The 57,236-nt window shown below is 72.4% G+C and carries 53 protein-coding genes and 1 riboswitch (2 of these 54 cut by a window edge); of the genes, 34 read left to right on the top strand and 19 right to left on the bottom strand.

The window, feature by feature from the left end; genetic code table 11:
• Both AC0666_RS13885 and AC0666_RS13880 read left to right on the top strand, forming a co-directional pair.
• Positions 1-573, top strand: the final stretch of a protein-coding gene (locus AC0666_RS13885; RefSeq protein ID WP_468967153.1) for a class II 3-deoxy-7-phosphoheptulonate synthase. Its footprint begins 792 nt before the window's first position; the window shows 573 of its 1,365 coding nt (coding positions 793-1,365); its start codon lies beyond the left edge, outside the window; its stop codon occupies positions 571-573.
• Between the two features lie 140 nt (positions 574-713).
• The gene (locus AC0666_RS13880) at positions 714-962 is read left to right on the top strand and encodes a (2Fe-2S)-binding protein (protein ID WP_478707635.1); all 249 of its coding nucleotides are present in this window, start codon (positions 714-716) and stop codon (positions 960-962) included.
• Between the two features lie 55 nt (positions 963-1,017).
• On the opposite strand, the gene bfr is transcribed toward AC0666_RS13880, so the two are convergent.
• Positions 1,018-1,497: a bacterioferritin gene (bfr, locus tag AC0666_RS13875; protein WP_356853755.1), complete on the bottom strand. Its 480-nt coding sequence runs from the start codon at positions 1,495-1,497 to the stop codon at positions 1,018-1,020.
• 171 nt (positions 1,498-1,668) lie between these two features.
• Here bfr and AC0666_RS13870 point away from each other — a divergent pair, with 171 nt between their 5' ends.
• Positions 1,669-2,301, top strand: coding sequence for a sulfite oxidase-like oxidoreductase (locus tag AC0666_RS13870; protein WP_468967146.1), 633 nt, complete (start codon positions 1,669-1,671; stop codon positions 2,299-2,301).
• Between the two features lie 13 nt (positions 2,302-2,314).
• On the opposite strand, the gene AC0666_RS13865 is transcribed toward AC0666_RS13870, so the two are convergent.
• From AC0666_RS13865 to thiO, 6 genes are all read right to left on the bottom strand, one after another.
• Positions 2,315-2,806 (bottom strand): DUF4396 domain-containing protein, encoded by a 492-nt coding sequence (locus AC0666_RS13865; protein ID WP_478707634.1) that lies wholly within the window; start codon positions 2,804-2,806, stop codon positions 2,315-2,317.
• Positions 2,807-2,893: 87 nt separating this feature from the next.
• Positions 2,894-3,763 carry a deoxyribonuclease IV gene (locus AC0666_RS13860; protein WP_468582113.1) on the bottom strand — a complete coding sequence of 290 codons (870 nt, stop codon included), beginning with the start codon at positions 3,761-3,763 and terminating at the stop codon, positions 2,894-2,896.
• A 4-nt stretch (positions 3,764-3,767) separates the two neighbouring features.
• Positions 3,768-5,684 carry a Stk1 family PASTA domain-containing Ser/Thr kinase gene (gene pknB / locus AC0666_RS13855; protein WP_468967138.1) on the bottom strand — a complete coding sequence of 639 codons (1,917 nt, stop codon included), beginning with the start codon at positions 5,682-5,684 and terminating at the stop codon, positions 3,768-3,770.
• 144 nt (positions 5,685-5,828) lie between these two features.
• Complete coding sequence (locus AC0666_RS13850) at positions 5,829-6,623, bottom strand: thiazole synthase (RefSeq protein WP_361721673.1); 795 nt, start codon at positions 6,621-6,623, stop codon at positions 5,829-5,831.
• 3 nt (positions 6,624-6,626) lie between these two features.
• Positions 6,627-6,827, bottom strand: a complete 201-nt coding sequence (gene thiS, locus AC0666_RS13845) for a sulfur carrier protein ThiS (RefSeq protein ID WP_030156043.1) — start codon at positions 6,825-6,827, stop codon at positions 6,627-6,629.
• A complete protein-coding gene (gene thiO, locus AC0666_RS13840) occupies positions 6,824-7,993 on the bottom strand; it encodes a glycine oxidase ThiO (RefSeq protein ID WP_468967132.1) in 1,170 nt (389 codons plus the stop codon). The genes thiS and thiO overlap by 4 nt, the downstream gene beginning before the upstream one ends.
• A riboswitch (TPP riboswitch) is annotated at positions 7,991-8,103 on the bottom strand. It overlaps the preceding gene by 3 nt.
• Positions 8,104-8,194: 91 nt before the next feature.
• On the opposite strand from thiO, the gene AC0666_RS13835 reads away from it, so the two are divergent.
• The 5 genes from AC0666_RS13835 to AC0666_RS13815 all read left to right on the top strand — a co-directional run bounded on the left by AC0666_RS13835 (position 8,195) and on the right by AC0666_RS13815 (position 12,589).
• On the top strand, positions 8,195-9,415 hold the full coding sequence (locus AC0666_RS13835) for an NAD(P)/FAD-dependent oxidoreductase (RefSeq protein WP_478707633.1): 1,221 nt from the start codon (positions 8,195-8,197) through the stop codon (positions 9,413-9,415).
• A gap of 73 nt (positions 9,416-9,488) precedes the next feature.
• Positions 9,489-9,854: an Rv2175c family DNA-binding protein gene (locus AC0666_RS13830; protein WP_352215115.1), complete on the top strand. Its 366-nt coding sequence runs from the start codon at positions 9,489-9,491 to the stop codon at positions 9,852-9,854.
• A gap of 98 nt (positions 9,855-9,952) precedes the next feature.
• Positions 9,953-10,603, top strand: a complete 651-nt coding sequence (gene thiE / locus AC0666_RS13825; RefSeq protein WP_478707632.1) for a thiamine phosphate synthase — start codon at positions 9,953-9,955, stop codon at positions 10,601-10,603.
• Between the two features lie 83 nt (positions 10,604-10,686).
• Positions 10,687-11,604, top strand: coding sequence for a methylenetetrahydrofolate reductase [NAD(P)H] (metF, locus tag AC0666_RS13820; RefSeq protein WP_468967123.1), 918 nt, complete (start codon positions 10,687-10,689; stop codon positions 11,602-11,604).
• Between the two features lie 40 nt (positions 11,605-11,644).
• A complete protein-coding gene (locus AC0666_RS13815) occupies positions 11,645-12,589 on the top strand; it encodes a hypothetical protein (protein ID WP_468967120.1) in 945 nt (314 codons plus the stop codon).
• A 43-nt stretch (positions 12,590-12,632) separates the two neighbouring features.
• On the opposite strand, the gene AC0666_RS13810 is transcribed toward AC0666_RS13815, so the two are convergent.
• The 5 genes from AC0666_RS13810 to AC0666_RS13790 all read right to left on the bottom strand — a co-directional run bounded on the left by AC0666_RS13810 (position 12,633) and on the right by AC0666_RS13790 (position 16,890).
• Positions 12,633-14,048, bottom strand: a complete 1,416-nt coding sequence (locus AC0666_RS13810) for a phytoene desaturase family protein (protein WP_478707631.1) — start codon at positions 14,046-14,048, stop codon at positions 12,633-12,635.
• A 22-nt stretch (positions 14,049-14,070) separates the two neighbouring features.
• Complete coding sequence (locus tag AC0666_RS13805; protein ID WP_468967115.1) at positions 14,071-14,703, bottom strand: DUF4126 domain-containing protein; 633 nt, start codon at positions 14,701-14,703, stop codon at positions 14,071-14,073.
• Positions 14,704-14,834: 131 nt separating this feature from the next.
• Positions 14,835-15,236, bottom strand: coding sequence for a DUF3040 domain-containing protein (locus AC0666_RS13800; protein ID WP_356852685.1), 402 nt, complete (start codon positions 15,234-15,236; stop codon positions 14,835-14,837).
• A 327-nt stretch (positions 15,237-15,563) separates the two neighbouring features.
• Positions 15,564-16,322, bottom strand: coding sequence for a class I SAM-dependent methyltransferase (locus AC0666_RS13795; RefSeq protein WP_468582127.1), 759 nt, complete (start codon positions 16,320-16,322; stop codon positions 15,564-15,566).
• Between the two features lie 73 nt (positions 16,323-16,395).
• Positions 16,396-16,890, bottom strand: a complete 495-nt coding sequence (locus AC0666_RS13790; RefSeq protein ID WP_468582128.1) for an SAV_6107 family HEPN domain-containing protein — start codon at positions 16,888-16,890, stop codon at positions 16,396-16,398.
• A gap of 204 nt (positions 16,891-17,094) precedes the next feature.
• Between AC0666_RS13790 and AC0666_RS13785 the strand changes: the two genes are divergently transcribed.
• Genes AC0666_RS13785 through AC0666_RS13775 form a run of 3 tightly spaced genes read left to right on the top strand, consistent with a single transcriptional unit; the run spans position 17,095 to position 20,735 of the window.
• Positions 17,095-18,018 carry an ATP-binding cassette domain-containing protein gene (locus AC0666_RS13785; RefSeq protein ID WP_478707630.1) on the top strand — a complete coding sequence of 308 codons (924 nt, stop codon included), beginning with the start codon at positions 17,095-17,097 and terminating at the stop codon, positions 18,016-18,018.
• On the top strand, positions 17,990-20,080 hold the full coding sequence (locus AC0666_RS13780; protein WP_468967107.1) for a YhgE/Pip family protein: 2,091 nt from the start codon (positions 17,990-17,992) through the stop codon (positions 20,078-20,080). Before AC0666_RS13785 ends, AC0666_RS13780 begins: the two co-directional genes overlap by 29 nt.
• 28 nt (positions 20,081-20,108) lie before the next feature.
• The gene (locus AC0666_RS13775) at positions 20,109-20,735 is read left to right on the top strand and encodes a TetR/AcrR family transcriptional regulator (RefSeq protein WP_361720455.1); all 627 of its coding nucleotides are present in this window, start codon (positions 20,109-20,111) and stop codon (positions 20,733-20,735) included.
• A gap of 356 nt (positions 20,736-21,091) precedes the next feature.
• Here the strand turns inward: AC0666_RS13775 and AC0666_RS13770 are convergent, their stop codons facing one another.
• The 4 genes from AC0666_RS13770 to AC0666_RS13755 form a co-directional block, all read right to left on the bottom strand.
• A complete protein-coding gene (locus AC0666_RS13770) occupies positions 21,092-23,518 on the bottom strand; it encodes a transglutaminase TgpA family protein (protein WP_468967104.1) in 2,427 nt (808 codons plus the stop codon).
• The gene (locus AC0666_RS13765) at positions 23,515-24,879 is read right to left on the bottom strand and encodes a DUF58 domain-containing protein (protein ID WP_468967101.1); all 1,365 of its coding nucleotides are present in this window, start codon (positions 24,877-24,879) and stop codon (positions 23,515-23,517) included. The genes AC0666_RS13770 and AC0666_RS13765 overlap by 4 nt, the downstream gene beginning before the upstream one ends.
• Positions 24,879-25,889: an AAA family ATPase gene (locus tag AC0666_RS13760; RefSeq protein WP_356852670.1), complete on the bottom strand. Its 1,011-nt coding sequence runs from the start codon at positions 25,887-25,889 to the stop codon at positions 24,879-24,881. Before AC0666_RS13760 ends, AC0666_RS13765 begins: the two co-directional genes overlap by 1 nt.
• Before the next feature lie 135 nt (positions 25,890-26,024).
• A complete protein-coding gene (locus AC0666_RS13755; RefSeq protein ID WP_361720445.1) occupies positions 26,025-26,576 on the bottom strand; it encodes a beta-class carbonic anhydrase in 552 nt (183 codons plus the stop codon).
• Positions 26,577-26,917: 341 nt separating this feature from the next.
• Here AC0666_RS13755 and rsmH point away from each other — a divergent pair, with 341 nt between their 5' ends.
• The 17 genes from rsmH (at position 26,918) to AC0666_RS13670 (ending at position 45,280) form a co-directional block, all read left to right on the top strand.
• On the top strand, positions 26,918-27,847 hold the full coding sequence (gene rsmH / locus AC0666_RS13750) for a 16S rRNA (cytosine(1402)-N(4))-methyltransferase RsmH (RefSeq protein ID WP_468582613.1): 930 nt from the start codon (positions 26,918-26,920) through the stop codon (positions 27,845-27,847).
• Positions 27,844-28,392, top strand: coding sequence for a cell division protein FtsL (gene ftsL, locus AC0666_RS13745; protein ID WP_468967097.1), 549 nt, complete (start codon positions 27,844-27,846; stop codon positions 28,390-28,392). The genes rsmH and ftsL overlap by 4 nt, the downstream gene beginning before the upstream one ends.
• A 7-nt stretch (positions 28,393-28,399) precedes the next feature.
• On the top strand, positions 28,400-28,828 hold the full coding sequence (locus tag AC0666_RS13740; protein WP_468967094.1) for a hypothetical protein: 429 nt from the start codon (positions 28,400-28,402) through the stop codon (positions 28,826-28,828).
• Positions 28,825-30,819, top strand: coding sequence for a peptidoglycan D,D-transpeptidase FtsI family protein (locus AC0666_RS13735; RefSeq protein WP_478707629.1), 1,995 nt, complete (start codon positions 28,825-28,827; stop codon positions 30,817-30,819). The genes AC0666_RS13740 and AC0666_RS13735 overlap by 4 nt, the downstream gene beginning before the upstream one ends.
• A gap of 45 nt (positions 30,820-30,864) precedes the next feature.
• Complete coding sequence (locus tag AC0666_RS13730; RefSeq protein WP_478707628.1) at positions 30,865-32,571, top strand: UDP-N-acetylmuramoyl-L-alanyl-D-glutamate--2,6-diaminopimelate ligase; 1,707 nt, start codon at positions 30,865-30,867, stop codon at positions 32,569-32,571.
• On the top strand, positions 32,568-33,992 hold the full coding sequence (locus AC0666_RS13725) for a UDP-N-acetylmuramoyl-tripeptide--D-alanyl-D-alanine ligase (RefSeq protein WP_468967085.1): 1,425 nt from the start codon (positions 32,568-32,570) through the stop codon (positions 33,990-33,992). Before AC0666_RS13730 ends, AC0666_RS13725 begins: the two co-directional genes overlap by 4 nt.
• Entirely contained in the window at positions 33,989-35,059 is a 1,071-nt protein-coding gene (gene mraY / locus AC0666_RS13720) for a phospho-N-acetylmuramoyl-pentapeptide-transferase (RefSeq protein ID WP_356852658.1), read from the top strand. Before AC0666_RS13725 ends, mraY begins: the two co-directional genes overlap by 4 nt.
• Positions 35,041-36,468, top strand: coding sequence for a UDP-N-acetylmuramoyl-L-alanine--D-glutamate ligase (gene murD / locus AC0666_RS13715; RefSeq protein ID WP_468967081.1), 1,428 nt, complete (start codon positions 35,041-35,043; stop codon positions 36,466-36,468). Before mraY ends, murD begins: the two co-directional genes overlap by 19 nt.
• 72 nt (positions 36,469-36,540) lie before the next feature.
• Positions 36,541-37,965, top strand: a complete 1,425-nt coding sequence (gene ftsW / locus AC0666_RS13710) for a putative lipid II flippase FtsW (RefSeq protein WP_468967078.1) — start codon at positions 36,541-36,543, stop codon at positions 37,963-37,965.
• Positions 37,966-37,971: 6 nt separating this feature from the next.
• A complete protein-coding gene (gene murG / locus AC0666_RS13705) occupies positions 37,972-39,066 on the top strand; it encodes an undecaprenyldiphospho-muramoylpentapeptide beta-N-acetylglucosaminyltransferase (protein WP_356852652.1) in 1,095 nt (364 codons plus the stop codon).
• A 16-nt stretch (positions 39,067-39,082) separates the two neighbouring features.
• Entirely contained in the window at positions 39,083-39,949 is an 867-nt protein-coding gene (locus tag AC0666_RS13700; protein ID WP_478707627.1) for a cell division protein FtsQ/DivIB, read from the top strand.
• 279 nt (positions 39,950-40,228) lie between these two features.
• A complete protein-coding gene (ftsZ, locus tag AC0666_RS13695; protein ID WP_361720418.1) occupies positions 40,229-41,437 on the top strand; it encodes a cell division protein FtsZ in 1,209 nt (402 codons plus the stop codon).
• A complete protein-coding gene (pgeF, locus tag AC0666_RS13690) occupies positions 41,434-42,165 on the top strand; it encodes a peptidoglycan editing factor PgeF (RefSeq protein ID WP_478707626.1) in 732 nt (243 codons plus the stop codon). The genes ftsZ and pgeF overlap by 4 nt, the downstream gene beginning before the upstream one ends.
• A gap of 3 nt (positions 42,166-42,168) precedes the next feature.
• Positions 42,169-42,888: a YggS family pyridoxal phosphate-dependent enzyme gene (locus AC0666_RS13685; protein ID WP_361720412.1), complete on the top strand. Its 720-nt coding sequence runs from the start codon at positions 42,169-42,171 to the stop codon at positions 42,886-42,888.
• A 151-nt stretch (positions 42,889-43,039) separates the two neighbouring features.
• Complete coding sequence (locus AC0666_RS13680) at positions 43,040-43,648, top strand: cell division protein SepF (RefSeq protein WP_468967067.1); 609 nt, start codon at positions 43,040-43,042, stop codon at positions 43,646-43,648.
• A 62-nt stretch (positions 43,649-43,710) separates the two neighbouring features.
• Complete coding sequence (locus AC0666_RS13675) at positions 43,711-44,007, top strand: YggT family protein (RefSeq protein WP_361720406.1); 297 nt, start codon at positions 43,711-43,713, stop codon at positions 44,005-44,007.
• An 82-nt stretch (positions 44,008-44,089) separates the two neighbouring features.
• Positions 44,090-45,280 carry a DivIVA domain-containing protein gene (locus AC0666_RS13670; RefSeq protein ID WP_478707625.1) on the top strand — a complete coding sequence of 397 codons (1,191 nt, stop codon included), beginning with the start codon at positions 44,090-44,092 and terminating at the stop codon, positions 45,278-45,280.
• A gap of 103 nt (positions 45,281-45,383) precedes the next feature.
• On the opposite strand, the gene AC0666_RS13665 is transcribed toward AC0666_RS13670, so the two are convergent.
• Both AC0666_RS13665 and ileS read right to left on the bottom strand, forming a co-directional pair.
• A complete protein-coding gene (locus AC0666_RS13665; protein ID WP_478707624.1) occupies positions 45,384-46,760 on the bottom strand; it encodes an NAD(P)/FAD-dependent oxidoreductase in 1,377 nt (458 codons plus the stop codon).
• A gap of 116 nt (positions 46,761-46,876) precedes the next feature.
• On the bottom strand, positions 46,877-50,035 hold the full coding sequence (gene ileS, locus AC0666_RS13660; protein WP_478707623.1) for an isoleucine--tRNA ligase: 3,159 nt from the start codon (positions 50,033-50,035) through the stop codon (positions 46,877-46,879).
• Between the two features lie 542 nt (positions 50,036-50,577).
• Here ileS and AC0666_RS13655 point away from each other — a divergent pair.
• From AC0666_RS13655 to AC0666_RS13635, 5 genes are all read left to right on the top strand, one after another.
• A complete protein-coding gene (locus AC0666_RS13655; protein ID WP_468967058.1) occupies positions 50,578-51,882 on the top strand; it encodes a TraR/DksA family transcriptional regulator in 1,305 nt (434 codons plus the stop codon).
• Positions 51,883-52,046: 164 nt separating this feature from the next.
• Entirely contained in the window at positions 52,047-52,589 is a 543-nt protein-coding gene (lspA, locus tag AC0666_RS13650) for a signal peptidase II (RefSeq protein WP_361720476.1), read from the top strand.
• Between the two features lie 64 nt (positions 52,590-52,653).
• A complete protein-coding gene (locus AC0666_RS13645) occupies positions 52,654-53,595 on the top strand; it encodes an RluA family pseudouridine synthase (RefSeq protein ID WP_356852637.1) in 942 nt (313 codons plus the stop codon).
• Complete coding sequence (locus tag AC0666_RS13640; protein ID WP_468967055.1) at positions 53,592-54,074, top strand: GNAT family N-acetyltransferase; 483 nt, start codon at positions 53,592-53,594, stop codon at positions 54,072-54,074. The genes AC0666_RS13645 and AC0666_RS13640 overlap by 4 nt, the downstream gene beginning before the upstream one ends.
• 122 nt (positions 54,075-54,196) lie before the next feature.
• Positions 54,197-55,789 (top strand): Na+/H+ antiporter, encoded by a 1,593-nt coding sequence (locus AC0666_RS13635; protein WP_478707622.1) that lies wholly within the window; start codon positions 54,197-54,199, stop codon positions 55,787-55,789.
• A gap of 47 nt (positions 55,790-55,836) precedes the next feature.
• Here AC0666_RS13635 and AC0666_RS13630 read toward each other — a convergent pair whose 3' ends face one another.
• Positions 55,837-56,910: a mechanosensitive ion channel family protein gene (locus tag AC0666_RS13630; protein WP_468967050.1), complete on the bottom strand. Its 1,074-nt coding sequence runs from the start codon at positions 56,908-56,910 to the stop codon at positions 55,837-55,839.
• A 42-nt stretch (positions 56,911-56,952) separates the two neighbouring features.
• Between AC0666_RS13630 and AC0666_RS13625 the strand changes: the two genes are divergently transcribed.
• On the top strand, positions 56,953-57,236 hold the 5' end (the start) of the coding sequence (locus tag AC0666_RS13625; protein WP_468967049.1) for a dienelactone hydrolase family protein. Its footprint extends 295 nt past the window's final position; 284 of the gene's 579 nt are visible here — the first part of the coding sequence; its start codon is at positions 56,953-56,955; the stop codon falls past the right edge of the window.

Below are 57,236 nucleotides of genomic sequence, written 5' to 3'. Positions count from 1 at the left end.
ACCTCCGGCCACATGGTCTGGATCGGTGAGCGCACGCGCCAGCTGGACCACGCGCACATCGAGTTCTGCTCGCAGATCGCCAACCCGATCGGCATCAAGCTCGGCCCCACGACCACGGTGGACGAGGCCCTGACCTACATCGACCGGCTGGACCCCGATCGCGAGCCGGGCCGGCTGACCTTCGTCGTCCGCATGGGCGCCGACAAGGTCCGCGACAAGCTCCCCGAGCTGGTCGAGAAGGTCACCGCCTCGGGCGCGACCGTCGCCTGGGTGACCGACCCGATGCACGGCAACACCTTCGAGGCCGCCTCCGGCCACAAGACGCGCCGTTTCGACGACGTGCTCGACGAGGTCAAGGGCTTCTTCGAGGTCCACAAGGGCCTGGGCACCCACCCGGGCGGCATCCACGTGGAGCTGACCGGCGACGACGTCACCGAGTGCGTGGGCGGCGGCGACGAGATCTTCGTCGACGACCTGCACCAGCGCTACGAGACGGCCTGCGACCCGCGGCTGAACCGCAGCCAGTCCCTGGACCTGGCGTTCCTGGTCGCCGAGATGTACCGCGACCAGTAAGCACTCCATGACAGTGGGGCGCGGATCCGTGTGATCCGCGCCCCACTGTCGTTCCCGGTCTTTTAGGCAAGCCTCACTTTAGGTACGGTTAGGTAAGCCTCACCGAATGGGGATGGCTCACGACCGTTCCTGTCAGGGAGGTGAACCGCGTGTACGTCTGCTCTTGCTTCGGGATCACCGACCAGCAGGTCAAGGAACACGCGGCCGCCGGGGCCTGCACCCCGCGCCAGATCGCCTCGGCCACGAAGGCCGGCACCGATTGCGGCTCGTGCGTGCGCACCATCCAGGGCCTGCTCGGCCGCGGGGCGTGCCCGCGCCGCGAGCTGGTGGAGAAGGGCAGGGCGACCGCCGTCCTCGCCGCGGCCCCGGAGCTCGCCGAAGCCGCGTAGGGCCGGAGCCCGCGTCCGGCGGGCGGTACCCGGGCCCGGTGCGGTGCCTCCGTGCTCAGCTCTCCGGCTGTTCGATCAGCTGCGCGATGTAGAGCGCTTCGCCGATGCTCTCGATGAGCTCCAGCTGCGTGTCGAGGTAGTCGATGTGGTGCTCCTCGTCGGCCAGGATGTCCTCGAACAGACGCGCCGAGGTGACGTCCCCCTTGCCGCGCATCACCTCGATCCCGCGCCTGAGCCGGTCGATCGCCTCGACCTCGACCTGCCGGTCCGCCTGGAACATCTCCGTCAGGGTCTGGCCGACCCGGACGTGGAAGAGGCGCTGGTAGTTCGGCAGCCCGTCCAGCATGAGGATGCGCTCGGTGAGCCGGTCCGCGTGCTTCATCTCGTCGATGGACTCGCTGCGGGTGTATTCGGCGAGCTTGGTCCAACCCTTGTTGTCCTGGATCCGGTAGTGGAGCCAGTACTGGTTGATCGCCGTGAGCTCGCCGGTCAGCTGCTCGTTCAGAAATTCGAGGACCTCGGGGTCGCCCTGCATCGCAGAGGCTCCTTCCAGGCAATGTCAGCACGTGACGGGGCAGTGCGCGCATCCTTGCACCGCCGCAAGAGGTCGTCCAGTAAGTGCCTCCTTAGTGGGAGTTGCCATGACTTGCCCGAATCGGTTCGCACCTGGTCGTGACCACCCTGCGGCGTCTGTCACCATGGAGGCATGGGTCAGCCGGAAAGCCGGGAATCTCCGGGAGCAGATCAGCCGGAGCTTCCGCCGGGGCAGCGGTTGCAGCGCGGCTGGCCGGTCACCCATTACGGTCCGGTACCCAAGTTCAAGCCCGACCGCTGGGAGTTCCGCGTCTTCGGCGCCACCGCGGACGGCGAGAAGCACTGCTGGAACCACGAGGAGTTCACGGCCCTGCCGTTCGACTCGGTCGTCGCGGACCTGCACTGCGTGACCAAATTCAGCATGTCGGGCGCCGAATGGGGCGGTGTGCTCGCCCGCCGCATCCTCGACCTGGCGCCGCCTGCCCCGCAGGTCACGCATGTGATGGTGTGGGCCGAGTACGGCTTCAGCTCCAATATGCGGCTGGCCGACTTCGCCTCCGAGCGTACGGTTTTCGCCACCCACCAGGGCGGCGAGCTGCTCACCGCCGAACACGGTTTCCCGCTGCGGCTCGTGGTGCCCCACCTGTACGCCTGGAAGGGGCCTAAGTGGGTGCGCGGCGTGGAGTACATGACCGCCGACCGCCGCGGCTTCTGGGAGGAGCGCGGCTACCACAACATCGGCGACCCCTGGCGCGAGCAGCGCTACTCGTACCAGGAGGAGCCGGGGGACGGCCCCGAGCTGTAGCCCGCCGCCGTCGCTAGTGGTGGTACTGGTGGACGACCGCGTGGCCCCTGCCGCGACCGATCATCCACTTGTTGACCGGTGTGGTGACGAGGAAGGCGAGCACGAGCGAGACCGCCAGCGCGATCCAGAACAGTGCCTCCGCCAGGTGGGCGTCCATCGCCCCCGGCCACAGGGCGATCACCCCGTTGTCGATCAGTTCCATGACGGCGATCGAGAGGGTGTCGGCGGCCAGCGCCACCCGGACGGCGGTACGCAGTCCCACGCCGGCCGCGAGGATCCCGCGCAGCGTGAGCGCGTAGCCGAAGAAGAACGCCAGGACGATCGCCAGGACCATGGTGGGCGCGTTCCCCCAGCCGAAGGCGGTGCCGACGACCATGCCGAGCACCTCGCCGATGGCGCATCCGGTGAGGCAGTGCAGGGTGGCCCGGGCGGCCGTCGCCCAGCTGACCCGTCCGTGGTGCTGGTGGTGACCGTGGTGTTCGTGCTCTTCGTGGACGTGGTTCATCGCAACCCCCAGGGAACGCCGGAGAACGGTTCTGCCAATGAGCAGAACCGTATACCCCCAGGGGGTATTCCTCAACGCTCTCGCGGATCAGTGGATCTCGCGCAGCTCCTTCAGCAGCGCCACGTCCGCCGCGTGTCCCTCCGGACCGCCGGGCGTCTCGATGACCAGCGGTACGCCCTCCATCGCCGGGTGGGTGAAGAGCTCGCCGAAGGCCTCCCGGCCGATGTGGCCCTGGCCGATGTTGGCGTGCCGGTCCTTGTGGGCGCCCACGCCCTCCTTGGAGTCGTTGGCGTGGATCAGCTTCAGCCGCCCCTCGCCCACCGTGTCCACCAGCAGGTCCAGCGTCTGCTTCACGCCGCCCGGCTCGGCCAGGTCGTGCCCGGCGGCGAAGATGTGGCAGGTGTCCAGGCAGATCCCGAGCTTCGGGTGGTGGTCGAGCGCCTCGAAGTACGGACCGAAGTCCCAGGTCCGGGAGCACAGCGAGGAACCCTGGCCGGCCGTGGACTCCAGCAGGAGGAAGGGGTCGTCCTCGTGCGTCAGCTCATCCAGCAGCGGCAGCAGGTACTCCCTGACCTGCGCGTACGCGAGCTCGCGGGGGCGTCCCCCGGTCGCCGAGCCGGTGTGCACCACCACCCCGAGCGCCCCGATCTCCCGACCCCGGCGCAGCGAGTGGCGCAGGGACTCCACCGACTTCTCGACGGTCGCCTCGGTGTGCGAGCCGAAGTTGATCAGGTAGGGGGCGTGCACGTAGGCCGGGATGGACCCGGCCGCGCACCCCTCGCGGAACAGGGCGTCCTGCGCGGGATTGCCGACGGGGGTGGCCCAGCCGCGCGGATTGGCCACGAAGACCTGCACGGCCTCGGCGCCCATCTGCCGGGCGTAGGCCAGTCCCACCGAGGCGAGTCCGCCGGCGACCGGGACGTGTCCGCCGACGGGATTGCGTACGGCCTGTTCCATGGACCTACAGCCCCTTGGTCCGCAGGATGATCGTGCCGCCCTCGGGAGCGTTCTGGCCGCCCGGCACCGACTGGGCCTCCACGGTGTTGCTGAAGGAGAGGAAGGGCCGCTCCACCTTCACCTTGAAGCCGGCCGCCTCCAGGATCTTGCGGGCCGCGTCCACCTCCTGGCCGGTCACGTTCGGCACGGGGAGCTGGCGGGGGCCCTTGGAGACGGTGAGCGTCACCGTGTCACCGGCCGCGGCCTGGGCACCCGCGCCGATCGACTGGTTGGCCACCGTGCCGGCGGGGGAGGGCGAGTTGACCTCCTCGGCGGCCGTCTCCACCTTCAGGCCGAGGTCCTGGAGCGCCGCCCGCGCCTGGTCCACCGGCTTTCCGGCCACGTTCGGCACCTGGACGGGGCGGCCCTTGCTGACCACGAGCGCGACCGCGGTGTCGGGCGCCCGCTTCTGGCCGCCCCCCGGATTGGTGCCGATCACCGAGCCCTGCGCGACGTCCTGGCTGAACGCCTGGGTGACCAGGCCGGGGGCCAGGCCGCTCTTGGTCAGCTCGGCCTTGGCCTCCTCCAGCGGCCGGCCCTTCACGTCCGGTACGACGACGACCTCCGGGCCGCGCGAGATGGTCAGCACCACCGCGCCGTTGCCGCGGATGCGCTTGCCGCCCTGCGGATCGCTGTTCATGACGGTCCCGCGGTCGAAGGCGTCGCTGAACTTCCGGTCGACCCGCTTCACCCCGAGACCGGCCGCCGACAGCTCCGACTTGGCCTGGGCCTCGGTCTTGCCCAGCAGATTGGGCACCTTGGTGAACTGCCCCGAGTTGATGTACCAGACGCCGGTGCCCAGGCCGAGGGCGAGCAGCACGCCCGCGACGACGAGGAACAGGCCGCGGCGGGAGCGGGGCTGCACGGCGGACGACCCGGAGGGCCCGGACGGCGGCGGAATCGGCGGCGTCGCCAGCCGGGAGGTCTGGTGCAGGGGCGGCTGCGCCGCGACCGGCCGCGGGATCACGCTGGTGCGGTCCTCGGCGGCGGACCGCTCCTCGGCGCGCGCCTGCGGCGGTACGGCGTCCAGCTCGGCGTCGCTGAGCTGCGCCCGGGCGTCGAGGGTGGCGCCGAGGAGGGCGGCGGCGTCGTAGGGGCGCAGCTCGGGGTTGCGGGCGGCGGCCTGCGCGACGAGCCCGTCCAGGGCGGCCGGCAGTCCCGGGACGGCGGCCGACGGGGGCGGCACGTCCTCGTGGAGGTGCTGGTAGAGCACCTGCGCGGCGGTGCCGCCGGTGTGCGGCTTGGAGCCGGTGAGCATCTCGTACAGGACGACGCCGCAGGCGTACACGTCCACGCGGGTGTCGGCGACGCCGTTCTCGATCTGCTCGGGGGCGAGGTAGGAGACGGTGCCGAGGACGGAGCCGGTGGTGTGGGTGACAGAGTCCACGGAGCGGACGAGCCCGAAGTCGGCCACCTTGACCCGGCCGTCGTCGCCTATGAGGACGTTCTCGGGCTTCATGTCGCGGTGCACGAACCCGGCTCGGTGGGCGGCGCCGAGGGCGGCGAGGACGGGTTCGAGGATGTCGAGCGCGGCGCGCGGCTGGAGGGCGCCGCGCTCACGGAGCACGTCGCGCAGCGTGCAGCCGGAGACGTACTCCATGGCGAGGTACGTGTACGGCCCGTCGGTGCCCTGGTCGAAGACGGCGACCACGTTGGGGTGGGCGAGGCGCGCCACGGACTTGGCCTCGCGGATGAAGCGGTCGACGAAGGCGATGTCGGCGGCGAGGGCCGGGTGCATGACCTTCAGGGCCAGGACGCGGTCGAGGCGGGTGTCGACGGCCCGGTAGACCGTTGCCATGCCGCCGGCCGCGATGCGGGCGTCGATGCGGTAGCGGTCGTCGAGCGTCTGCCCGACGAGGGGGTCGTCCAGGGTCGTGTCCACCCGGGGATTCTACGAGCCGGTCAGCTGCCGCCGGGCTCGGTGGTCCGGCTTGCAGCGCACCTGTGACGTGGCCGACGCCGTCCGGTGCCGCTGCGCGGGCCCGGCCCGGGCAGCGGGGGCCCCGACCCACGCAGCGGCGGCCCGTCAGAACGCCGGGCGCTCCGGGTCCAGGGCCGCGCGGCCCTCCGCGGGGGATGAGGCCTCCGCGAAGCGGCGCTGGGGGATGCGGCCGGCCCGGTGGGCCAGCCGGCCCGCCGACACCGCGTCGCGCATGGCCGCGGCCATGAGGACGGGCGCCTGCGCCCGCGTGACCGCCGAGGCCAGCATGACCGCCGCGCACCCCAGCTCCATCGCCAGCGCCGCGTCCGACGCCGTGCCCGCCCCCGCGTCCAGGATCACCGGGACCCCGGCCCGCTCCGCGATCAACTCGAAGTTGTGGGGGTTGCGGATCCCCATCCCCGACCCGATCGGGGAGCCCAGCGGCATGATCGCCGCACAGCCGGCGTCCTCCAGCTTGCGCGCCAGCACCGGGTCGTCGTTCGTGTACGGCAGCACGGTGAAGCCCTCGTCGACCAGGGTCTCGGCCGCCGCCAGCAGCTCCTCCCCGTCCGGCAGGAGCGTCCGCTCGTCCGCGATGACCTCCAGCTTGATCCAGTCCGTGCCCAGCGCCTCCCGCGCGAGCCGCGCCGTGAGCACGGCCTCGCCCGCCGTGAAGCAGCCCGCCGTGTTGGGCAGGACCGCGATGCCCAGCTTGGAGAGCAGCGAGAGGACGGATCCCTTGACCGTGGGGTCCAGGCGCCGCATCGCCACCGTCGTGAGCTCGGTCCCCGAGGCGATCAGGGCCCGTTCCAGGATCTCCAGGCTCGGCGCCCCTCCCGTACCCATGATCAGGCGGGAGGAGAAGGTCCGGTCGCCCAGTGCGAAGACGTCGTCGGCCATGGCTCAGCCCCCCTGCACCGCGGTGAGGACCTCGACGCGGTCGCCCTCGCCCACCGGCGTGAGGGGCCACTGGCCGCGCGGGACCACGGTCTCGTTGAGGGCGGCCGCGACACCGGACGGGGCTGCGGTCAGGGTGGCGACCACGGCGTCGAGCGTGGTGCCGGCCGCGATCTCGCGCGGCTCGCCGTTGACGGAGATGGTCATGCGTACGACTCCTCGCGTGCGGAGCTGAAGCGGCGGGGGCTGAACGGCCGGGCGAGCTCCGCCACCGTGCCGGTGGCCAGCAGCTGGGCCATCACATCGCCGGTCAGCGGGGTCAGCAGCACCCCGTTGCGGTAGTGCCCGGTGGCCAGGTGCAGACCCGGCAGGTCGGTCGGGCCGAGCAGCGGGGCGTTGTCGGGGGAGCCGGGGCGCAGCCCGGCCCGGGTCTCGGTCAGCGGCAGTTCGGTGATGCCGGGCACCAATTCGTGCGCGTCCCGCAGGAGTTCGTAGACCCCGCCGGCGGTGACCGTGGTGTCCCAGCCGAGTTCCTCGCTGGTGGCGCCGACGACGAGTTCGCCGTTCTCCCGCGGCACCAGGTAGACGTGGCTGCCGCGTACGACCGCCCGTACCGTGCGGGACAGGAACGGCGCGTACGCCGCCGGCACCGCGAGCCGCAGCACCTGCCCCTTCACCGGCCGCACCGGAGGCAGCACCTGCGCCGGTACGCCGTCCAGCCTCCCGCTGAGCGAACCGGCAGCCAGCACCACCTGGTCCGCCTCCAGCAGCGTGCCGTCGTCGAGCTCCGCCCCCGCGGCCCGGTCGGCGCTCACCACCAGCCGCCGCGCGCCCGTCCGGTGGATGTCCACCCCCGCGCCCTCGCAGGCGGCCAGCAGCGCGGCCGCCAGGCGGCGCGGGTCGACCTGGTGGTCGCCGTCGACCCGCAGCCCGCCCCGTACGCCCGGGGCCAGCATCGGCTCCAGGCGCCGGCACTCGCGGCCGGTGAGCCACTCGGACTCCAGTCCGCAGCGGCGCTGCAACGCGTGCAGTTCGCGCAGGTGGAGGCGGTCGTCGGCGTCGAGGGCCACGGCGAGGGTGCCGCAGGCGCGGTAGCCGATGTCCATGCCGCCGCTCGCCTCGGCCAGCTCGGCGGCGAACTCCGGATAGCGGGCGGCGGAGGCCAGGTTGAGGCCCAGCAGGGTCTCCTCGCCGTAGTGGAGCTCGGTGACGGCGGCCAGCATGCCCGCCGCGACCCGGGCGGCCCCGCCGCCCGGGTCCGGATCGGCGAGCACGGTGCGCAGTCCGCGCCGGGCGGCCCGCCAGGCGGTGACCAGGCCGATGATCCCGCCCCCGATGACGAGGACGTCGGATCCCTTTCGAGATGAGTGCATGGGCGTCCAGCCCCTCCCTTCGCCGGCATGACCCGGATCAGGTTCGTACGGTCGGAGGCCGGCCAGCCTCCCTCTCAGCCCGGTGCGCCCGGACTCCCGCGATAGGTACGGTGGCCAGACTAACCCTGGCGCCGCCCTCCGGTAAGGCAGCCTCCCCGGCCTCCGTTCCTGATGGGCTGTCAGGTGGCTAGGGTGGGCGGCGTGAGCGAGCAGACGGAAAAGACTGAGAGCGGCATCGTCATCGTCGGCGCCGGAATGGCCGGGGTGCAGACCGCGGTCGCCCTGCGGGAGCAGGGCTGGACCGGCCCCCTGACCCTGCTGGGCGCCGAACCCCACCAGCCCTACGACCGGCCCCCGCTGTCCAAGGCGGTCCTGCTCGGCAAGGCCGAGGACTCCGCCTTCGACGTGGACTTCGAAGGGCTGGGGATCGAGCTCCGGCTCGGCACGGAGGTGACCGCCCTGCGCGCCGCCGACCGCGAACTCGACACCGAGGCGGGTCCGGTCCCGTACGAGGTCCTCGTGCTGGCGACCGGTGCCGAGCCGCTGACCCTGCCGGGCGCCGAGGGCGTCCCCGGCGTGCACCTGCTGCGCACCCTGGACGACGCGGCCCGGCTGCGCCCGGTGCTGGCGACCGCCCCGGCGGCGGTCGTGGTCGGGGCGGGCTGGATCGGGGCGGAGTTCGCCACCGCCGCGCGGGAGGCGGGGTGCGCCGTGACGGTGGTCGAGGCGGCCGACCGGGTGCTGGCCGGGGCGCTGCCCGGGGAGGTGGCCGCCCCGATGGCCCGCTGGTACGAGGAGGCGGGGGCCGAACTGCTGATCGGAACCAAGGTGGCCTCGGTGGAGCCCGGCCGGGTCCTGCTGGCGGACGGACGGGAGCTGGCGGCGGGCGCGGTGGTCGTGGGCATCGGGGCCCGGCCGGCGACGAGCTGGCTGGCGGGATCGGGCGTGGAGCTCGGGCCCGACGGCGCGGTGGTGGCCGACGCGCACCTGCGGACCTCGCTGCCCGGCGTGTACGCGGTGGGGGACTGCGCGTCCTTCCCGTCGGCGCGGTACGGGGCGCGGCTGCTGGTGCACCACTGGGACAACGCGCTCCAGGGGCCGCGGGTGGTGGCGGCGAACATCCTGGCGGGCGAACCCGTACAGGTGTACGACCCGGTCCCGTACTTCTGGTCGGAGCAGTTCGGCCGGTTCGTGCAGTACGCCGGCCACCACGCCGGGGCGGACACCCTGCTGTGGCGCGGGGACCCGGCCGAGCCCACGTGGTCGGTGTGCTGGCTCCGCGACGGGGCGCTGGCGGCGCTCCTGGCGGTGGGCCGCCCCCGGGACCTGGCGCAGGGCCGCAAGCTGATCGAGACGGGCACCCCCCTCGATGCCGCCAAGGTCGGCGACCCGGAGACGCCCCTGAAGTCGGCGGCCGCCTAGCACGGGCGTCGGGGAGACCCGGACGGGCGGGCTCGGGTACCGAGTGCCGGTGCGAGGTGGCAGGCTTGTGTCCGTGACCGAGATTGACGCAAAGATCGATGCCCTTGTCCCCGCCTGGCTGTACCTCCCCGACATCGCGGAGATGCTCGACATCGAAGTGACCCGGGTCCGCCAGCTGGTCAAGGAAGGTCAGCTGATCGCCGTGCGCCGTGGCGAGAACCGCGCGCTGCAGGTACCCGCCCCCTTCATCGACGGCGACAAGGTCGTCAAGGGCCTGGCCGGCCTGCTGACCGTCCTCCGTGACGACGGCTTCTCCGACGAGGAGATGCTGGAGTGGCTGTTCACCGCCGACCCGACCCTGCCCGGCACCCCCGTGCAGGCCCTGAGCGAGAATCGCGGCACGGAGGTGAAGCGCCGGGCCCAGGCGCTCGCCCTCTGACCGGAGTCCCGATGCCCGGGTCCTGAGCGGACTCGGCCGATCCATCGCGGTGTGCGGGCCGAGCGGGCCCGCGCACCGCGCCACCACGGGGGGTACCCATGTCCGCGAACGCCCAGCTGTCCGACGCCCGGCTCTACCTGTGCACGGACGCCCGCAAGCGGCAGGGGGACCTCCCCGAGTTCCTCGACGCCGTCCTGGCCGGCGGAGTGGACATCGTCCAGCTCCGCGACAAGGGCATGGAGGCGGGCGAGGAGCTCGAACACCTCCAGGTCTTCGCCGAGGCCGCCCGCCGGCACGGCAAGCTCCTCGCGGTGAACGACCGCGCCGACGTCGCCCACGCCATCGGCTCCGACGTGCTGCACCTCGGCCAGGGTGACATCCCGGTGCCCGCCGCCCGCGCGATACTCGGCGGGGGCGTGCTCGTCGGGCGCTCCTGCCACGCCGAGTCCGAGGTGGACGCCGCCGTCGCGGAACCCGGCGTGGACTACTTCTGCACCGGCCCCTGCTGGCCCACCCCCACCAAGCCCGGCCGCCACGCCCCCGGCCTGGATCTCGTCCGGTATACGGCCTCCCTCACCCAGGACCGGCCCTGGTTCGCCATCGGCGGGATCGACGCCGGCAACCTGGACGAGGTCCTGGACGCCGGAGCCACCCGCGTCGTGGTCGTGCGCGCCCTGACCGAGGCCTCCGACCCGGGAGCGGCCGCGGCCGAGCTGGCCAAGCGGATCCGGGCGCGCGCGTCCGAGTAGCCCATCGGCGGGGGGTGTCCAAAAAGCTGTCCAAAAGGCGGACGCCGCTTCGGCGTCCACGACCCCCCGTCTAACCTGCCCGTATGGCCCTTGGTACCGCTTCCACCTGGACGGATCGTGCACGCACGGTCCGTGACCTTCTGGCGTCCGGGGATCCCTCGTACTCCTTCGAGTTCTGGGCTCCCAAGACGGAGAAGGGCGAGCGCAACCTCTGGAACGCCCTGCGCCGCATCGAGGCGGTCGCCCCGAGCTTCGTCTCGGTCACCTACGGAGCCGGCGGCTCCACCCGCGGCGGCACCGTCAAGGCCACCCAGCAGATCGCCGCGGACACCACCCTGACCCCGGTCGCCCACCTGACCGCCGTCGACCACTCGGTCGCCGAGCTGCGCCACGTCATCGGCCAGTTCGCGGACGCGGGCATTCGCAACATGCTGGCCCTGCGCGGAGACCCGCCGGGCGACCCCATGGGCCCGTGGGTGGCGCACCCCGAGGGCGTCCACTTCGCCGCCGACCTGGTCCGGCTGGTCAAGGAGTCCGGCGACTTCTGCGTCGGCGTCGCGGCCTTCCCCGACATGCACCCGCGCTCGGAGGACTGGGGCACGGACATCCGGCACTTCGTGGACAAATGCCGTGCAGGTGCGGACTATGCGATCACCCAGATGTTCTTCGATCCGGAGAACTATCTGCGGCTGCGCGACAGCGTCGAAAAGGCGGGCTGTGAGACCCCGATCATCCCCGAGGTCATGCCTGTTGTGAACATCAGGCAGCTCGACCGGCTGCCCCAACTCAGCAACGCGGTCTTCCCTGAGGCCGTGAAAGAGCGCATGCTCGCCGTCAAGGACGATCCGGCCGCTGTACGCTCCATGGGGATCGAGTTCGCCACGGAGTTCTGCGCGCGGCTGCTGTCCGAGGGTGTCCCAGGGCTGCACTTCATCACGCTGAACAACTCCACGGCGACTCTCGAAATCTACGAGAACCTGGGCCTGCACCAGCGGGCCTGATCGGCCGTACCCGGGGCGGCCGTACCGAGAGGTGCCACGCATGGGAATGACGGTCCTCTACATCGCGTTCGGTTTCGTCGCGCTGTGGCTGCTTGCCGAGGTCCTGATGCAGTACAAGGCCCGGCTGCGCTGGCGCCTGCTCGCCTTCGCCGGGTTCCTCGGCGTGGTCGCCGGGGTGCTGCTGCCCTCGGTGCTGGTCATCGCGGTCGGCGCGGCCGCCTTCGCCGTGGGCCAGACCCTGGTCACGCTCTCCTTCCGCAAGGGCTTCGTGGCCGGCTGGGCGCTGCGGCGCGGCGGTCAGCCCGTACGCCAGACCCGGCGGCGGCGGGCGGGCGGTCCGCGCCCGGAGCCGGCGTTGGAGGTGACCGCACTGGAGTACGGGGCCGAAGGCCCGGACGGGCCCGGCGTGGACGCCGACGAGGACGCCGGGGACTCGGACCGCTCGCCGCAGCCGCAGTTCCAGGCCTCGACCGAGGAGTTCTACAGCCCGGAGCCGCTGCCCGAGGACACCGGCTCGTACGGGATACAGAGCTTCGCCCCCACCGCGGACGCGGGACAGGGCGCCGCCTTCACCCCGGCGTTCGCCGCGTCCGAGCAGGACGCCCACCAGTACGCCCCCTACTTCGATGCGCAGGCCTACGACCCGCAGTCCCAGGGCGGCTACGACTACTCCGGCTACCCGGGGGGCGGCGAGCAGCAGGTCTACGCCGCCTACTCCGACCCGTACATCGGCACCGGCGGCGGGGTCATCCCGCCGCAGCCGTACGACTACACCCCGTACGGATCGGGCTACACCCCCGACCCCTACGCCAGCCAGGGCGGCCAGCAGTCGTACACGATGGACACCCCGCCCGGAGGGGTGTGGGTGCCGCAGCAGCGGGACGTGGCGCAGCCGTACCCGGAGGAGCAGGGCGGGTACCCCCAGCAGGAGCCGCAGCAGTACCCGTACCAGGGCACCGGGGAGTACGAGCAGTACCGCTACTGAGAGCCGGTCACCGCTGCTCCGCCCGAGCGGAGCAGCGGGCCGCTCACTGCGAGCCCTTGAAGTCCGCGCCCTCCACGATCAGCCCGGCCACCAGCGCCCCCGTCATCCCGGCGTGCGCGAGCCCGCCGCCGGGGTGGGCCCAGCCGCCCGCCAGGAACAGGCCGGGCAGGGCGGTGGTGTTGGCGGGCCGGAGCAGCCGGCCCCGGACCCCCGCCAGCGCCGGCGGCGGTACCGCGCCGCCCAGGGCGCCGGTGGCGGCCTCGACATCGGCCGGCGTACGGGCCTCCCACCACAGCAGCCGCTCGCGCAGCCCCGGCACGGCCCGGGCGGCGAGGTCGAGCAGCGCCTCCGGGTCGGGGGCCTCGTCCGTGCCCGCCGCACCGCACACCGCGCTCAGGGTGACGGCCTCGTGGTCCGCGTCGGGGCGGGTGGCGGGGTCGTCGGGCCGCAGGACGGTGAGCAGCGTGTCCGCGGAGTGGACCAGGGTGCGGTGGACGGCGTCCTCGGGGCGGGCGCCGCGCAGCGCGAGCAGGAGCGTGTACCGGCTCGTCACCTGCGGACCGTCCGCCGGGACACCGCCGGAGGGCAGCGGCACCCGCAGCGGCCTCGGATCGACACCGCAGACCACGAAGTCCGCGGCCGCCTCCGTCCCGTCGGCCAGCAGCAGCCCGGCCGCGCGGCCCTCCCGCTCCAGGACCTCCCGTACCGGCGCGCCGAAGACGAAGGCCACCTTCCGCTCCAGGCAGCGCTCGTACACCGCGGTGGCCAGCGCCCGCATCCCGCCGCGCACGTACCAGCTGCCGAAGGTCTGCTCCATGTACGGGAGCACGGCCGCGGAGGCGGGCGCGGTGGCGGGGTCGATCCCGTACGCCCGCACCCGGGCGGCCAGCAGCTCCCCGAGCTCGCCGCCCAGCTCGCGCGCGGCCACCTCGGCGAGGGTCGGCGGCCGGCGGCGCAGCAGGCCGCTCTTGCGCAGGGCGGGGTAGGGGTCGCGGCCCAGGACCTGCCAGTCGGGGCGCAGGGGCTCCTCCAGCAGCGGGCGGCGGGTGGCGTTCCAGGCGTCCCGGGCCCGGCCGAGCACCCCGTTCCAGCGCTCCCCGGCGCCCGCGCCGAAGGCCTGGTCGAGGACGGCGGCGGCCCCGCCGCGCGAGGCGCCCGGGAGGGTGACCTCCCTCCCGTCGGCGAGGACGTGGCGCAGCGCCGGGTCGACCTGGACCAGCTCGACGCAGTCCTCCAGGGGGCGCTTGCCCGTCTTGACGAACAGGTCGCGGTAGACGGCGGGAAGGTGCAGCAGGCCGGGACCGGTGTCGAAGGCGAAACCGTCCCGCTCGTGGCGTCCCAGTGAGCCGCCGTGGGTGGAGCCCCGCTCGTACACCGTCACCTGATGCCCTGCCACGGCCAGTCGGGCCGCCGTGGCCATCGCGCCCATCCCGGCGCCGATCACCGCAATTCGTGCCATGCGGATGACCCTATCGAGGCGGTCACCAGGGTGGTGGCCCGGCCCGTCCGGGGAGCCGCCCGCCGCCCGCCAGCTGCTTCTCCTCCCGGCGCTGGGCGCGGCGGCGCAGGAAGCGGCGGATCCTGCTCCAGAGGAAGACCAGCGCGGCCAGGCCGGTGGCCAGCAGGACGGCCGCGATGATCGCGGCGGCCGTGGGGTGGAACACGGCGAAGGTCACGATGCCGGCCACGCCGAGGTCCTCGGCGGTGCTCAGCACGATGTTGCTGACGGGCTCCGGCGAGGTGTTGACCGCCATCCGGGTGCCGGCCTTGACGAAATGGCTGGCGAGCGCGGTGGAACCGCCGATGACCCCGGCGGTGATGTCGGAGAGCGAGCCGCTCTGGCCGGCGAGCAGCGCGCCGACCACGCCACCGGCGACCGGCCGGATCACGGTGTGCACCGTGTCCCAGACGGAGTCCACGTACGGGATCTTGTCGGCTACGGCCTCGCAGAGGAACAGCACGGCAGCGACGATCAGCACGTCGGTGCGTTGCAGGGACGCGGGGACCTCGTCGGTCAGTCCGGTCGCGCCGAAGACGCCGAGCAGGAGGACCACGGCGTAGGCGTTGATCCCGCTGGCCCAGCCGCTGGTGAAGACCAGGGGGAGCACACTCACCCGGTCATCATGGCGCAGGATCAGTCACCGGCACAGCGGGGAGCGGTAGGAGGGCGGAACGGTGAGCGTGCAGAACGGTGAGGGGACGGCCGCCCTGCGGCGGCCGTCCCCTCACCCGTGTCTGCGTGGAGCTAGTGCCCCTGCTCGTCGCGGCGGCGCTGCCACCGCTCCTCGATCCGGGTCATCATCGACCGACGCTGCCGGTTGCGGCCGTGGGCCGCACCGCCTGCACTGCCGGAGACGGGGTGCTCGCCAGGCTTGGGTGCCTTGCGCCAGCCGGTGACCACGAGGACCGTACAGCCCAGCATGACGAGGAAGCCCACCACGCTGACCCAGAGTACGTTCGGGATGATCACACCGGTCATGAGGAGCGCGATACCCACCACAATGCCTGCGACTGCCTGGTAGACCCGTCGCCGGGTGTACGTACGCAGTCCGCTTCCCTCAAGCGCTGTCGCGAACTTGGGATCTTCGGCGTACAGCGCTCGCTCCATCTGCTCGAGCATTCGCTGCTCGTGCTCCGAGAGCGGCACGGGAGTCCTCCTCATCCGTCGGTCGCGGGGGGTAGCGACCAGGGGTCCCCTTCAGGATAGGCGGGGAATCGCCCCCATGACACCCGCCCCTTACGCCAGGTTCTGAAAAGCATCGCCTGTATAAGCACTGCTTGGAAAGCACTGCGCGAAAACCGTACCGCCCGGGGGACGGTCGCTGAGGCGCTTATTCCCCATTGGCCCGTTCCCCATGCCGATCACTGGTCCCGATCATACGGGCCCGACGGCCGGTCCGGAGGGGTCCGCTGTTACTCCCTCGGCGGAAGCCCCGCAGTTCAGGCGGGGCCCCCGCGGGGAGTCGAGCGGAACTCAGGCGCGCTTCTCGCCGAGGACGTGCAGCTGCGTGGCGACCGCGTGGAAGGCGGGCAGCTCGGCCGCGGCCTCCTCCAGCCGCAGCAGGGCCTCGACCGCGCCCGGCTCGGTGTCGACCAGGACTCCGGGCACGAGGTCGGCGAAGACCCGGACGCCGTGCACCGCCCCGACCTCCAGGCCGGCTCCGGCGACCAGGCCGGCGAGCTGCTCGGCGGTGAAGCGGCGCGGTACGGGGTCGCCCGCACCCCAGCGGCCGGCCGGGTCGCTGAGGGCCGTGCGGGCCTCGGTGAAGTGGCCGGCCAGGGCGCGGGCGAGCACCGCCCCGCCGAGGCCCGCACCGAGCAGGCTCAGCGTGCCGCCGGGGCGCAGCGCCGCCACCGCGTTGGCCACGCCTTCGGCCGGGTCGTCCACGTACTCCAGTACGCCGTGGCAGAGCACCACGTCGTACGCGTCCCGCTCGACGACGTCCAGCAATCCCTGGGCGTCGCCCTGTACGCCGCGGACGAGGTCGGCGACGCCGGCCTCGGCGACCCGGCGCTCCAGTCCGAACAGGGCGTTCGGACTGGGGTCGACCACGGTGACCCGGTGGCCCAGGTGGGCCACCGGCACGGCGAACTTGCCGGTGCCGCCGCCGGTGTCGAGCACGTCCAGCACGTCCCGCCCGGTCGCCTTCACCCGGCGGTCGAGCGCCTCCTTGAGGACCTCCCACACCACGGCGGTGCGGAGGGAGGCACGGGGGCGGGAAGTGTCCGACACGGCTGATGGCTCCTCGGCGCGGAAGGGGTTGGCTCTGCGTCCCCCACCCTATTGCCTTCGGGAGTCGTGCAGCTCATCCCGCGTCCGGACGCTCCGGACGGGGCGGCGGCACGGTCTGCGGCAGGGTCTGCGCCACCGGCTGGAGGGCGAGCATCCGCTCCACCAGCCGCAGGAACATGGCGACGGCGCGCACCAGGTCGTCCGCGTCCCGGGCGGTCGCCGCGTCCGGTATGCCCGCCTCTGCCCGGGCCCGGCGGGCGGCTCCGGAGGCGAACAGCGCGCTCCACTCCGTCAGCTCCGGCGCTATCTCCGGCAGTACCTCCCACGCACTGCGGATCCTCGGCCTGCGCCGCCCCTTCACCGGCTCGGGCCGCCCGCGCGCGGCGAGCACGGCCGCGGCGACGCGCAGTGCGGCGAGGTGGGCGGTGGCGTACCGCTCGTTGGGCCGGGGCAACCGGTCGGCCTCGGCCAGGCCGCTGCGGGCCTTGGCGAGCAGGTCGAGCGCGGCCGGCGGCGCCGACGACCTGCGCGGGACGGGATGGACAGGGGACGGGGACGGTGTGGCCATGACGAACCTCCTGTCGTTGCGTGCGGTGCGGTGGCTCTACGTCTGCTTCTGTGCGTGCCCCCATCGTGACGCGCCCCACTGACAATTCCGTTGACCTGCACTTTTGCCGCTTCTCGGGCATCAACTTGCTTGCTGGGTACACGCGGTGCGGCAGAAGGTGCTAGTTTTTGAACTGACCAGTCAGTTCAAAAGAAGGGGGAGGGTGTGGACAGCCCGCACGGCGCGGCCGTCAAAGCCGAGAACTTCGGACTCAAGGGCCCGCGCGGCTGGGTGTTCCGGGGGGTGGGTCTCGACGCGGCGCCCGGCTCGCTCGTCGCGGTCGAAGGCGCCTCCGGCAGCGGCCGGACCTGCCTGCTCCTCGCCCTGACCGGCCGCATGAAGCCCACCGAGGGCCACGCCGAGGTCGCCGACCACCGCCTGCCCCAGCGGATGACCGCGGTCCGCCGGATCGCCGCACTCGGACCGGTCACCGGGGTCAACGACCTCGACCAGGCCCTGACCGTCGCCGAGCAGCTGCGCGAGGGCGCGTTGCTCCAGCGCCGCTACGAGGGACCCGTCCGCGCCCTGCTGCGCCCGCGCGGCGAGCGCCGCGCCGGCTCCACGGCCCGGATCGACGCCGCCCTGGCCGCCGCCGGACTGGACCTCGCCACCCTGCCCAAGGGCCCGCGCACCTCCGTACGCGACCTGGAGCGGCTGGAATCCCTGCGGCTGTCCGTGGCCATCGCCCTGCTGGGCTCACCCCGCCTGCTCGCCCTGGACGACCTCGACCTCAAGCTCACCGAGGCCGAGCGCGCCGAAGCCTGGGAGCTGCTCCGCTCGATCGCAGCGGCCGGCACCACCGTCCTCGCCGTCTGCAGCAAGGCCCCTGACGACGTGACGGTCCTGCGCACGGGCGCAGCGGAAGCCGCTGCCCGCCCCGAAGCCGGACGGGCAGCCCAAGGCACCGAAGCCACCGAAGCCACCCGCGGCGCATCCGACGAAGCGGCCGGCGGCTCCGAAGACGCCGACACCACCCAAGACACCGACACCACCGACGCCACCGACACCGCCGAAGACACCGGCAACACCGGCAACACCGACGACACGAAGGGGACGGACGATGCGCTCGCCGAAGCTCGCCGCGCTTGAGCTGAAGCGGTTCGGGCGGGGGAAGCTGCCCGCCGCCGCTCTCGTCGCGCTGCTCCTCCTGCCGCTGCTCTACGGCGCGCTGTACCTGTGCTCCTTCTGGGACCCGTACAGCCGCCTCGACAAGGTGCCCGTCGCCCTCGTCAACGCCGACCAGGGCGCCACCGTCGAAGGCAAGCGGATCGACGCCGGCGGTGAGATCACCAAGAAGCTGCACGCCAGCAAGACCTTCGAGTGGCACGACGTGAGCGCCCAGGAGGCGGCCGAGGGCCTGGAGCACGGGACGTACTACCTGTCCCTGACCATGCCCGCCGACTTCAGCGCGAAGATCGCCTCCAGCTCCGGCGCGGACCCGGCCACCAGCGCCCTCCAGGTCCGCACCAACGACGCCAACAACTACATCGTCGGCTCGATCTCCCGCACCGTCTTCTCCGAGGTGCGCGCGGCGGCGTCGACCAACGCCTCCCGCGGCTTCCTCGACAAGATCTTCGTCTCCTTCTCCGACCTGCACGACAAGACGGCCGAGGCCGCCGACGGCGCGGACAAGCTGAAGGACGGCGCCGGCAAGGCCCAGCAGGGCGCCAAGGACCTGGCCGACGGTCTGGACACGGCCGAGGAGAAGACCGGTGAGCTGAGCGGCGGGCTGAAGAAGCTCGAATCGGGGGCGGGCAAGCTGGAGACCGGTTCCAAGGACGTCGCCGACGGCACCCAGGCCCTCGCCGACAAGGTCAACGGCGCCGCCGACAAGGCCCGCCCCTTCCTCAAGGACCCCAAGCAGGTCGCCGACACCGCCGTGCTGGTCGCCGACACCGCCAAGGTCGTCAACAACCACCTGGAGACCTTCGCCAAGAAGGCCCCGGCCGCCGCCACCGTCACCCAGCGGGTCTCCACCGAGGCCTCCGAGGTCTACGCGAAGACCTGCACCGCCGGTGCCAAGCCGGTGCCCGCGACCTGCCCCCAGCTGAAGAAGCTCAAGGACGACGCCGCCGAGGGCGCCCTGCTGGCCGGTGACGTCAACAACCTGGTCAAGGACGCGAACGGCGACCTCGGCAAGCTCCGCCGGCAGCTGACCGACCTGGAGAAGCAGGCCCGCGACCTCGCCAAGGCGGCCCCCGGCCTGTCCTCCGACCTCGACGCGGCCGTCACCAAGGTCAACGCCCTCAACACGGGTGCCCACAAGGTGGCGAGCGGTGTGGCCCAGCTGCACACCGGCCTCGGTACGGCCTCCTCCGGCTCCGGCAAGCTCGTCGAGGGCGTCGGCAAGCTCGGCGACGGCGCGCACCGCCTCGACGGCGGCATGTACAAGCTCGTCGACGGCACCGGGGAACTGGCCGGCGGCCTGCACAGCGGCGCCGAGAAGATCCCCGACTACGACGAGCAGCAGCGCGATACCCGGACCGAGGTCATGGCCGACCCGGTGAAGCTCGCGAACCAGTCGCTGCACAAGGCGCCCAACTACGGCACCGGCTTCGCCCCCTACTTCATCCCGCTCTCCCTCTGGGTCGGCGCGATGGTCGCCTACATGCTGATCGCGCCGCTGAACAAGCGGGCCCTGGCCGCGGGCGCCTCCCCGTGGCGGATCGCGCTCGCGGGCTGGCTGCCCGTGGCCGGCCTCGGGGTGGCGCAGGTGGCCGCGCTGATGTCCGTACTGCACTGGGCGCCGAGCCTCGGCCTCCAGATGGCGCACCCGGCGCTCACCATCGGCTTCCTGCTGCTGGTCACCGCCTGCTTCGCGGCGATCGTCCAGTGGCTGAACGCCAAGTTCGGTGCGGCCGGGCGGATCCTCGTCCTCGCCGTCCTGATGCTCCAGCTGACCTCGGCGGGCGGTACGTACCCCGTTCAGACCAGCCCGGACTTCTTCAACTGGGTCCACCCGTACCTGCCGATGTCGTACATCGTCGACGGCCTGCGGCGCCTGATCACCGGCGGGGACCTCACGCCGGTCTGGCAGGGCTGCGCGGTCCTGGCGGCGTTCACGGTGGGCTCCCTCGTCCTCACCTCGCTCGCCGCACGCGGCAAGCAGGTGTGGACGATGGACCGCCTGCACCCGGAACTGAGCCTGTAAGGACGCGTGACCTGTGAGAATCAGCGCCATGGACAGCAGCAGGACCGGTACCGGCGGCGGCCGTCGGCAGGCGACCCGCCAGAAGCTCTACGAAGCAGCCGTCACCCTCATCGCCGAACAGGGGTTCTCCGCGACCACGGTCGACGAGATCGCCGAGCGGGCGGGCGTCGCGAAGGGCACCGTCTACTACAACTTCGCGAGCAAGAACGAGCTCTTCGAGGAGCTCCTGCGGCACGGCGTCGGCCTGCTCACGGCCTCGCTGCGGGCCGCCGCGCAGGAGACGGAGGAGCGGGGCGGCAGCCGGGTCGAGGCACTCGACGCGATGATCAGGGCGGGCCTCGTCTTCATCGACCGGTACCCGGCCTTCACCCAGCTCTACGTCGCCGAACTGTGGCGCACCAACCGGACCTGGCAGTCCACGCTGATGGTGGTCCGGCAGGAGGCGGTGGCCGTCGTGGAGACGGTGCTGCGGGAGGGTGTGGAGCGCGGGGAGCTGAGCGCGGAGATCGACGTGCAGCTGACCGCCGCCGCCATGGTGGGGATGGTGCTGGTGGCAGCGCTGGACTGGCAGTCCTTCCAGAGCGAGCGGTCGCTGGACGACGTGCACTCGGCGCTGTCGCTGCTGCTGCGGGGGCGGGTCGGCGGGAACTGCTGAGGCGGTGACCCGATCGGCGGTGCCCTGGGCCGCGTGTGCGGCGTAGAACTGGTGGGGCGCCGCAGCCGCCCGACTGAGTACCCGTACCTAGCCGGGGAAATGAGTACGCGCGCGGATGGGCTCCCACCTGGGCGAACGTCAGACTGGGAGCAACGGACAGGAGACCCGGTCCGGACCGCCGACACGGGGCGGCCGGTGCGGGCCGGGGCCTCCTCCGTGACGCAGGACGCGGACGCGGCGGGGCTCGGGGGGATCGAGCCTCGCCGCGTCCGTGCGTCCGGACCCCGGCTCGCATCCCGGCTCGCGCCCCGGTCGGCCCGACACCGCTGCCGGTCCGCCGGCCCGCCGGACCCGAGCTAGCCGCGTGGGCGGACGGGGATGCGGGCCCGGGTCCGGGTCGCGAGGGCCGTGGTGCGCGCCGTCAGGGACGACCGGCGTGCCGCTGCCGCCCACTGGAGCCGGACCGCCGAGCGCGGCAGCAGCAGCGCCCGCAGGCGGGCGCCCCGGCCGAGCCCGGCCAGCAGCGCGGCACGGGCCAGCAGGACATCGGCGGCCACGGCCTCGTAGGCGTCCTCCGCGCCCGGCGGCGCGTACAGAGCCCGCTCGACCGCCCCGGCCACCCGGTGCACGGCCTGCGCCGCCTCCGGGTCGAGCCGTCCCAGCACGACCATCCGCCCCGCCGCCCGGCGCGGCGACAGGGCCTCGTCGGGCGGAATGCCCGCGTCCCAGGCCGCGTCGCCCAGCTCCCGCCAGGCCGGCAGGACGGCCCCGGCAGCGAGTCGCCGGTTGCGGACCCGCGTACGCCACAGCAGCGGCAGCAGCGGCAGGCCCAGGACCGCCAGCGCCCCGGCCGTCCAGGCCAGGACGGAGCCGAGCGAGGGCCCGCCGCCCCCGGAGCCGGCGTTCTGGTGCGGCGCCGCACCCCCGCACTCGCCGAGCTTCTTCAGCTCGGGCGGACACGCGTCGGCATTCGACGGCGCCGTCGACGGCTGCGCCGCGCTCGGCGTGGGCAGCGGCGCGGGCACCGAGGGCTGGGCGGCCGGGGTTCGGGGCCGGGAGTAGTCCGGCACCGTGATGCCCTGGCGGGGCGTCGGCTCGAACCGGGTCCAGCCGACGCCCTCGAAGTACAGCTCCGGCCAGGCGTGCGCATCGCGCATCGACACGTTCACGCTGCCGTCGGACTGCTTCTCACCCGGGGTGAACCCGACCGCGACCCGCGCCGGGATCCCCAGCGAGCGCGACATGGCCGCCATGGAGAACGCGAAGTGGATGCAGAATCCCTCCTTGTCCGCCAGGAAGCGGGCGATGGCCTCCGGACCCGTGCCCGAGGCGACCTTCGTGTCGTAGCGGAAGCCGCCGTTCACGGCGAAGTAGTCCTGCAGCTTCACCGCGCGCGTGTAGTCGTCCTTGGCGCCCTTGGTGACCTGGCGGGCCGTGTCCCCGACCACCGCCGGCAGGTTGCCCGGCAGCTTCGTGTACTCGGCCCGGATCCCCGGGTTCGCCTCCGGCGCCGCCTGGAGCTCCACCGCCGTCGGCTGGAGCAGCAGGCTCCGTACCGTGTACATGGCCCCCTGGACGTTCTGGAACCGGTCCTTGCCCAGCTGGTCGCCGACCAGGGTCCGCCCCGCCGGCTCGAAGCGCCATTTCCCGGCGATGTCGATGCCCGTCGCGGGGTACGGCATCGGCAGGTAGCGCTGGGCGTAGGTGTCCGCCGCCGAGATGCTCGTGCGGACCTCGACCGCGTCCTTGCGCACCTGGTCGCTCAGCCCCGGCGGCCTCGGCAGCTGCTCCGGAACGTCCGTCAGGGTCCGGCCGGACGCCTCCCACTTGACGCCGTTGAACTCGTCCAGCGCGAGGATGCGCAGGTACTGCTCGCCGAGCTGGGGGCTGTCCGTCCGGTACTTGAGCACCACCCGGTTGTCCTGGGCGTTGAGGCTGCCCTGGAGGGAGACCAGCGGGTTGACCGCCGAGATCGTGCCGCCCGTACCGCTGCCGCCGCCCGCGGAGTCGCCGGTCGCGCCGAGCAGTCCGCCGCCGAGCGAGGGCAGCCCGGCGGGCACCACCAGGGCGATGCCCAGGGCCACGGCGCCGATCCGCCGTCCGGTGCGCACGGGGGACACCGCCTGGCCCGGGCCCGCGCCGCCGCCCCCGTAGCCGGAGGCCGCCGACACCCGCCCCGCCGGGGCGCCGCCGAAGACCCGGCCCCACTGGGCCAGCCGGTCCCGGCCCTCGGCGAGCAGCAGCAACAGGTAGCCGCTCCCCGCCAGCAGGAAGGACACCCAGGAGGCCCCGGCGCCGCCGGAGAGACCCGCCGCCACCGAGTACAGCGCGAGCAGCGGCAGCCCGGCCGCGGCAGCCGTCCGCACGGTCACCGCCAGCAGGTCCACCAGCAGGCCGATCAGCAGCACCCCGGACAGCAGCAGCAGCCGGATGCCGTCCGTCAGCGGCGCCGGGATCGCGAACTCGCCCACGTCCTGGACGCCGCGCCGGAACAGCGCCCCGAAGTCCGTCACCAGATAGGCCACCGGCCCGGTCCCGGTGGACTCGCCCTTGCCCGCGAAGAGGAACGCGAGCACCAGCAGCGAGACCAGGGCCTGGCCCGCCACCATGAGCGGCCGCGCCAACGGCACCCGCCGGGCCGCCGCCCCCACCCCGCTCTGCACCGCCAGCAGCAGCGCCGCCTGGAGCAGCCAGCCCGCCGAGTCCACCAGCGCGACCAGCGACCACGAGGTGAGCAGGGTCGCCACCATCGCGAACAGCGTCAATCGAGCGCGCCCGCTCATCCCCGACCTCCGGAAGGTCCCGTGCCGAGCGGAGCGTTCCCGGCCTGCCGCCACAGCTCCCCGAAGGCCACCCCGGGCGGGGCCGCCAGCGCCGTCCAGCCCGCGTCGCGGAGCCGGTGCAGCCGCTCCTCCACCCGCGAGGGCGACCCGGCCCAGAGCGCCGGGTCCAGGAGGAAGGCCACCGCGCCCCCGCTGAGGCGGCGCATCCTGGCCGCCATGTCCGTCTGTACGTCGTCCAGCTCCCCGAAGAAGGCGATGAGCAGCCCGTCACCGCTGCCCGAGCCGAACCCGCCGTCGCCGCCGCCCGAGCGCACGGCGTCGTACGCCCGGGAGAGCCCGGCGCCCTCGGAGTGCCCGACGACGGCGAGGGTGTCCATCATCAGCCCGGCCGCCTCCGCGGACTCCTGCCCGCCGGAGGAGAAGCCGCCGCCGCCCGCGCCCGGCACCGCGTTGCCGGTGTCCGTCAGCAGCCGCACCGAGAAGCCCTGCTCCAGCAGGTGCAGCACGCAGGAGGCGGCACCCGAGACGGCCCACTCGAAGGCGGAGTCCGGGCCGGCGCCCTCGAAGGCGGTGCCGCGGGTGTCCAGCAGGACGGTGGCCTTGCTGCGTTGCGGCTGCTCCTCGCGGCGCACCATCAGCTCGCCGTAGCGGGCGGTGGAGCGCCAGTGCACCCGGCGCAGGTCGTCGCCGCGCCGGTAGGTGCGCGGGATGACGTCGTCGTCGCCGGCCAGGGCCAGCGAGCGGCGGCTGCCGTCGCCGTAGCCGGAGGTCTCGCCGGTGAGCCGGACCGCGGGCAGGGCCTCGGTGCGGGGGACGACCGTGAGGGTGTCGTACGTGCTGAACGAGCGGGTCAGCTCCACCAGCCCGAACGGGTCGGTCAGCCGCAGCTGGAGCGGGCCCAGCGGATAGCGGCCGCGCAGGTCGGAGCGGACCCGGTAGGACACCTCGCGCCGGCCGCCCGGCTCGACCCGGTCCAGCACGAAGCGGGGCCGGGGACCCAGGACGTACGGCACCCGGTCCTGGAGCATCAGCAGACCGGTGGGCATCCGGGAGGTGTTGTCCATGCGCAGCTGCACCCGGGCCTCGGCGCCCGCCGCCACCCGCATCGGGGTCAGCCGGCGGCTGCCGGCGACCCGGTGGCGGGTGCGGTGCAGGGCCAGCACGCAGATCAGCGGCAGGGCGGCGAGCAGCAGTCCGACCCGGAGCAGCTCGCCCTGGCCGAGGACGTACGCGCACAGGGCGGCGGCGACCCCGGCGGCCAGGAAGGACCGGCCGCGGGTGGTCAGGCCGGACAGCGAGGCGCGCAGTCCGGCGCCGCCCTGGCTTCCGCCGCCGGCGCCGCGCGGGGCACCGGCGCTCATCAGAAGCCCCGGACGCCCGCGCCGGGCGGCATCTCGCCGCGGACGTGCGCGGCCGGGACGGGGGTGCGCTGGAGGATGTCGTGGACGACCTGCTCGGCGCTGCGCCGGTTCAGCTGGGCCTGCGCGGTGGGCAGCAGCCGGTGCGCGAGGACCGGGGCGGCCAGCGCCTGGACGTCGTCGGGCAGGACGTACTCGCGGCCGGACAGGGCGGCCGAGGCCTTCACGGCGCGCAGCAGGTGCAGGGTGGCGCGCGGCGAGGCGCCCAGGCGCAGGTCGGGGTGGCTGCGGGTGGCGGAGACCAGGTCCACGACGTAGCGGCGGACCGGCTCGGCGACGTACACCTCGCGGACGGCCTCTATGAGCTTGGTGATGTCGTGGGCGTGCGCGACGGCCTGGAGGTCGTCGAGGGGGGAGAGCCCGCCGTGGACGTCCAGCATCTGGAGCTCGGCCTCGGGGCTCGGGTATCCGACGGAGACGCGGGCCATGAAGCGGTCCCGCTGGGCCTCGGGGAGGGGGTAGGTGCCCTCCATCTCCACGGGGTTCTGGGTGGCGACCACCATGAAGGGGCTCGGCAGCGCGTAGGTGGTGCCGTCGATGGTGACCTGGCGCTCTTCCATGGACTCCAGCAGCGCGGACTGGGTCTTGGGCGAGGCGCGGTTGATCTCGTCGCCGATGACGATCTGGGCGAAGATCGCGCCGGGCTTGAACTCGAACTCGCGGCGCTGCTGGTCGTAGATGCTGACGCCGGTGATGTCGGAAGGCAGCAGGTCCGGTGTGAACTGGATGCGCTGGACCGAGCAGTCGATGGACTTGGCGAGCGTCTTGGCGAGCATGGTCTTGCCGACGCCGGGCACGTCCTCGATCAGCAGGTGCCCCTCGGCGAGGAGCACGGTCAGCGCGAGGCGTACGACCTCGGGCTTGCCCTCGATCACGGTCTCGACCGAGCGGCGCACCCGCTCGGCCGTGCTCGTCAGATCCGCGAGGCTCGCTCGGTCGTCATACGTCGTCACCTGGTTCTCCTCGGCCCTTTCCGCAGGGCCGACGCCCTTGGCGTACTCCGGCCCAACCCCGACACGGACGCCGGCCCGGAGGGTTTCCGGGCGGCGTCTTCCCGCATTCTTGACGGCGTTACGGCGCTGTGTCACTCACGAGGCGGGATCGATCTCCCGCAGGAGCCCGGTGTGCACGTCGAAGACGAAGCCTCGCACATCGTCGCGGTGGGGGAGGAAGGGGTTCGTCCGCACCCGCTGCATGGACTGGCGGACGTCCTGGTCCACGTCGCGGAAGGCCTCGACGGCCCAGGCGGGGCGCTGGCCGACCTCGTCCTCCAGCTCGTGCCGGAAGTCCTCGGTCAGGCTTTCGAGGCCGCAGCCGGTGTGGTGGATCAGTATCACCGTCCGGGTCCCCAGGGCGCGCTGGCTGATGGTGAGGGAGCGGATGGTGTCGTCGGTGACCACGCCGCCGGCGTTGCGGATGGTGTGGCAGTCGCCGAGTTCGAGGCCGAGGGCCTTGTGCAGGTCGAGGCGGGCGTCCATACAGGCCACCACGGCCACGTGCAGGACGGGACGGGCGTCCATACCGGGATCCTGGAACTGGGCGGCGTACCTCCGGTTCGCCGCCACCAGCCGGTCCGTGACGGAACCGCCGCCGGAGGCCTGGGGGGTGGACTCTGTGGGCAGGGATGCGGAAGTCGTCATGCATACGACGTTAGTGGTCACGGCTGGTTAAGGCATGGAGTGAGGGTGGACAAAGAACGTCAACCGTCCTTGTTGTGAGCTAACCCACAGGGGTGGGACGGGGGCGGCCGTCCGGGTGATTCGCGGCTTTTGGGGGTTCCGTACGAGTGGGGCGCACGGCGCGCGGGGTGGTTCGTTGATCACGGCGACCGTTGCACTAAAGTGGCGCGAACCGGCCGGAGCCCGGCCCTCACCGGCCTACCGGCCCCCTGGTAACACTCCGCGTGCGCGGCGCGGCGTATGCCTGCCGCGCCGTTATCTGAGAGGGCGCTTTGACTAGCGAGTCCCGACATGTCCCGGTGATGCTCCAGCGGTGCCTGGACCTGTTGGCCCCGGCGCTGGAGGGGCCGGGGGCCGTCGTCGTCGACTGCACCCTCGGTCTCGGCGGCCACAGCGAGGCCCTGCTGACCCGGTTCCCCCAGGCGCGCCTGATCGGCCTCGACCGCGACAAGGAGGCCCTGCGGCTGTCCGGGGAGCGCCTCGCGCCCTTCGGCGACCGCGCCACCCTCGTCCACGCCGTCTACGACGAGCTGCCCGACGTACTGGACCGGCTCGGCATCCCCACCGTGCAGGGCATCCTCTTCGACCTCGGCGTCTCCTCCATGCAGCTGGACGAGGCCGACCGCGGCTTCGCGTACGCGCAGGACGCGCCGCTGGACATGCGGATGGACCAGACGACGGGGATGAGCGCCGCCGAGGTGCTCAACACCTACCCGGCGGGCGAGCTCGTACGGATCCTGCGCCAGTACGGCGAGGAGAAGCAGGCCAAGCGGATCGTCTCGGCGATCGTGCGCGAGCGCGAGAAGGAGCCGTTCTCGAACAGCGCGCGGCTGGTCGAGCTGATCCGCGACGCCCTGCCGCAGGCGGCGAAGCGGACCGGGGGCAACCCGGCCAAGCGGACCTTCCAGGCCCTGCGCATCGAGGTCAACGGCGAGCTCTCGGTCCTGGAGCGGGCCATTCCGGCGGCCGTGGACCGGATCGCGGTGGGCGGGCGGATCGCCGTGCTGTCCTACCACTCGCTGGAGGACCGCCTCGTCAAGCAGGTCTTCGCGGCGGGCGCGGCGTCGACGGCCCCGCCGGGGCTGCCGGTGGTGCCGGAGAAGTACCAGCCGAAGCTGAAGCTGCTCACCCGGGGCGCGGAGCTGCCCACGGAGGAGGAGATCGCCGAGAACCGGCGGGCCGCCCCGGCCCGCTTCCGCGGGGTCGAGCGCATCCGGGAGGCGCGACTGTGAGCAAAGCCGGGGGACGGCTGCGGAGCCCCTCGGGGCAGGCGGCGCTGACACCGTTCGTCCTGCTGGTGGTGGCGCTGCTCGCCGGCGGGCTGATCAGCCTGCTGCTGCTGAACTCGGCGCTCAACGAGGGCTCCTTCCAGCTGAGCAGGCTGAAGAAGGAGACCACCGCCCTGACGGACGAGGAACAGGCGCTGCAGCGGGACGTGGACGGCTACTCGGCGCCGGACGCACTGCAGCGGCGGGCGCAGGAACTGGGCCTGGTGCCCGGGGGCAGCCCGGTCTTCATCGGCCCCGACGGCAAGGTCACGGGCACCGGCACCCCCGCGGAGCCCCCGCCCCCGCCTTCGGCCCCTGGGACGCCCGCGCCGAACCCCGCGGCCGTCCCGAGCCCGGCGGGCTCCCCGGCCCCGGCCCCGCCGGGCCCGGACCAGGGTGCCGGCCAGGGCGCGCCCCCGGCGGGCGCCCCCGGCGGTCCCGGCCCCGCCCAGGGCGGCCAACCCCAGCCGGGCGGAGCCCCTCAGCCCGCCCCGACCCCCGGAAGGTGACGTCGTGATGCGGACCCCTGCGGGACGCTGCACCGGATTCGGCCCCACCGGGCCCTGCAGCCTGCAGCGCTTCTCCCACCCCCGACCCCCGTCCGCCGGCGCCCCCCACCCCACCCGGCCCCACGCTTCGCACGCCGGCGGGGCTGCTACGGCGCTCCACGCCGACCGCCCGACCGCCGGGCACACCCCGCACACCTCCGGGGCCGGCCCGGCCCGGCCCCGCGGCCTCGCGGCGCGCCCGGCCGGCCTGGCGCCCCGCACCGCCCAGACCGCCGGGCCCGGCCTGCACACCTCCGGCCCCGCCGGACCCGGTCCGGCCGGGCACCGCGCCCGCGCGGCTCGGCCCGCCGCGTGGGCGTGCGGCGACGGGTGCGGGTCGAGGGTGCTCGCGGTGGCGTACGCCGATGCGGGGGGCGTGCAGGGGGTGGGCGCGTGAGCCCCCGGGTGCCCGGGCCCGGGAGGGCTCGGCCCGGCGGCGGCGAGCGGGCGCGGGCGAACTCGCGCCCCGCGACCCGCAGGCCCGCCCCCGCGAGGCAGGCGCACACCATCCGTCTCGGCAGCCCCAAGCCCCGGCTGCGCCTCGTGAGCGTCGGGCTGACCCTCGTCATGCTGGCCTTCGTCGTACGGCTGCTCCAGGTCCAGGCCGTCGACGCCTCCGCCTACTCGGCCAAGGCCTCCGAGAACCGCTTCACCAGCTACACCCTGGCCGCCGAGCGCGGTGAGATCACCGACCGCAAGGGCGTCGCCCTCGCCACCAGCGTCGACGCGTACGACATCACCGCCGACCCCAAGATGTTCACCCCGCAGGACAGCAAGGCCCCCGACGCCCCCGAGCAGGCCGCCGCCCTCCTCGCGCCGATCCTCGGCAAGGACGCCCAGGAGCTCACCGGGCTGCTGAAGACCAAGAACACCCGCTACGTCGTCCTGGCCCGCCGCCAGACCCCCCAGGTCTGGAACCAGATCAAGGACCTCAAGCGGGTCTTCGCCGACAAGGCCGCCGCCGACAAGAAGAACAACGGCCCCGGCGCGAACGTCCTCGCCGGCGTGTTCAACGAGGACAGCAGCAAGCGCGTGTACCCCGGCGGGGACCTGGCTGCCGGGATACTGGGCTACGTCAACGCCGAGGGCAAGGGCGCCGGCGGCCTGGAGTCCGCCCTCGACAAGAAGCTGGCCGGCAAGGACGGGGCGATCACCTACGCCCAGTCCGGCGGCCGCCGCGTGCCCACCGCCGGGTCCAGCGAGAAGCCCGCCGTGCCCGGCGACGACATCGAGCTCACCATCGACCGCGACATCCAGTGGGCGGCGCAGAGCGCCATCACCGAGCAGGTCCAGAAGTCCGAGGCCGACCGCGGCTACGTCATCGTCCAGGACACCCGCACCGGCGAGGTGCTGGCGATGGCCAACGCCCCCGGCTTCGACCCCAACGACCTCGGCCGGGCCCGCGCCGCCGCCATGGGCAACGCCGCCCTCCAGGACGTGTACGAGCCCGGCTCCACCGCCAAGGTCATGTCGATGGCCGCCGTACTGGAGGAGAAGAAGGCCACCCCGGAGACCCACGTCGAGGTCCCCAACCGCCTCCACCGCGGCGACCGGCTGTTCAAGGACGACATCGACCACCCGACCTGGTACCTCACCCTCAACGGGGTCCTCGCCAAGTCCTCCAACATCGGCACCATCCTGGCCACCGGCCAGCTCGGCGCCACCCAGCCCGAGGCCAACCGGGTCCTGTACTCGTACCTGACCAGGTTCGGCATCGGCCGGCCCACCGGCCTGAACTACCCCGGCGAGTCCCGCGGCATCCTCGCCCGGCCCGAGGACTGGTCGACCTCCCAGCAGTACACGATCCCTTTCGGCCAGGGACTCTCCCTCAACGCCATGCAGGCGGCCTCCGTGTACTCGACCATCGCCAACGGCGGGGTCCGCATCACCCCGACCCTGATCCGCGGCACCAAGGGCCCCGACGGCCGCTTCACCCCGGCCCCGGCCCCCGAGCAGACCCGCGTGATCAGCCAGGAGACGGCGAAGACCCTGTCCGAGATGCTCGAATCCGTGGTCGACGACCAGGACGGCACCGGCACCAAGGCCCGGATCCCCGGCTACCGGGTCGGCGGCAAGACGGGTACCTCCAACCGGGTGGATCCGGCCACCGGCCGCTACAAGGGCTACACCGCCTCCTTCGCCGGGTTCGCGCCCGCCGACAACCCCCGCATCACCGTCTACTGCGCCATCCAGAACCCCACCAAGGGCAGCTACTTCGGCGGCCAGATCTGCGGTCCGATCTACAAGAAGGTCATGGAGTTCGCCCTCAAGACCCTCCAGGTCGCCCCCACCGGAACCGCTCCCGCCGGGCTCCCCGTCACCTTCGACGCAGGCCCGCAGCCCACCCCGCCCTCCGCTCCGCAGACCAGCCCACAGCCCGGCCGCTGACCCGGCAGCCCGGCCGGCCCGCCAGAAACCCGTGAGGCACCACCAGTGACAACGATCACCCCGGAACCGGGGAACCAGTCCGCCACCGGCTCCCCGGCCGGGCCCTCACTTCGCGACCGGCCCGCCGCGCCCGGTACGCTCACCGCCGTGCCCCACGCTGATCAGCCCAGAACCACCCAGAAAGACGCCCCGGCAGCGCCGCCGGGAGCGCCCCGGCCCACGGCCGTCCGCCCGACCCCGCTCGGCGGGCTGGCCACCCTGCTGGGTGTCCCCGCACCGTCCGCGGCGGAGCAGCCGCAGATCACCGGCATCACGCACGACTCCCGCGCCGTGCGCCCCGGCGACCTCTACGCGGCCCTGCCCGGAGCCCGGCTGCACGGCGCCGACTTCGCGGCCCAGGCCGCCGCGCAAGGTGCCGCCGCCGTGCTGACCGACCCGACGGGCGCCGAACGGGCCGCCGCGACCGGCCTGCCGGTGCTCGCCGTCGCCGACCCGCGCGGCCGGATGGGGGAGCTCGCCGCCGAGATCTACGGCCACCCGGGCGAAGGCCTGCTCCAGATCGGCATCACCGGCACCTCCGGCAAGACCACCACGGCGTACCTCGTCGAGGGCGGCCTGCGCGGAGCCGGGCGCAGCACCGGCCTCGTCGGCACCGTCGAGATGCGCATCGGCGACGAGCGCATCAAGTCCGAGCGGACCACTCCCGAGGCCACCGACCTCCAGGCGCTCTTCGCGGTCATGCGCGAACGCGGCGTCGAGGCCGTCGCCATGGAGGTCTCCAGCCACGCCCTGGTCCTGGGCCGGGTCGACGGCTGCGTCTTCGACGTCGCCGTCTTCAACAACCTGAGCCCGGAGCACATGGAGTTCCACTCCGACATGGAGGACTACTTCCAGGCGAAGGCGCAGCTGTTCACCGAGCGCCGCGCCCGCCTCGGTGTGGTCAACATCGACGACGAGTACGGCCGCCGCCTCGCCAAGGAGGCGACGATCCCGGTCGTCACCTTCTCCGCCGCCGGCGACCCGGCCGCCGACTGGCGCGCCGAGGACGTCGTGTTCGGGCACATGGACTCCACCCTGACGGTGGTTGGCCCGGCCGGGGAGCGCGTACGGGCCACGGCCCCGCTGCCCGGACCGTTCAACGTCGCCAACACCGTCGCCGCGATCACCACCCTCGCCGCCGCCGGCCTCGACCCGCAGACCGCCGCCGACGGCGTCGCCGCGGTCCCCGGGGTGCCCGGCCGGCTGGAACGGGTGGACGCGGGCCAGCCGTACCTCGCCGTCGTCGACTACGCACACAAGACGGACGCCGTCGAATCAGTGCTGCGCGCCCTGCGCGAGGTCACCACCGGCAAGCTCCACATCGTGCTCGGCTGCGGCGGCGACCGCGACACCACCAAGCGCGGCCCGATGGGCGCCGCGGCCGCCCGGTTCGCCGACACCGCCGTCCTGACCTCCGACAACCCGCGCTCCGAGGACCCCCTCGCGATCCTCGCCGCGATGTTCGAGGGCGCCGTGTCCGTACCGCCCGCCGAGCGGGGCACCGTCCTCGTCGACGCCGACCGGGCCGCGGCCATCGCCGCCGCCGTCGCGCGCGCCGAGGCCGGCGACACCGTGCTCGTGGCCGGCAAGGGCCACGAGCAGGGCCAGGAGACCGCAGGCGTCGTACGGCCCTTCGACGACCGAGCGGTGCTGCGCGCCGCGATCGAGAACCGAGCACAACCGAACGTCCGACAGGCCGAGGTGAACCAGTGATCGCCCTCTCCCTCGCCGAGATCGCCGACATCACCGGCGGGCGGCCCCACGACATACCGGATCCGTCGGTGCGGATCACCGGGCCCGTGGTCATCGACTCCCGCCAGGTGGAGGCCGGCAGCCTGTTCGCCGCCTTCGACGGCGAGCACGTCGACGGCCACGACTACGCCGGGCGCGCGGTCGCCTCCGGCGCAGCGGCCGTCCTCGCCGCCCGGCCCGTCGGCGTACCCGCGATCGTCGTCCCCGACGTCGAAAAGGCGCTCGGCGCCCTCGCGCGGGCCGTCGTGGAACGCCTCGGCACCGACGTGGTGGCCCTGACCGGCTCCGCCGGCAAGACGTCCACCAAGGACCTGATCGCCCAGGTGCTCCAGGCCCACGCCCCCACCGTGTGGACCCCGGGCTCCCTCAACAACGAGATCGGCCTGCCGCTCACGGCGCTGCGCGCCACGGAGGAGACGCGGCACCTGGTCCTGGAGATGGGGGCCCGCGGCATCGGCCACATCCACTACCTCACCGGTCTGACCCCGCCGCGCATCGGCCTCGTCCTCAACGTCGGCACCGCCCACATCGGCGAGTTCGGCGGCCGGGAGCAGATCGCGCAGGCCAAGGGCGAGCTCGTGGAGGCCCTGCCGGCAGCGGACGAGGGCGGAGTGGCCGTCCTGAACGCGGACGACCCGCTGGTGCGTGCGATGTCCGCCCGCACCAAGGCCCGTGTGCTGCTGTTCGGCGAGGCCGAGGACGCCGGTGTACGTGCCTCGGAAGTCCGGATGACACCTGCGGGACAGCCCTCCTTCACACTCCACACACCCACCGGGTGCGGCGAAGTGACCTTGCGCCTGTACGGTGAGCACCACGTGTCGAACGCGCTCGCCGCGGCCGCCGTCGCCCATGTACTGGGCATGTCCGCCTTGGAGATCGCCACCGCGCTCTCCGGGGCAGGCACCTTGTCCCGGTGGCGGATGGAGGTCACCGAGCGGGCGGACGGCGTGACGATCGTCAACGACGCCTACAACGCGAATCCCGAGTCCATGCGGGCCGCTCTGCGCGCACTTGCCGCGATGGGCGGTACCGCCCAGGCACGCGGGGGGCGCACGTGGGCGGTGCTCGGTCCCATGGCCGAGCTCGGTGACGCATCGCTGGCCGAGCACGACGCGGTGGGGCGGCTTGCCGTCCGGCTCAACGTGAGCAAGCTCGTCGCAGTCGGGGGCAGGGAAGCGTCCTGGCTGCAACTGGGCGCATATAACGAGGGTTCGTGGGGTGAGGAGTCGGTGGTCGTGTCCGACGCGCAGGCGGCGATCGACCTGTTGCGCAGTGAACTGCGCCCGGGGGACGTCGTGCTGGTGAAGGCCTCCAGGTCGATCGGCCTGGAGCGGATCGCTCAGGCGCTGCTGGCCGGCGAGGGCGAGGTCGCCGACCGATGAGGCAGATCCTCTTCGCCGGTGTCATCGGCATGTTCCTGACCGTGGTCGGCACTCCGCTGCTGATCAAGCTGCTGGCCCGCAAGGGTTACGGCCAGTTCATCCGCGACGACGGCCCGCGCGGCCACGCCGGGAAGAAGGGCACGCCCACCATGGGCGGCATCTCCTTCATCCTGGCCACGCTCATCGCGTACGCCCTGACGAAGGTGATCACGGGCAGCCAGCCCACGTTCTCCGGCGTGCTGGTGCTCTTCCTGATGGCCGGCATGGGCCTCGTCGGCTACCTCGACGACTACATCAAGATCGTCAAGCGCCGCTCGCTCGGTCTGCGGGCCAAGGCCAAGATGGCCGGCCAGCTGATCGTCGGCATCGCCTTCGCGGTGCTCGCGCTCCAGTTCAAGGACATCCGCGGCAACGCCCCGGCCTCCACCAAGCTGTCGTTCGTCACGGACTTCGGCTGGTCGATCGGCCCGGTGCTGTTCGTGGTCTGGGCGCTGTTCATGATCCTCGCGATGTCCAACGGCGTGAACCTGACCGACGGCCTCGACGGTCTGGCCACCGGCGCCGCCGTGATGGTCTTCGGCGCGTACACCTTCATCGGCGTCTGGCAGTTCCAGGAGTCCTGCGCCAACGCGCAGACCCTGACCAACCCCAACGCCTGCTTCGAGGTACGCGACCCGCTGGACCTCGCGATCGTCGCGTCCGCCCTCATGGGCGCCTGCTTCGGCTTCCTGTGGTGGAACACCTCGCCCGCCAAGATCTTCATGGGTGACACCGGCTCGCTGGCCCTCGGCGGCGCCCTCGCGGGCCTGGCGATCTGCTCCCGCACGGAGTTCCTGATCGCCCTCCTCGGCGGCCTGTTCGTCCTCATCACCATGTCGGTCGTCATCCAGGTCGGCTCCTTCAAGCTGACCGGGAAGCGCGTCTTCCGGATGGCGCCGCTCCAGCACCACTTCGAACTCAAGGGGTGGTCCGAAGTCCTCGTGGTGGTCCGCTTCTGGATCATCCAGGGCATGTGCGTCATCGTTGGTCTCGGACTCTTCTACGCGGGATGGGCAGCGGACAAGTGACCTCCTGGCAGGGCAAGAACATCACCGTCGCCGGTCTCGGCGTGAGCGGCATCAGCGCCGCCCGCGCCCTGGCCGGCCTCGGCGCTTCGGTGACCGTCGTGGACGGCGGCGACGGCGAGGGCCACCGCGCGCGGGCCGCCGAGCTCGGCGAGCTGGGCATCTCCGTACGCCTCGGGGATGCGCAGACCCTGCCCGAGGGCACCGACCTGGTCGTCACCTCTCCGGGCTGGAAGCCCGACAGCCCGCTCTTCGCGGCCGCCGCCGCGGCCGGCGTGGACGTCGTGGGCGACGTCGAGATCGCCTGGCAGCTGCGGGGCGAGGGCGCGGCCCCCTGGCTCGCGATCACCGGCACGAACGGCAAGACCACCACCACGCAGATGCTGGCCTCGATCCTGCGGGCGGCGGGCCTGAAGACCGCCGCGGTCGGCAACATCGGCACCCCGATCATCGACGTGGTGCTCGGCGAGGAGCGGTACGACGTCCTCGCCGTGGAGCTCTCCAGCTACCAGCTCCACTGGGCGCCCTCGCTGCGCGCCCACTCGGCGGCCGTGCTCAACCTGGCGCCCGACCACCTCGACTGGCACGGCTCGATGGAGGCCTACGCCGCCGACAAGGGCCGGATCTACGAGGGCAACACGGTGGCCTGCGTCTACAACGTCGCCGACCCCGCCACCGAGAAGCTGGTCGAGGACGCCGACGTCGAGGAGGGCTGCCGGGCGATCGGCTTCACCCTCGGCGCCCCCGGTCCCTCCATGCTCGGCGTCGTCGACGGCATCCTCGTCGACCGGGCCTTCGTCGAGAACCGGCAGAAGAACGCCCAGGAGCTCGCCGAGGTCTCCGACGTCAACCCGCCGGCCCCGCACAACATCGCGAACGCGCTCGCCGCGGCCGCGCTGGCCCGCGCCTTCGGCGTCCCGCCGCGCGCGGTCCGCGACGGACTGCGCGACTTCCGGCCCGACGCGCACCGCGTCGCGTACGTGGACGAGGTCGCCGGGGTCACGTACATCGACGACTCCAAGGCCACCAACACCCACGCCGCGGAGGCCTCCCTCGCCGCGTTCGAGCCCGTCGTGTGGATCGCCGGCGGCCTCGCCAAGGGAGCGACCTTCGACGAGCTCGTGCAGAAGTCCGCGAAGCGGCTGCGCGCGGCGGTCCTGATCGGCGCCGACCGGGCGCTGATCGCCGAGGCGCTGGCGCGACACGCGCCCGAGGTCCCGGTCACCGACCTCGACCGGACCGACACTGGGGCGATGCTCGCAGCGGTCCGGGAAGCGGCCCGGCTCGCCGAGCCCGGCGACACGGTCCTGCTGGCACCGGCCTGTGCCTCGATGGACATGTTCGCGAACTACAACGAGCGCGGGGACGCATTCGCCGACGCGGTGCGCGAACTGGCCGCCGAGAGCGCCTAGGTCCGGCAGGAGGTTCCTCCCCGACCGGCCCGCGGGCTGCTCGCCTCGTACGAGTGGAGGGGAAGGTCACACATGCCGGCCAAGCAAGTGCTCCCGGGGCGGCGGCCGTCTGCCGTGAAGACCGCGAAGCCAGCGAAGCCCGCCAAGGCGGCCAGGGCCGCCGGCGCGGTCCGGGCCGTCCGGCCGCAGGGCCGCCGGCGCCCGGTGCGCGGCCTGAAGAGGTCGCCCGGGCGCGGGCCGCTGGACCGGCTGCGGCGTACGCAGCGGCAGCTGCGTAGGGCCTGGGACCGTCCCCTCACTGCGTATTACCTGATTTTCGGCAGCTCGCTGCTCATCACCGTGCTCGGGCTGGTGATGGTCTACTCGGCTTCGATGATCAAAGCCCTTCAGCTGGGCCTGGGAGACGCGTACTTCTTCAAGAAGCAGTTCCTGGCCGCCCTGATCGGCACGGGGCTGCTGCTGGTCGCCTCGCGGATGCCGGTCAAGCTCCACCGGGCGCTCTCCTACCCGGTCCTCGCCGGGACCCTGTTCCTGATGGTCCTGGTCCAGGTCCCCGGGATAGGAGTCGCGATCAACGGCAACCAGAACTGGATCTCCCTCGGCGGCCCGTTCATGCTGCAGCCCAGCGAGTTCGGCAAGCTGGCGCTGATCCTGTGGGGGGCCGACCTGCTGGCCCGCAAGGGCGGCAAGGGGCTGCTGAGCCAGTGGAAGCACCTGCTGGTGCCGCTGGTCCCGGTGGCGTTCGTACTGCTCGGGCTGATCATGCTGGGCGGCGACATGGGCACCGCGATGATCCTCGGGGCCATCCTGTTCGGGCTGCTGTGGCTGGCGGGCGCCCCGACGCGGATGTTCGTGGGGGTGCTGGCCGCGGCCGGCGTGGTCGTCGCGCTGCTGATCAAGACGAGCCCGCACCGGATGGACCGGCTCGCCTGCATCGGAGCGACGGACCCCGGCAAGAACGACCTCTGCTGGCAGGCCGTCCACGGAATCTACGCTCTCGCATCGGGCGGATGGTTCGGTTCCGGTTTGGGTGCCAGTGTGGAAAAATGGGGGCAACTACCCGAAGCCCACACCGACTTCATCTTCGCCATCACCGGGGAGGAACTGGGTCTGGCGGGGACGCTGTCGGTACTCGCCCTGTTCGCGGCTCTAGGCTATGCGGGTATCCGCGTGGCCGGACGCACGGAGGACTCCTTCGTACGCTATGCCGCGGGAGGCGTGACCACCTGGATCACGGCGCAGGCCGTGATCAACATCGGTGCGGTGCTCGGCCTGCTGCCGATCGCCGGTGTCCCGCTCCCGCTGTTCTCGTACGGAGGTTCCGCGCTGCTGCCGACCATGTTCGCGGTCGGACTGCTCATCGCCTTCGCGCGGGAGGAGCCGGCTGCGCGCGCGGCGCTCGCGATGCGCCAGCCGAAGACCGGCTGGAAGCGGACCGGGCAGAGATGGAAGTCGATGAGACGGCGCGTCAAGAGGCGTCCGTCCGGAGAGCGGTGAATTTCGGTGCATGTCGTACTCGCCGGTGGGGGGACCGCCGGCCACATCGAGCCGGCGCTCGCCCTCGCGGACGCCCTGCGCAGGCAGGACCCTTCCGTGGGCATCACCGCCCTCGGCACGGAGCGCGGGCTCGAAACCCGCCTGGTGCCCGAGCGCGGCTATGAACTGGGGCTGATCCCCGCCGTTCCGCTGCCCCGCAAGCCCACCCCCGAGCTGATCACCGTCCCCGGACGGCTGCGCGGCACGATCAAGGCCGCCGAGGAGATCCTGGAGCGCACCAAGGCCGACTGCGTCGTCGGCTTCGGCGGCTACGTGGCCCTGCCCGGCTACCTGGCCGCCAAGCGGCTCGGCGTGCCGATCATCGTCCACGAGGCCAACGCCCGGCCCGGACTGGCCAACAAGATCGGCTCCCGGTACGCGCACGCCGTCGCGGTCTCCACCCCCGACAGCAAGCTGCGCGGGGCCCGCTACGTGGGCATCCCGCTGCGTCGCAGCATCTCCACCCTGGACCGGTCCGCGGCCCGCCCGGAGGCGCGTGCCGCCTTCGGCCTGGACCCCAACCTGCCGACGCTGCTCGTCTCCGGCGGCTCGCAGGGCGCCCGCCGCCTCAACGAGACGATCCAGGCGGTCGCGCCGACCCTCCAGCGCTCCGGGATCCAGATCCTGCACGCGGTCGGCCCGAAGAACGAACTGCCGCGTGTCGACAACATGCCCGGGATGCCGCCCTATGTGCCGGTACCGTACGTGGACCGGATGGATCTCGCGTACGCCGCCGCCGACATGATGCTGTGCCGGGCGGGCGCGATGACCGTCGCCGAACTCTCCGCCGTCGGGCTGCCCGCCGCGTACGTCCCGCTGCCGATCGGCAACGGCGAACAGCGGCTCAACGCCCAGCCGGTGGTCAAGGCCGGCGGCGGACTGCTCGTCGACGACGCGGAACTGACGCCCGACTGGGTGCTCGGCCAGGTCCTGCCGGTCCTCGCCGACCCGCACCGCCTGTACGAGATGTCCCGCGCCGCTGCCGAGTTCGGCCGCCGGGACGCCGACGAGCTGCTGGTCGCGATGGTGTACGAGGCGATCGCCGCCCACAGGAACCGCTAGCGCAGGAGGCACAGGAGTGGCCGGAGCGAAGACCGCACCGCGCGGGAGCCGGGGTTCCGACGGGTCCGACCGGCCCGCCGGCCCCGGCCGGGGTTCCGGCCCTGCCACGTCCCCCGAGGCGCCGGGCGCGGCGCGGACATCCGGCCTGCCGGGCCCCGGCACGCGGCGCTTCCTCAGGCGCGTGTGCCGGGGTCCGGTGCTGCTCCCGCTGATCGCGGCGGTCCTGCTCGTGGCGGGCGGCAGCTGGGTGCTCTACGGCTCCTCCTGGCTGCGGGTCGAGAAGGTGACCGCGAGCGGAACCCGGGTCCTCACCCCCGGACAGGTCCTGGCCGCCGCGGCGGTGCCCGTCGGAGCCCCGTTGGTGAGCGTGGACACCGACGAGATCGAGAGCCGGGTCCGCAGCAGGCTGCCCCGGGTCGATTCGGTCGACGTGGTGCGGGCCTGGCCGCACGGAATCGGGCTGAAAGTGACGGAGCGCAAACCCGTCCTGCTCATCAAAAAGGGCGCCAACTTCGTGGAAGTGGACGCTTCGGGTGTGCGATTCGACACGGTTGCGAAAGCACCCGACGGTGTTCCGGTCCTGGAATTGACGGCGGCACAGTCGCCGAGCGGCCGCCGCTTCGACGAGCAGCGGCTGCTGCGCGAGGCGGTGGGCGTCGCCGGCGACCTCCCCGAGGCCGTCGCCCGGCAGACCGCGCAGGTCAAGGTGGGTTCGTACGACTCGGTCGTACTGGAGTTGACCCGGGGGCGCACGGTGATGTGGGGCAGCGGCGAACAGGGCCAGGCCAAGGGCCGCGCGCTGACCGCCCTGCTGAAAGCCGCGCCCAAGGCTGACCACTTTGACGTGAGCGTCCCCACCGCCCCTGCGGTGTCCGGGAGTTGACGTCGGCTCGAACAGCGACGCACCCTGGTTGGCCACCGATACGGGTGATCACATAGGGTGAAAAGAAAAACGGGAGGTTCGGCGTGTTCGTTGAACACGCGCTACTTGTCGACTTAGTGTCCTGTTCGGAAGAGTCCAAGGAACAGGCACATACTTAACCCTAAACTTCAGGGTTAGGGTTCGGGTCGGCGCGTTCGGACCGTCCCACATTTCGGCATCAGTCGTCGCAACGCAGGCCCGCGAGGCGGCGACACGTAATCGAGGCGAGAGGCCTTCGACGTGGCAGCACCGCAGAACTACCTCGCAGTCATCAAGGTCATCGGTGTCGGCGGCGGTGGTGTCAATGCCATCAACCGAATGATCGAGGTCGGTCTCAAGGGTGTCGAGTTCATCGCCATCAACACGGACGCCCAGGCCCTGTTGATGAGCGACGCCGACGTCAAGCTCGACGTCGGCCGTGAACTCACCCGGGGCCTCGGCGCCGGAGCGAACCCGGCCGTCGGTCGCAAGGCGGCAGAGGACCACCGCGAGGAGATCGAGGAGGTCCTCAAGGGGGCCGACATGGTCTTCGTCACCGCCGGCGAGGGCGGCGGCACCGGCACCGGCGGCGCGCCCGTCGTCGCCAACATCGCACGCTCGCTGGGCGCCCTGACGATCGGTGTGGTCACCCGCCCGTTCACCTTCGAGGGCCGGCGCCGCGCGAACCAGGCGGAGGACGGCATCGCCGAGCTCCGCGAAGAGGTCGACACCCTCATCGTCATCCCCAACGACCGGCTGCTGTCCATCTCGGACCGCCAGGTCAGCGTGCTCGACGCCTTCAAGTCGGCCGACCAGGTCCTGCTCTCCGGCGTGCAGGGCATCACCGACCTCATCACCACCCCGGGTCTGATCAACCTCGACTTCGCCGACGTCAAGTCCGTGATGTCCGAGGCCGGCTCGGCCCTGATGGGCATCGGTTCGGCCCGCGGCGACGACCGCGCCGTGGCCGCCGCCGAGATGGCGATCTCCTCGCCGCTGCTGGAGGCGTCCATCGACGGGGCGAGGGGCGTCCTCCTCTCCATCTCCGGCGGCTCGGACCTCGGTCTCTTCGAGATCAACGAGGCCGCGCAGCTGGTGAGCGAGGCCGCGCACCCCGAGGCGAACATCATCTTCGGCGCCGTCATCGACGACGCGCTCGGCGACGAGGTGCGCGTCACCGTCATCGCCGCCGGGTTCGACGGTGGACAGCCCCCGGCCCGCCGGGACAACGTCATCGGCGCCGCGTCCACCAAGCGCGAGGAGCCGGCCCCCGCCCCGGTCCGCGCGGCCGAGCCGGTCCGCCCGGCCTTCGGCGGACTGGGTACGGTCACCCCGCGCGAGGACCCGCCGGCCCCGGTCGAAACGGCTCCGGTCGAGGCCGCGGCCCCCGCGCCCGCGCAGGTCCCGACGGCCCGGCCCTACCAGGACAGCCCGGCCGAGGAACTGGACGTCCCGGACTTCTTGAAGTGACGCTGGGGCAGCACATCGAGAGCGGCGCCCACTTCGCCTTCACCGACCGGTGGGGCGGGGTGAGCGCCGTTCCGTACGAGGAGCTCAACCTCGGCGGCGCGGTCGGCGACGACCCGGCCGCCGTTCTCGCGAACCGGGCGATCGCGGCCAAGGCCCTGGGCATCGACCCGGACCAGGTGGTCTGGATGAACCAGGTCCACGGCAAGGACGTGGCGGTGGTGTCCGGTCCCTGGGGGAGCGACGCCGAGATCCCGTCGGTGGACGCCGTGGTGACCGCCCGGCGGGGGCTGGCCCTCGCGGTGCTGACCGCCGACTGCACTCCGGTCCTGCTGGCCGACCCGGTGGCGGGCGTCGCGGCCGCCGCCCACGCCGGACGGCCCGGACTGGTCGCCGGAGTGGTGCCCGCCGCCGTGGCGGCGATGGTCTCCCTCGGCGCCGACCCGGAGCGGATCACCGCCCGTACGGGACCCGCGGTCTGCGGGCGCTGCTACGAGGTGCCGGCGCAGATGCGGGAAGCCGTCGCCGAGGTGGTTCCGGCGGCCCGCGCCGAGACCAGTTGGGGAACCCCGTCGGTCGACGTGGTGGCCGGGGTGCACGCCCAGCTCGCGGAGGCGGGGGTGGTGAACCGGCACCGTTCGGCGGTCTGCACACTGGAGTCGCGGGACCACTACTCGTACCGCCGCGACCGGGTGACCGGGCGGCTCGCCGGATATGTCTGGTTGGACTGAGGAATGACGGATCGTAAGTCGGAGCTCGCGCACAACCTGGCGCGGGTGGAGGAACGTATCTCGTCCGCCTGCGCCGCCGCGGGGCGCGGGCGGGACGAGGTGCAGCTCATCGTGGTCACCAAGACCTATCCGGCGAGCGACGTACGACTGCTGGCGGACCTGGGCGTCCGCCATGTTGCGGAGAATCGGGACCAGGATGCGGCCCCCAAGGCCGCGGCCTGCGCGGATCTGCCGCTCACCTGGCACTTCGTCGGCCAGTTGCAGACGAACAAAGTCCGTTCCGTGGCCGGATACGCGCATGTCGTGCAATCCGTCGACCGGCCCCGGCTCGTCACCGCCCTCTCGGCGGCGGCGGTGCAGCAGGAGCGGGAACTGGGCTGCCTCGTGCAGATCGCCCTCGACGCCGAGTCGGGGGAGCGCGGGACCCGGGGCGGAGCCGCTCCCGAGCAGCTCGCCGAACTCGCGGACCTCGTGGCCGGTGCGCCCGGGCTGCGGATCGACGGTGTGATGACCGTCGCTCCGCTGGCCGGACCGTACGCGGGACGTGAACAGGCCGCTTTCGAGCGGTTGATGGAATTGTCATCCAGCCTGCGCGCGGACCATCCGGCTGCCACGATGGTGTCGGCCGGGATGAGCGCAGACCTGGAACAGGCCGTTGCGGCCGGTGCGACACATGTACGCGTCGGCACTGCGGTACTCGGCGCGAGACCCCGGCTCGGGTAACGTCGCGAAGAAAGTCGGACCACAGCAGAAAATATGGTCATTCCCGCTGATGGGCGGACAGACCACGTGGATCGCGGGCAGTTGGTGACTTTGGTGACACAGCGACACACCTGCGACAGGGCGATCCACCACAGAGCGGAGGACTCAGAGAATGGCCGGCGCGATGCGCAAGATGGCGGTCTACCTCGGCCTCGTGGAGGACGACCGGTACGACAACCCGGGGTACGACCCCGATGACGAGTTCGAGCCCGAGCCGGAGCCGGAGCGGGACCGCCGGAGCCGCCAGCCCGTACACCAAGCGCCCGTAACGGACGAACCGGTACGAGTCGCCCAGCCTCCCGCGCAACGGGATCCGATCCCCTTGCCCGTGGAAAGCGGACGTCCCGCGCGAATCGCCCCCGTGGCATCCATCACACCCGAACGCTCGAACCTGGAGAAGAACGCCCCCGTGATCATGCCCAAGGTCGTCTCCGAGCGGGAGCCGTACCGCATCACGACGCTGCACCCCCGGACCTACAACGAGGCCCGTACCATCGGGGAACACTTCCGTGAGGGCACTCCGGTGATCATGAATCTCACGGAGATGGACGACACGGACGCGAAGCGTCTCGTCGACTTCGCCGCCGGCCTCGTCTTCGGCCTGCACGGCAGCATTGAACGCGTGACACAGAAGGTGTTCCTGCTGTCGCCTGCTAACGTCGATGTCACGGCGGAGGACAAGGCCCGCATCGCGGAGGGCGGGTTCTTCAACCAAAGCTAGACCGATCCGTCAGACACGGGGGACCGGGAAATGAGCGAGAGCAGGGGAGAGGGAAGCGCGGGATGGGCGTCGCACTAGAGGTGGTCTACATCGCTCTGATGTGCTTCCTTATCGTGCTGATCTTCCGGCTGGTCATGGACTACGTCTTCCAGTTCGCACGTTCATGGGCACCCGGCAAGGCGATGGTGGTCGTACTGGAGGCCACCTACACTGTGACCGATCCACCGCTGAAGCTTCTCCGGCGCTTCATCCCGCCGTTGCGTCTCGGGGGCGTGGCACTCGACCTGTCCTTCTTCGTTCTGATGATCATCGTTTACATCCTCATCAGTTTCGTGAGCACCGCTGCGAGAAGCGTGTGAACGATGAGCTTCTCCGCGCGCGCGGGGACAGTCCCGATACGGTCTTGCCGACTGCCGACGACTACGTAGAGGTGAAGAAGACATGCCGCTGACTCCCGAGGACGTGCGGAACAAGCAGTTCACGACCGTCCGCCTCCGAGAAGGCTATGACGAGGACGAGGTCGATGCCTTCCTCGACGAGGTCGAGTCCGAACTGACGCGCCTGCTGCGCGAGAACGAGGACCTGCGCGCCAAGCTGGCCGCCGCCACGCGTGCCGCCGCGCAGAACCAGCAGCAGGGTATGCGCAAGCCCGAGCCCCAGGACCAGCGCGGCCCCGGCGCCCCAGTGCCCGCGGCCATATCCGGCCCGCCGGTGCAGCAGGGTCCGCCGCAGATGGGCCCGCCGCAGCTGCCGGGCGGCCAGCCCCAGCTGCCCGCCGGTCCCGGCGGACACGGACCGCAGGGTCCGGGCCCGATGGGCGGCCCCATGCACACCATGGGCGGCCAGCAGCAGATGGGCCAGCAGTCCATGGGCGGCCAGAACCCGCTCGGCCAGCAGATGCAGCCCATGGGCCAGCAGATGCAGCAGATGGGCGGCCCGGGCCAGCAGATGCAGCCCATGGGTCAGCCCATGCAGCAGATGCAGCAGCAGCAGCCGCAGCTCCCGCAGCAGGGCCCCGGTGGCGACAGTGCCGCCCGCGTCCTGTCGCTGGCGCAGCAGACCGCCGACCAGGCGATCGCGGAGGCCCGCTCCGAGGCCAACAAGATCGTCGGCGAGGCCCGCAGCCGCGCCGAGGGCCTGGAGCGGGACGCCCGCGCCAAGGCCGACGCACTGGAGCGGGACGCGCAGGAGAAGCACCGCGTCGCGATGGGCTCGCTGGAGTCCGCCCGCGCCACGCTGGAGCGCAAGGTCGAGGACCTGCGGGGCTTCGAGCGTGAGTACCGTACGCGTCTGAAGTCCTACCTGGAGTCGCAGCTGCGCCAGCTGGAGACGCAGGCGGACGACTCGCTGGCCCCGCCGCGCAACCCGGCTGCCGCCTCGCTGCCGCCGTCGCCGTCGCCCTCGATGGCTCCGGCCGGTGCGATGGGCCACTCCATGGGCGGCCCGTCCCCGATGGGCGGTCCGTCGCCCATGGGCGGTCCCTCCCCGATGGGTGGGCCCTCGTACGGTGGTCAGCAGCAGATGTCTCCCGCGATGACCCAGCCGATGGCTCCGGTGCGGCCGGCCGCGCCGCAGCCGATGCAGGCGCCGTCGCCGATGCGGGGCTTCCTGATCGACGAGGACGACAACTAGGCCGCGCCTCGCCTCTCGGCGGTCGGCAGCAGTCACGGGCCGGGCCCGGTTCCCCTTCGGGGGCACCGGGCCCGGCCCGTTCGCGTATCCGTGCGGTTCTCGATCACCGGCCCGGGACGAGGGCATCCCACTGATCGCGCGTCGGGCCGTCGTGCTGCGGCGTGAACTCGGGGCGGGCGGCCAGCCAGGCGGCGACGTGCCGGTCCACCTCGTCGGTGCCGTACGCGTCGTCGGCCGGTCGCACGAGATGGCGCACCTGGGCCCGGGCCCTCATGACGACGGGATCGTCGAAGGCGCAGGCGGCCAGGGCGGCGGCCCGCCGGTCCGAGGGCGGTGCGCTCTCGGCGAGGCGTTCCCCGTGGGCGCGGTCGGCCGCCACCTGCGCGTCGAACCACGGGCGCATGGCCCGTGCCGTCCAAGCGTGGTAGCCGACGGGGTCCGCGGCGATCCGGTCGACATGGGCGGCGAGGTGCTGGGCGGCACGCAGGCCGAGGGATACGCCGTGGCCCGACGTGGGGTTGGTGTGGACGAGGCTGTCCCCGGCGTTGACCAGGCCGGTGACGACGGGGCCGTCGTCGTCGGCGAAGGCGGTCCAGCGGTTGTCCAGGCCGGCCATGGCCAGGACGGCCGACCGTGGTTCGGGGTCCAGGTCGAGCCAGGCGGCGGTGGCCGGGAAGCGGCGGGCGGCGGCCTCGAACACGGCGGGGTCGGTGAGCGCGCCCCGGGTCGGATCAGCCGTGGAGAGCACCAGGTTCACCGCGAAGGTGTCGTTGTCGGAAGGGAAGACGCCGGCGAGAGCGAACGGTGCGGCCGAGCCGGTCTTGACCCGCCCGGGATCACGCGGCCCGTCGGCGCGCAGGCGGTACCAGCGGCACAGGTAGGCGATCCCGGCGCGGTGGCTGTCGACCACGGGCGGGCGGCAGCCGGCCGCGACCAGCCAGGCGGGAACCGGCGAGCGACGGCCGGCCGCATCGACGACGAGGTCCGCCCGGTGCGTTTCCGCACCCACCTGCACGCCGGTGACCCGGGCAGGGCGACCCGCCTCGATGGTGAGGCCGCGCACCCGGCAGCCTTGGCGTATCTCTACGGTGGGCTCCCGCCGCACGGCCGCGGCCAAGGCGGCCTCCAGCACGATGCGGCGGGTGCGCAGGGTCAGCAGGTCCTCATCGCCGGGCCGGTGCGGCGGGTGCTCACCGAACCAGTCGAACTCGTGGTACTCCCGGGCGCCGCGTGCCAGCAGGTCGCCGTAGACGTCGGGGGCCTCGGTGCGCAGCACGGTGCGCACGGGCGCGAGGAGCGAGTGGGGCTGGACGGCGTGCGGGATCCGGGGCCTGTCCCAGTGGAAGAAGTCCCGGTTCAGGTCCGCTCCGGCCTGCCGCGCGTCCCGCTCGAACAACGTGACCCTGTGTCCCCGCCGACCGAGCATGAGCGCTGTCCCCAGCCCGCTGATGCCCCCACCGATCACCGCAACCCGCGCCACTGAACTCCCCTTCGCGTCGTGTTGCGGAGCGAGCCTACCGCTTGGTGATCAACGGAAAGCGGCCCGTACCCCTGGGCAGAGGGGTACGGGCTGCAGGCCGTGCTGCTACGCCTCGGCTACGCCTTGCGGAGGCGGAAGGTCAGGCCCAGGGCCTCGTCCGTGAAGGGCTCACCGTAGGAGCCGTCGGCCTCGCCGGAGGCGAAGTCCGTGGCGAGGACCTCGTCCGCGATGAGCTCGGCGTGGTCCGTGAGGGCCGTGACGACCTCCGCGGACTCCGAGGCCCACCGCAGCGCGATGCGGTCCGCGACGTCCAGCCCCGAGTTCTTCCGCGCCTCCTGGATCAGGCGGATCGCGTCACGGGCCAGGCCGGCCAGCCGCAGCTCCGGAGTGATCTCCAGGTCCAGGGCGACCGTGGCACCCGAGTCCGAGGCCACCGACCAGCCCTCGCGCGGGGTCTCGGTGATGATGACCTCCTCCGGGGTCAGGGTGACCTCCTCCCCGTTCACCGCGACCACCGCGGTACCGGCCCGCAGCGCCAGCGAGAGCGCCGCCGCGTCGGCCGCGGCCACCGCCTTCGCCACGTCCTGCACGCCCTTGCCGAAGCGCTTGCCCAGCGCCCGGAAGTTCGCCTTGGCCGTGGTGTCCACCAGGGAACCGCCCACCTCGGACAGCGAGGCCAGCGAGGAGACGTTCAGCTCCTCGGTGATCTGCGCCTGGAGCTCTGCAGACAGGGCGTCGAAGCCGGCCGCGCCGACCAGGGCCCGCGACAGCGGCTGACGGGTCTTGACCCCGGACTCCGCACGCGTGGCCCGGCCCAGCTCGACCAGGCGGCGCACCAGCTGCATCTGCCGGGACAGCACCGGGTCGACCGCGGACGCGTCCGACTCCGGCCAGGACGAGAGGTGCACCGACTCGGGGGCGTCCGGCGTGACCGGGACGATCATGTCCTGCCAGACCCGCTCCGTGATGAAGGGGGTCAGCGGCGCCATCAGGCGGGTGACCGTCTCGACCACCTCGTGCAGCGTCCGCAGCGCGGCCGCGTCCCCCTGCCAGAAGCGGCGGCGCGAACGGCGGACGTACCAGTTGGACAGGTCGTCCACGAAGGAGGAGAGGAGCTTGCCGGCGCGCTGCGTGTCGTACGCCTCCATCGCCTCGGTGACCTCGGCGGTCAGCGAGTGGAGCTCCGAGAGCAGCCAGCGGTCCAGCACGGTGCGCTCGGCCGGGGCCGGGTCGGCCGCGGACGGGGCCCAGTTCGACGTACGGGCGTACAGCGCCTGGAAGGCGACCGTGTTCCAGTACGTGAGGAGCGTCTTGCGGACGACCTCCTGGATCGTGCCGTGGCCGACGCGCCGCGCCGCCCACGGGGAGCCGCCGGCCGCCATGAACCAGCGGACCGCGTCCGCGCCGTGCTGGTCCATGAGCGGGATCGGCTGGAGGATGTTGCCCAGGTGCTTGGACATCTTGCGGCCGTCCTCGGCGAGGATGTGGCCCAGGCAGACCACGTTCTCGTACGAGGACTTGTCGAACACCAGGGTGCCGACGGCCATCAGCGTGTAGAACCAGCCGCGGGTCTGGTCGATCGCCTCCGAGATGAACTGCGCCGGGTAGCGCTTCTCGAAGATCTCCTTGTTCTTGTACGGGTAGCCCCACTGCGCGAACGGCATCGACCCCGAGTCGTACCAGGCGTCGATGACCTCCGGCACGCGGACGGCGGTCAGGGAGCAGCCCTCGTGCGTGCAGGTGAAGGTGACGTCGTCGATGTAGGGGCGGTGCGGGTCCAGGGCCGACTGGTCGGTGCCCGACAGCTCGGACAGCTCCGCGCGCGAGCCGACGCAGGTGAGGTGGTCCTCCTCGCAGCGCCAGATCGGCAGCGGGGTGCCCCAGTAGCGGTTGCGGGACAGCGCCCAGTCGATGTTGTTGTTCAGCCAGTCGCCGAAGCGGCCCTGCTTGACCGACTCCGGGAACCAGTTCGTCTTCTCGTTCTCCCGCAGCATCGCGTCCTTGACGGCGGTGGTGCGGATGTACCAGGACGGCTGCGCGTAGTAGAGCAGCGCCGTGTGGCAGCGCCAGCAGTGCGGGTAGCTGTGCTCGTAGGCGATGTGCTTGAAGAGCAGGCCGCGCGCGTCGAGGTCGGCGGTCAGCTTCTCGTCGGCCTTCTTGAAGAAGACGCCGCCGACGAGCGGGACCTCCTCCTCGAAGGTGCCGTCGGGGCGGACCGGGTTCACGACCGGCAGACCGTACGCACGGCAGACCGCGAGGTCGTCGGCGCCGAAGGCGGGGGACTGGTGGACCAGACCGGTGCCGTCCTCGGTCGTGACGTACTCGGCGTTCACGACGTAGTGGGCGGGCGCGGGGAACTCCACCAGGGAGAACGGGCGCTCGTACGTCCAGCGCTCCATCTCCTTGCCGGTGAAGGACTCGCCGGTGGCCTCCCAGCCTTCGCCGAGGGCCTTCTCCAGCAGCGCCTGCGCGACGACCAGCTTCTCGGAGTCCTCGGCGCCGGTACGGCGCGCGACCACGTACGTGACGTCCGGGTGGGCGGCGACGGCGGTGTTCGAGACCAGGGTCCAGGGGGTCGTCGTCCAGACGAGCAGGGCGGCCTGGCCGGCGAGCGGGCCGGAGGTCAGCGGGAAGCGCACGTAGACGGAGGGGTCGACGACCGTCTCGTAGCCCTGTGCCAGCTCGTGGTCGGACAGGCCGGTGCCGCAGCGCGGGCACCAGGGGGCGACGCGGTGGTCCTGGACCAGCAGGCCCTTGTTGAAGATCTCCTTCAGCGACCACCAGACGGACTCGACATACTCGGGGTCCATGGTCCGGTACGCGTCGTCCAGGTCGACCCAGTAGCCCATCCGGGTCGTGAGCTCGGTGAACGCGTCGGTGTGGCGGGTCACGGACTCGCGGCACTTGGCATTGAACTCGGCGATGCCGTACGCCTCGATGTCCTGCTTGCCGTTGAAGCCGAGCTCCTTCTCGACGGCGAGCTCGACGGGCAGGCCGTGGCAGTCCCAGCCGGCCTTGCGGGCGACGTGGTAGCCGCGCATGGTCCGGAAGCGGGGGAAGACGTCCTTGAAGACGCGGGCCTCGATGTGGTGGGCACCGGGCATGCCGTTCGCGGTGGGCGGGCCCTCGTAGAAGACCCACTCGGGGCGGCCCTCGGACTGCTCCAGGGTCTTGGCGAAGGTCTTGCTCTCGCGCCAGAAGTCGAGGACGGCGTGCTCAAGGGCAGGCAGGTCGACCTGGGCGGGTACCGGGCGGTACTGCGGCGGTGTGGTCATGAGGCTGAACTCTTCCTCCGGCGGGGTGTCACTTCCGTCCGGAGGGACGAGAGCCGTCTGCTGCTCCCGCGGTACCACCCTCCTTGGCCGCCGGACAGTGCCGGTGGCCCCCTCATTGGGGTGCGAAGCCGGTTCTACTGGCCGTCGTGACGGCTTTCTTCCGGCGGCTCCGGGGTGATCCTTCACATCGCGCTCGCCCCCGGGCTCTCACCGTCCCCGGGTCGCTCCTGGCTGCGTCCGACGCTACTCGTCCCCATCCATGCCTTTCGCTGGGCCCAGTGTACGGGGCGGGGGCGGGCGCGGCAGACCGGTTTACGGCGGGTGGCGCCGGGGTGGCGGGGTGACGGTATGGCCCGAATGCTCAGATATGTCGCTCGTGGCGCTGGTGTGACGGGAGTGGCGGATTACCGGGCTCTCCGCTGGGCACAACGGATGCAGGTTGGCCTCGCCGGATGCGTGCCCCGTTGCCGCGGGGCTGGAGCCGATTTATCGTTCCGGCACGATTCGCGAGCAAGATCACAGTATGTGAAGGGGCCGCGGCCATGGTGGCGAACAAGACCGCCGGGAGTACCGCCCACGGCGCTGCCGCCGTGGGGAAGAAGGGCCTGAAGGATTCCGTCCCGGTGGGGAAGGCCGCGGCCAAGGACTCCGTCCGGGTGAGGAAGGCGACGGCCAAGCCCGTTAAGGAGGCGGCGCCCGCCGGGAAGGAAGCGGTCACGAAGGCGCCGGCGAAGAAGTCGGCGATCGCGACTGCGGCGGAGAAGAAGGCAGCGGCCAAGGATTCCGTCCCGGTGGGGAAGGCGCCGGCCAAGCCCGTGAAGAAGGCGGACGCCGGGAAGGCGGGAGCTGCCGGGAAGGAAGTGGTCACGAAGGCGCCGGCGAAGAAGTCGGCGATCGCGACGGCCGCGGAGAAGAAGGCCGCGGCCAAGGAGGCGGGGGCCGGAAAGGCACCCGCCAAGAAGGCTGCGGCCGGGCGGGTGGCGGCCGCGAAGGCGCCGCCCGCCACAAAGGCTGGTGCCAAGCAGGCGGCGCCCGCGAAGAAGGCGCCCGCCGGGAAGGCTGCGGCCAAGACGGCGGCGGCCGGGGCGGCGGTGCCGGCCAAGGCGGCGGCCAAGAAGGCGCCTGCACAGGACGCGGTGGGCAAGAAGGCGCCCGCCGGGAAGACGGCGGCCAGGAAGGCGCCCGTGGAGCCGGTCACCGCCCAGTCGGCGGCCGGCCGCAAGACGACCGCGAAGTCGGGGGACGCCGAGAAGGCGGCCGCCGTCGAGAAGTCGACCGCGAAGCAGGTCACGGCCAAGACGGCCGGGACCGAGGGGGCGGCGCAGGCCGCGCAACGGACGGGAGCCCGGAAAGTGGTTGCCAAGAAGAGCACCAGCACGGCGAGGAAGACGGCTGCGGCCGCCACCAGCGGGCTGCCGAAGGCGCGGATCACCGCGGCGGCCACCGAGCCCGGCGAGCTCGCCGTACGGCCCGGTGAGGACCCGTGGACCCCGGAGGAGGTCGCGGAGGCCCGTACGGAGCTGACCCAGGAGGTGCTGCGGCTGCGCAACGAGCTGGAGGCCTCCGAGTTGGCGATCTCGGGTCTGATGCGGGACTCGGGCGACGGAGCGGGAGACGACCAGGCCGACACCGGCACCAAGAACATCACCCGCGAGTCCGAGCTCGCCCTCGCCGCGAACGCCCGCGAGATGCTGGAACAGACGGAACGTGCCCTGGAACGGCTCGCCACGGGCACGTACGGGCTCTGCGAGAGCTGCGGGCAGCCCATCGGCAAGGCCAGGATGCAGGCCTTCCCCCGGGCCACCCTGTGCGTGGACTGCAAGCAGAAGCAGGAGCGCCGGCACTAGCCGCCCGGGCCGCAGGTTGCGGACCGGGCCGGGCGGCGGTCCGAGGGGGCCCTGACGTACTCTCGTGTCTCGTCAGGGTCCAGGAGCCTGGCAGGGCGGTGCCGTTGCCGCCGGAAACCTGGTTCGAGCTAGTTCGAGGGACTCACGTGACAGAGGCGGAGCGCATCATCGGTACGCCGGAGGTCGGGGACGACGCCCAGCCCGAGTCCGCCGGGCCCACGGGCCGTCGGCGGATCGTGGCGCTGCTCGTGGTGGCGGTGCTCGCCTACCTGCTCGACCTCGGCAGCAAGATGCTGGTCGTCGCGAGGCTTGAGCACCAGCCGCCGATCCGGATCATCGGCGACCTGCTCAAGTTCGAGGCGATCCGCAACCCGGGCGCGGCCTTCGGCTTCGGCGAGGCCTTCACGATCATCTTCACCTGCATCGCGGCCACCGTGATCGTGGTGATCGTCCGACTGTCCAGGAAGCTCTACAGCCTGCCCTGGGCCATCGCGCTCGGCCTGCTGCTCGGTGGCGCGCTCGGCAACCTGACCGACCGGATCTTCCGGTCGCCCGGGGTGTTCCGGGGAGCCGTCGTCGACTTCATCGCGCCCGCCCACTTCGCCGTGTTCAACCTCGCCGACTCGGCGATCGTGTGCGGCGGCATCCTGATCGTCCTGCTGTCGTTCCGGGGCCTGGACCCGGACGGCACCGTCCACAAGGACTGAGCCGCAGGCCGGTCGCGGGCTGATCGCGGGAAGGCTTCGCAGCGGAGTCCGGCATACTCGACGGGTGAGTACGATTCCCGAGATCCGCACCCTGCCCGTTCCCGATGGCCTCGAAGGCGAGCGCGTCGACGCCGCCATCGCCCGTATGTTCGGATTTTCCCGGACGAAGGCGGCCGAGCTCGCGGCCGCGGGGAAGGTGTCGGTCGACGGCAGCGTCGTCGGGAAGTCCGAGCGGGTGCACGGCGGCGCCTGGCTCGAAGTCGAGATGCCCGCCCCGCCGCGCGCGGTTGAGGTCGTCGCCGAGCCGGTGCCGGGCATGGAGATCATCCACGACGACGACGACGTCGTGGTCATCATGAAGCCGGTCGGCGTCGCCGCCCACCCGAGCCCGGGCTGGACCGGCACCACCGTCATCGGCGGGCTCGCCGCGGCCGGCTACCGGATCTCCACCTCCGGTGCCGCCGAGCGCCAGGGCATCGTGCACCGCCTCGACGTCGGCACGTCCGGCCTGATGGCCGTCGCGAAGTCGGAGCGCGCGTACACCTCGCTGAAGAACCAGTTCCGCGAGCGCGTCGTGGACAAGCGCTACCACGCCCTGGTGCAGGGCCACCCGGACCCGATGAGCGGCACGATCGACGCGCCGATCGGGCGCCACCCGAGCGCGGACTACAAGTGGGCCGTCACGCAGGACGGCAAGCCGTCGGTCACGCACTACGACCTGATCGAGGCGTTCCGTGCCGCGTCGCTGCTGGACATCAAGCTGGAGACGGGGCGTACCCACCAGATCCGCGTGCACATGTCCGCGCACCGCCACCCCTGTGTCGGCGACCTGACCTACGGCGCCGACCCGACCGTCGCGAAGCGGCTGGGCCTGACCCGGCAGTGGCTGCACGCTGTACGGCTCGGCTTCGAGCACCCGGCGGACGGGCAGTGGGTGGAGTTCGAGAGCAGCTACCCGGCGGACCTCCAGCACGCTCTGGACGTGATCCGGGCCGAGAGCGAGTGAGCCCCGCCGCCGGCGCTCCCCGCTTCGAGACCCGCGTCGCCACCTCGCAGGCGGATCGGGAGCTGTGCTTCGCGGTGCGGCGGGAGGTGTTCGTGGTCGAGCAGTCCGTGCCGGAGTCGATCGAGTACGACGCGTACGACGCGGACGCGGTGCACGTGCTGGCCGTCGGGCCGGACGGGGAGCCGCTGGGCGCCGGCCGGCTGCTGCACGGGAGCGCGGCGGCGGCGAAGACCGGGGCCGAGGACGTCGGTGCGCTCGGCCGGCTGGCCGTGCTCACGTCGGCGCGCGGCCTGGGTGTCGGCATGGCGCTGGTCCGGGCGATCGAGGCGGAGGCGGCCCGGCGGGGCCTGACGGCGGTCGACCTGGGAGCGCAGACGCATGCGCTCGGCTTCTACGAGCGGCTCGGGTACGTCGCCTACGGTCCGGAGTTCGTCGAGGCCGGCATTCCCCACCGCTCCATGCGCCGCACGCTGCCGTAGTCCGTAGCCCGTGGCCCCGTAGCCCCGTGGCTTCGGCCCCGGACGGCAGGCGCCGGGCGGCCCGGTGCCGACACGCCCGACGCCCTCACCGGCCGAGCGCAGCGGCCTGGCAGGGTGGGGGAGTGGATCAGCTAGCCCTGTTGTTCGTGTTGTTGCTCGGCGCCGTGGTCACCGTTCCGCTCGGGGACCGGCTCCGGCTGCCCGCGCCCGTGCTGATGACCCTCGGCGGGGTGGTGCTCGCGCTGGTGCCGGTCGTGCCGAACGTCGACATCCCGCCCGAGTACATCCTGCCGCTGGTGTTGCCCCCGCTGCTGTACGCCTCGGCGCAGCGCACCTCCTGGCGGCAGTTCGCCGCCAACATCCGGCCGATCTTCCTGCTCGCCGTCGCTCTCGTGTTCGTCACGACCGCGGCCGTCGCCGCCGTCGCGCACGCCGTCGTACCGGGGCTGCCGATCGCCGCCGCCGTCGCCCTCGGGGCGCTTGTGGCCCCGCCCGACCCCGTGGCGGCCACCGCCGTCGCCGGATCGCTCGGACTGCCCCGCCGGATGGTCTCGATCCTGGAGGGCGAGGGCCTCTTCAACGACGTCACCGCCATCGTGCTCTACCACGTGGCCATCGCCGCCGCCGTCAGCGGCAGCTTCTCCTGGCCGGACGCGCTCGGGGACTTCGTCCTCTCGGCGGTCGTCGCGGTGGCCGTCGGCCTGGGCCTGGGGTGGGCCACCAACGCGCTCATGGGGCGGCTCGGCGATGCCACGCTGCAGATCGGGCTGACGCTGCTGGTGCCGTTCGTGGCGTACGTGCTGGCCGAGGAGTTCCAGGGCTCGGGAGTGCTGGCCGTGCTGACGACGGCCCTGTTCCTCGCGGAGTACGCGAGCGACGCCGACGACGTGCTGGGGCGGCTGGCCGGGCACACGTTCTGGGAGGTCGTCGACATGCTGGTCACCGGTGTGGCGTTCGGGCTGATCGGGCTGGAGCTGCACAACGTGTTCGGGGTCGCGAGCGGCCGGGCGTGGGAGATGGCCGGGTGGGCGGCGGTGGTCACCGCGGTGGTGGTCGGCGTGCGGCTGCTCTGGCTGCTCCCGGCCGGCTGGCTGGCCCAGCGGCTGCACAAGCGGCGCGACTACGACGAGGAGATCCCGCTGAGCTGGCGGGAGAGCGTGGTCATGTGGTGGGCCGGGATGCGCGGGGTGGCCTCGGTGGCGCTGGCGCTGGCGATCCCGCTGAAGGTGGAGGGCGGAGGGCCGTTCCCGGCGCGGGACCAGATCGTCTTCATCGCCTTCGCCGTGATCATGGTGACGCTGGTGTGCCAGGGGCTGACACTGCCGGCGCTGGTGCGCAGGCTGGGCGTGGAGCCCGACGTCGATGCGCAGCGGGAGACCGAGCGGCAGTTGGCGATCCGCGCGGCGAAGGCCGCCAAGCGCCGGCTGAAGGAGATCGAGATCGAGGAGGACCTGCCCGAGGACCTGGTGGAGCAGCTGTACCGGCGGGCGTACGACGTGGGGGCCCGTATCAGCCCCGAGATGGTGGACGAGGAACGGCGCGAGGCGTACGCGAAGCGCGTGGAGCGGATCCGGGAGATCCAGCGGATCCAGCGGGAGCTGATGTCGGCGGCGCGGCACGAGGTGCTGGCCGCCCGGAGCGAGCCCGGAGCGGATCCGGAGATCGTGGACCGGGTGCTGCGGCACCTGGACGTCCGCAGCCTGCGCGGGGCCTAGCCGACGCCCGGCCCCCGCCCCGGCCGGGGCGGGGGCCGGGCACCGGCTCACCAGTCGGCGGGGGCGGAGCGCCGGGGCTGCGGGGAGGGGACCGCCGTGGAGGTGGCGATCCGGGGCAGGGCGTACGGGTGGTGCGTCACCAGCCAGTCCAGCAGGCGTTCGCGGACTTCGCAGCGGACCGTCCAGACGTCGGAGGCGTCCTTCGCCGTCACGACCGCCCGCACCTGGATCGTGTGCGGGGTGGTGTCGGTCACAGCGAGGCCGCCGTACCGGCCGTCCCACTCGGGGATCTCCTTCAGGATGCGCTGGAACTGCTCCCGCATCAGGTCCAGGGGCGCGCTGTGGTCCAGGTGCCAGAAGACCGTGCCGGTCATCTGGGCGCCGCCGCGCGACCAGTTCTCGTACGGCTTTCCTGTGAAATACGACACAGGCATGGTGATCCGGCGCTCGTCCCAGGTGAGGACCACGAGGTAGGTCAGGGTGATGTCCTCGACGGTGCCCCACTCGCCGTCGACGACCACGGTGTCGCCGATGCGCACGGTGTCGCCGAAGGCGATCTGCAGGCCGGCGAACAGGTTGCCCAGCGAGGACTGGGCGGCGATGCCCGCCACGATGCCGAGCACACCGGCCGAGGCGAGCATCGAGGTGCCGACCGTGCGCATCTGCGGGAAGGTGAGCAGCATCGCGGCGACCGCGACGACCACGACCACCGCCGTGACCACCCGCTGGATCAGCGTGACCTGGGTGCGCACCCGGCGCACCCGGTCGTCGTTGGCGGACCCGGCGGCGTAGCGGGCGTACGAGGAGTCGACTATCGCCGTCGCGATGCGCACCAGCAGCCAGGCCGCCGAGGCGATCAGGACGAGCGTCAGGATCCGTCCCACCGCGACGGCGTGCTCGGGCAGGATCCGCGCCTCGCGGTACGAGCCTCTCAGGAGTGTCGTGCACAGGACCACCTGGAAGGGCAGCCGGCAGTGGCGCAGCTGCCCCCACAGCGGGGTCTCGTGGTGCCGGGCATCGGTGCGGCGCAGCAGCACGTCCAGCAGCCACCCGAGGAACAGGGTGACGAGCAGCGAGCTGCCGATGACGGCGGTCGGGCGCAGAAAGGTCTCTGTGTCCATGCACCCCAACGTAACCGGAACGCGCGTGCGGAAACTGGCACGATGGGAGGCATGAACATCATGCTCTTCCATTCGACGTACGGGCTGCGGCCCGCGGTGCACGCGGCGGCCGACCGGCTGCGCGCGGCCGGGCATCAGGTGCAGGTGCCGGATCTCTTCGAGGGACGCACCTTCGACACCGTCGAGGAGGGCATGGCGCACCAGGACGAGATCGGCCGTGACGAACTTCTCAAGCGGGCGGTGCTGGCCTCCGCCCCGCACTCGGACCAGGGGCTGGTCTACGCGGGCTTCTCCTTCGGCGGTTCCGTCGCCCAGCACCTGGCCCT

This window comes from Streptomyces sp. NPDC043680, assembly GCF_056436685.1.
This window is presented reverse-complemented; position numbering and strand designations above follow the sequence as displayed.

Coding starts and splice junctions, on each gene's coding strand:
- mraY (WP_356852658.1), top strand. CDS start 33,989: ATGAGGCAGATCCTCTTCGCCGGTGTCATCGGCATGTTCCTGACCGTG.
- AC0666_RS13860 (WP_468582113.1), bottom strand. CDS start 3,763: ATGGAACAGGCCGTACGCAATCCCGTCGGCGGACACGTCCCGGTCGCC.
- AC0666_RS13850 (WP_361721673.1), bottom strand. CDS start 6,623: ATGGCCGACGACGTCTTCGCACTGGGCGACCGGACCTTCTCCTCCCGC.
- AC0666_RS13655 (WP_468967058.1), top strand. CDS start 50,578: ATGGTGGCGAACAAGACCGCCGGGAGTACCGCCCACGGCGCTGCCGCC.
- bfr (WP_356853755.1), bottom strand. CDS start 1,497: ATGCAGGGCGACCCCGAGGTCCTCGAATTTCTGAACGAGCAGCTGACC.
- AC0666_RS13755 (WP_361720445.1), bottom strand. CDS start 26,576: ATGACGACTTCCGCATCCCTGCCCACAGAGTCCACCCCCCAGGCCTCC.
- AC0666_RS13770 (WP_468967104.1), bottom strand. CDS start 23,518: ATGAGCGGGCGCGCTCGATTGACGCTGTTCGCGATGGTGGCGACCCTG.
- AC0666_RS13775 (WP_361720455.1), top strand. CDS start 20,109: ATGGACAGCAGCAGGACCGGTACCGGCGGCGGCCGTCGGCAGGCGACC.
- ftsW (WP_468967078.1), top strand. CDS start 36,541: ATGCCGGCCAAGCAAGTGCTCCCGGGGCGGCGGCCGTCTGCCGTGAAG.
- AC0666_RS13815 (WP_468967120.1), top strand. CDS start 11,645: ATGGGAATGACGGTCCTCTACATCGCGTTCGGTTTCGTCGCGCTGTGG.
- murD (WP_468967081.1), top strand. CDS start 35,041: ATGGGCAGCGGACAAGTGACCTCCTGGCAGGGCAAGAACATCACCGTC.
- AC0666_RS13865 (WP_478707634.1), bottom strand. CDS start 2,806: ATGAACCACGTCCACGAAGAGCACGAACACCACGGTCACCACCAGCAC.
- AC0666_RS13790 (WP_468582128.1), bottom strand. CDS start 16,890: ATGGCCACACCGTCCCCGTCCCCTGTCCATCCCGTCCCGCGCAGGTCG.
- AC0666_RS13740 (WP_468967094.1), top strand. CDS start 28,400: ATGCGGACCCCTGCGGGACGCTGCACCGGATTCGGCCCCACCGGGCCC.
- thiO (WP_468967132.1), bottom strand. CDS start 7,993: ATGCACTCATCTCGAAAGGGATCCGACGTCCTCGTCATCGGGGGCGGG.
- AC0666_RS13810 (WP_478707631.1), bottom strand. CDS start 14,048: ATGGCACGAATTGCGGTGATCGGCGCCGGGATGGGCGCGATGGCCACG.
- thiS (WP_030156043.1), bottom strand. CDS start 6,827: ATGACCATCTCCGTCAACGGCGAGCCGCGCGAGATCGCGGCCGGCACC.
- rsmH (WP_468582613.1), top strand. CDS start 26,918: ATGCTCCAGCGGTGCCTGGACCTGTTGGCCCCGGCGCTGGAGGGGCCG.
- AC0666_RS13670 (WP_478707625.1), top strand. CDS start 44,090: ATGCCGCTGACTCCCGAGGACGTGCGGAACAAGCAGTTCACGACCGTC.
- AC0666_RS13780 (WP_468967107.1), top strand. CDS start 17,990: ATGCGCTCGCCGAAGCTCGCCGCGCTTGAGCTGAAGCGGTTCGGGCGG.
- ileS (WP_478707623.1), bottom strand. CDS start 50,035: ATGACCACACCGCCGCAGTACCGCCCGGTACCCGCCCAGGTCGACCTG.
- AC0666_RS13680 (WP_468967067.1), top strand. CDS start 43,040: ATGGCCGGCGCGATGCGCAAGATGGCGGTCTACCTCGGCCTCGTGGAG.
- AC0666_RS13630 (WP_468967050.1), bottom strand. CDS start 56,910: ATGGACACAGAGACCTTTCTGCGCCCGACCGCCGTCATCGGCAGCTCG.
- thiE (WP_478707632.1), top strand. CDS start 9,953: ATGTCCGCGAACGCCCAGCTGTCCGACGCCCGGCTCTACCTGTGCACG.
- metF (WP_468967123.1), top strand. CDS start 10,687: ATGGCCCTTGGTACCGCTTCCACCTGGACGGATCGTGCACGCACGGTC.
- AC0666_RS13870 (WP_468967146.1), top strand. CDS start 1,669: ATGGGTCAGCCGGAAAGCCGGGAATCTCCGGGAGCAGATCAGCCGGAG.
- AC0666_RS13685 (WP_361720412.1), top strand. CDS start 42,169: ATGACGGATCGTAAGTCGGAGCTCGCGCACAACCTGGCGCGGGTGGAG.
- AC0666_RS13765 (WP_468967101.1), bottom strand. CDS start 24,879: ATGAGCGCCGGTGCCCCGCGCGGCGCCGGCGGCGGAAGCCAGGGCGGC.
- AC0666_RS13675 (WP_361720406.1), top strand. CDS start 43,711: ATGGGCGTCGCACTAGAGGTGGTCTACATCGCTCTGATGTGCTTCCTT.